Origin of the sequence: Peribacillus psychrosaccharolyticus ATCC 23296, from assembly GCF_000305495.1 — a bacterium.
GTDB lineage: Bacteria > Bacillota > Bacilli > Bacillales > DSM-1321 > Peribacillus > Peribacillus psychrosaccharolyticus.
In genome coordinates this window covers 1-40,536 of the sequence record NZ_AJTN02000233.1, presented here as the reverse complement: position 1 = coordinate 40,536, position 40,536 = coordinate 1, and the positions used below count along the sequence as shown (strand labels likewise).

36 protein-coding genes, 8 pseudogenes and 1 other annotated feature are annotated in these 40,536 nt (G+C 38.3%); of the genes and pseudogenes, 24 read left to right on the top strand and 20 right to left on the bottom strand.

Translation table 11 applies throughout. The features are described from left to right. On the bottom strand, positions 1-503 hold a 503-nt coding region (locus tag WYK_RS18695), incomplete at its 3' end, for a septation ring formation regulator EzrA (protein WP_040375970.1). Positions 504-670: 167 nt separating this feature from the next. On the opposite strand from WYK_RS18695, the gene hisJ reads away from it, so the two are divergent. Further along, positions 671-1,483 carry a histidinol-phosphatase HisJ gene (gene hisJ / locus WYK_RS18690; protein ID WP_040375969.1) on the top strand — a complete coding sequence of 271 codons (813 nt, stop codon included), beginning with the start codon at positions 671-673 and terminating at the stop codon, positions 1,481-1,483. On the opposite strand, the gene refZ is transcribed toward hisJ, so the two are convergent. Then, complete coding sequence (gene refZ, locus WYK_RS18685; RefSeq protein ID WP_040375968.1) at positions 1,480-2,118, bottom strand: forespore capture DNA-binding protein RefZ; 639 nt, start codon at positions 2,116-2,118, stop codon at positions 1,480-1,482. The genes hisJ and refZ overlap by 4 nt on opposite strands. A 153-nt stretch (positions 2,119-2,271) precedes the next feature. Between refZ and WYK_RS18680 the strand changes: the two genes are divergently transcribed. Further along, positions 2,272-2,751, top strand: a complete 480-nt coding sequence (locus tag WYK_RS18680) for a GAF domain-containing protein (RefSeq protein ID WP_040375967.1) — start codon at positions 2,272-2,274, stop codon at positions 2,749-2,751. Positions 2,752-2,794: 43 nt separating this feature from the next. Here the strand turns inward: WYK_RS18680 and WYK_RS18675 are convergent, their stop codons facing one another. After that, positions 2,795-4,678, bottom strand: coding sequence for a sensor domain-containing diguanylate cyclase (locus WYK_RS18675; RefSeq protein WP_040375966.1), 1,884 nt, complete (start codon positions 4,676-4,678; stop codon positions 2,795-2,797). A 530-nt stretch (positions 4,679-5,208) separates the two neighbouring features. Between WYK_RS18675 and rpsD the strand changes: the two genes are divergently transcribed. The 3 genes from rpsD (at position 5,209) to WYK_RS18665 (ending at position 7,390) form a co-directional block, all read left to right on the top strand. Next, positions 5,209-5,811 (top strand): 30S ribosomal protein S4, encoded by a 603-nt coding sequence (rpsD, locus tag WYK_RS18670; RefSeq protein ID WP_040375965.1) that lies wholly within the window; start codon positions 5,209-5,211, stop codon positions 5,809-5,811. A gap of 359 nt (positions 5,812-6,170) precedes the next feature. After that, complete coding sequence (locus WYK_RS25025) at positions 6,171-6,317, top strand: type II toxin-antitoxin system CcdA family antitoxin (RefSeq protein WP_161629158.1); 147 nt, start codon at positions 6,171-6,173, stop codon at positions 6,315-6,317. Positions 6,318-6,592: 275 nt separating this feature from the next. Continuing rightward, a complete protein-coding gene (locus WYK_RS18665) occupies positions 6,593-7,390 on the top strand; it encodes a hypothetical protein (protein ID WP_040375964.1) in 798 nt (265 codons plus the stop codon). A gap of 108 nt (positions 7,391-7,498) precedes the next feature. Here the strand turns inward: WYK_RS18665 and WYK_RS18660 are convergent, their stop codons facing one another. Both WYK_RS18660 and WYK_RS18655 read right to left on the bottom strand, forming a co-directional pair. After that, positions 7,499-7,786 (bottom strand): hypothetical protein, encoded by a 288-nt coding sequence (locus WYK_RS18660; RefSeq protein WP_051387689.1) that lies wholly within the window; start codon positions 7,784-7,786, stop codon positions 7,499-7,501. A 23-nt stretch (positions 7,787-7,809) separates the two neighbouring features. Beyond that, entirely contained in the window at positions 7,810-8,757 is a 948-nt protein-coding gene (locus WYK_RS18655; RefSeq protein WP_169732071.1) for a hypothetical protein, read from the bottom strand. Between WYK_RS18655 and WYK_RS18650 the strand changes: the two are divergent. After that, positions 8,701-9,102: pseudogene (locus tag WYK_RS18650) on the top strand (HAD-IC family P-type ATPase); the annotation flags it as partial. The gene WYK_RS18655 and the pseudogene WYK_RS18650 sit on opposite strands and share 57 nt — an antisense overlap. Positions 9,103-9,218: 116 nt before the next feature. On the opposite strand, the gene WYK_RS23450 reads toward WYK_RS18650, so the two are convergent. Further along, positions 9,219-10,490: an N-acetylmuramoyl-L-alanine amidase gene (locus WYK_RS23450; RefSeq protein ID WP_051387686.1), complete on the bottom strand. Its 1,272-nt coding sequence runs from the start codon at positions 10,488-10,490 to the stop codon at positions 9,219-9,221. A gap of 226 nt (positions 10,491-10,716) precedes the next feature. On the opposite strand from WYK_RS23450, the gene WYK_RS18640 reads away from it, so the two are divergent. Beyond that, complete coding sequence (locus WYK_RS18640) at positions 10,717-11,262, top strand: PCYCGC motif-containing (lipo)protein (RefSeq protein WP_040375961.1); 546 nt, start codon at positions 10,717-10,719, stop codon at positions 11,260-11,262. A 363-nt stretch (positions 11,263-11,625) separates the two neighbouring features. Further along, on the top strand, positions 11,626-12,546 hold the full coding sequence (locus tag WYK_RS18635; RefSeq protein WP_040375960.1) for a cation diffusion facilitator family transporter: 921 nt from the start codon (positions 11,626-11,628) through the stop codon (positions 12,544-12,546). Here the strand turns inward: WYK_RS18635 and WYK_RS18630 are convergent. Beyond that, complete coding sequence (locus tag WYK_RS18630; RefSeq protein ID WP_407951439.1) at positions 12,543-12,878, bottom strand: ArsR/SmtB family transcription factor; 336 nt, start codon at positions 12,876-12,878, stop codon at positions 12,543-12,545. The two genes, WYK_RS18635 and WYK_RS18630, sit on opposite strands and share 4 nt — an antisense overlap. 336 nt (positions 12,879-13,214) lie before the next feature. Here WYK_RS18630 and WYK_RS18625 point away from each other — a divergent pair, with 336 nt between their 5' ends. From WYK_RS18625 to WYK_RS18610, 4 genes and pseudogenes are all read left to right on the top strand, one after another. Then, positions 13,215-13,517, top strand: coding sequence for a class I SAM-dependent methyltransferase (locus tag WYK_RS18625; RefSeq protein WP_051387684.1), 303 nt, complete (start codon positions 13,215-13,217; stop codon positions 13,515-13,517). Positions 13,518-13,526: 9 nt separating this feature from the next. Beyond that, positions 13,527-14,069: a copper resistance CopC family protein gene (locus WYK_RS18620; protein WP_040375959.1), complete on the top strand. Its 543-nt coding sequence runs from the start codon at positions 13,527-13,529 to the stop codon at positions 14,067-14,069. Beyond that, entirely contained in the window at positions 14,066-15,076 is a 1,011-nt protein-coding gene (locus WYK_RS18615; RefSeq protein WP_235782561.1) for a copper resistance D family protein, read from the top strand. The genes WYK_RS18620 and WYK_RS18615 overlap by 4 nt, the downstream gene beginning before the upstream one ends. 87 nt (positions 15,077-15,163) lie before the next feature. Further along, positions 15,164-15,419, top strand: a pseudogene (locus tag WYK_RS18610) (helix-turn-helix domain-containing protein); the annotation flags it as partial. An 88-nt stretch (positions 15,420-15,507) separates the two neighbouring features. Here the strand turns inward: WYK_RS18610 and WYK_RS24190 are convergent. The 6 genes from WYK_RS24190 to WYK_RS18590 all read right to left on the bottom strand — a co-directional run bounded on the left by WYK_RS24190 (position 15,508) and on the right by WYK_RS18590 (position 20,268). Next, entirely contained in the window at positions 15,508-15,855 is a 348-nt protein-coding gene (locus tag WYK_RS24190) for an FtsK/SpoIIIE domain-containing protein (RefSeq protein WP_081704963.1), read from the bottom strand. 209 nt (positions 15,856-16,064) lie between these two features. Continuing rightward, positions 16,065-16,226 (bottom strand): hypothetical protein, encoded by a 162-nt coding sequence (locus WYK_RS25020; protein WP_161629157.1) that lies wholly within the window; start codon positions 16,224-16,226, stop codon positions 16,065-16,067. A gap of 109 nt (positions 16,227-16,335) precedes the next feature. After that, positions 16,336-17,304 (bottom strand): zinc-binding alcohol dehydrogenase family protein, encoded by a 969-nt coding sequence (locus WYK_RS18605; RefSeq protein ID WP_040375958.1) that lies wholly within the window; start codon positions 17,302-17,304, stop codon positions 16,336-16,338. A 22-nt stretch (positions 17,305-17,326) separates the two neighbouring features. Next, positions 17,327-18,862: an osmoprotectant update ABC transporter permease/substrate-binding subunit OpuFB gene (gene opuFB, locus WYK_RS18600; protein WP_040375957.1), complete on the bottom strand. Its 1,536-nt coding sequence runs from the start codon at positions 18,860-18,862 to the stop codon at positions 17,327-17,329. After that, a complete protein-coding gene (gene opuFA / locus WYK_RS18595; protein WP_040375956.1) occupies positions 18,855-19,811 on the bottom strand; it encodes an osmoprotectant update ABC transporter ATP-binding subunit OpuFA in 957 nt (318 codons plus the stop codon). Before opuFA ends, opuFB begins: the two co-directional genes overlap by 8 nt. Positions 19,812-19,902: 91 nt before the next feature. Further along, positions 19,903-20,268, bottom strand: coding sequence for a MarR family winged helix-turn-helix transcriptional regulator (locus WYK_RS18590; RefSeq protein WP_328286297.1), 366 nt, complete (start codon positions 20,266-20,268; stop codon positions 19,903-19,905). Between the two features lie 189 nt (positions 20,269-20,457). Here WYK_RS18590 and WYK_RS24185 point away from each other — a divergent pair. Both WYK_RS24185 and WYK_RS18585 read left to right on the top strand, forming a co-directional pair. Continuing rightward, a pseudogene (locus tag WYK_RS24185) lies at positions 20,458-20,769 on the top strand (winged helix-turn-helix transcriptional regulator). Between the two features lie 210 nt (positions 20,770-20,979). Next, positions 20,980-21,680 (top strand): annotated as a pseudogene (locus tag WYK_RS18585) (site-specific integrase); the annotation flags it as partial. 537 nt (positions 21,681-22,217) lie between these two features. Here WYK_RS18585 and tyrS read toward each other — a convergent pair. After that, positions 22,218-23,473 (bottom strand): annotated as a pseudogene (gene tyrS / locus WYK_RS18580) (tyrosine--tRNA ligase). A gap of 55 nt (positions 23,474-23,528) precedes the next feature. Beyond that, positions 23,529-23,752, bottom strand: a binding site (T-box leader). Between the two features lie 147 nt (positions 23,753-23,899). On the opposite strand from tyrS, the gene WYK_RS18575 reads away from it, so the two are divergent. Then, positions 23,900-26,761: a transglycosylase domain-containing protein gene (locus WYK_RS18575; RefSeq protein WP_040375954.1), complete on the top strand. Its 2,862-nt coding sequence runs from the start codon at positions 23,900-23,902 to the stop codon at positions 26,759-26,761. Positions 26,762-26,809: 48 nt separating this feature from the next. On the opposite strand, the gene acsA is transcribed toward WYK_RS18575, so the two are convergent. Continuing rightward, positions 26,810-28,528 (bottom strand): acetate--CoA ligase, encoded by a 1,719-nt coding sequence (gene acsA / locus WYK_RS18570; protein WP_040375953.1) that lies wholly within the window; start codon positions 28,526-28,528, stop codon positions 26,810-26,812. 246 nt (positions 28,529-28,774) lie between these two features. Between acsA and WYK_RS18565 the strand changes: the two genes are divergently transcribed. From WYK_RS18565 to WYK_RS18555, 3 genes and pseudogenes are all read left to right on the top strand, one after another. Continuing rightward, entirely contained in the window at positions 28,775-29,407 is a 633-nt protein-coding gene (locus WYK_RS18565) for a GNAT family N-acetyltransferase (RefSeq protein ID WP_040375952.1), read from the top strand. A 30-nt stretch (positions 29,408-29,437) separates the two neighbouring features. Further along, complete coding sequence (locus tag WYK_RS18560) at positions 29,438-30,085, top strand: acetoin utilization AcuB family protein (protein ID WP_040375951.1); 648 nt, start codon at positions 29,438-29,440, stop codon at positions 30,083-30,085. Then, positions 30,082-31,259: pseudogene (locus tag WYK_RS18555) on the top strand (acetoin utilization protein AcuC). Before WYK_RS18560 ends, WYK_RS18555 begins: the two are co-directional and overlap by 4 nt. A gap of 30 nt (positions 31,260-31,289) precedes the next feature. Here WYK_RS18555 and ccpA read toward each other — a convergent pair. Further along, positions 31,290-32,291 carry a catabolite control protein A gene (gene ccpA / locus WYK_RS18550; protein ID WP_040375950.1) on the bottom strand — a complete coding sequence of 334 codons (1,002 nt, stop codon included), beginning with the start codon at positions 32,289-32,291 and terminating at the stop codon, positions 31,290-31,292. 360 nt (positions 32,292-32,651) lie between these two features. Next, positions 32,652-33,728, bottom strand: coding sequence for a bifunctional 3-deoxy-7-phosphoheptulonate synthase/chorismate mutase (locus WYK_RS18545; protein WP_040375949.1), 1,077 nt, complete (start codon positions 33,726-33,728; stop codon positions 32,652-32,654). Between the two features lie 250 nt (positions 33,729-33,978). Here WYK_RS18545 and WYK_RS18540 point away from each other — a divergent pair, with 250 nt between their 5' ends. From WYK_RS18540 to WYK_RS26410, 5 genes and pseudogenes are all read left to right on the top strand, one after another. Then, entirely contained in the window at positions 33,979-36,144 is a 2,166-nt protein-coding gene (locus WYK_RS18540) for a cell division protein FtsA (protein WP_040375948.1), read from the top strand. Between the two features lie 76 nt (positions 36,145-36,220). Continuing rightward, positions 36,221-36,784, top strand: a complete 564-nt coding sequence (locus WYK_RS18535; protein ID WP_040375947.1) for a helix-turn-helix domain-containing protein — start codon at positions 36,221-36,223, stop codon at positions 36,782-36,784. Positions 36,785-36,798: 14 nt separating this feature from the next. Next, the gene (locus WYK_RS24180; RefSeq protein ID WP_161629156.1) at positions 36,799-37,023 is read left to right on the top strand and encodes an IS3 family transposase; all 225 of its coding nucleotides are present in this window, start codon (positions 36,799-36,801) and stop codon (positions 37,021-37,023) included. Beyond that, complete coding sequence (locus tag WYK_RS24635) at positions 37,013-37,234, top strand: hypothetical protein (protein ID WP_152526508.1); 222 nt, start codon at positions 37,013-37,015, stop codon at positions 37,232-37,234. Before WYK_RS24180 ends, WYK_RS24635 begins: the two co-directional genes overlap by 11 nt. A gap of 243 nt (positions 37,235-37,477) precedes the next feature. Continuing rightward, a pseudogene (locus WYK_RS26410) lies at positions 37,478-37,600 on the top strand (IS3 family transposase); the annotation flags it as partial. A 58-nt stretch (positions 37,601-37,658) separates the two neighbouring features. Here the strand turns inward: WYK_RS26410 and ytxJ are convergent. The 3 genes from ytxJ to WYK_RS18515 all read right to left on the bottom strand — a co-directional run bounded on the left by ytxJ (position 37,659) and on the right by WYK_RS18515 (position 39,189). Continuing rightward, positions 37,659-37,985 (bottom strand): bacillithiol system redox-active protein YtxJ, encoded by a 327-nt coding sequence (ytxJ, locus tag WYK_RS18525; protein ID WP_040375946.1) that lies wholly within the window; start codon positions 37,983-37,985, stop codon positions 37,659-37,661. Between the two features lie 71 nt (positions 37,986-38,056). Beyond that, entirely contained in the window at positions 38,057-38,653 is a 597-nt protein-coding gene (locus tag WYK_RS23445) for a YtxH domain-containing protein (RefSeq protein WP_051387680.1), read from the bottom strand. A 26-nt stretch (positions 38,654-38,679) separates the two neighbouring features. Beyond that, positions 38,680-39,189, bottom strand: a complete 510-nt coding sequence (locus WYK_RS18515; RefSeq protein WP_040375945.1) for a DUF948 domain-containing protein — start codon at positions 39,187-39,189, stop codon at positions 38,680-38,682. A 243-nt stretch (positions 39,190-39,432) separates the two neighbouring features. Between WYK_RS18515 and WYK_RS18510 the strand changes: the two are divergent. Then, a pseudogene (locus tag WYK_RS18510) lies at positions 39,433-40,536 on the top strand (aminopeptidase); the annotation flags it as partial.

Genomic DNA, 40,536 nt, shown 5'->3' with positions numbered 1-40,536 from the left:
AATCGGTCCGCAGCATTTCCATATGTATGGCGGTGAGCAAGCAGCGATTTCTTTAGATGACGATATTTTTCCTTAATTTCCTCAATTTCAACACGGTTCTTTTCTTCACTGCCAACAAGGTCATCTAATTCTGCGAGAATCTTTTGAATGGTCGCTTCAATTTCATTTAATTTAACGGAGACCTTCTGCTGCACTTCCTTGGAACGTCTTAAACGAAACTTGTCTACATATTCTTCGGCGTCAAAAAATAGTTCTTCTACATCAGGCATATGAACCGTGATTATCGCATCCCATTCACTACGCCATCTCTCGAACATAACCTCTGTTTCTCCGGTCATATTCAACTGTTTTACCTTTGAAAGCTCTTCGAGTACTGGACTGGCCATAATCTCATTTTTCCGTGCTTCCAACCTGTCAATTTCTTTAAAATGCTTCTTCTTAGTAAGGTAACTCCATATCACTAAAGCTAAAATAAGTATAATCACACCAAGTATGTATTCCATTATATGCCCCCTGTTCTAAAGCCTCCGACGTACTATCTACTTTTATATAAAAGTTAAAATGTCTAATTCAATGCTTTTATGATACCATGTTAGCAATAATTTTTGACCAGAAAAATGAATATTTCGCATAAAACTGTATACAAAAATTGTATTTAGGGGGAATTTCCTTGAAAAGTGACAACCATTTACACTCACCTTTTTGCCCACACGGATCAAGTGATCAATTTGAAGCGTACATTCTAAAAGCTCTTGATTTAGGATTAAATCAAATTACGTTTACTGAACATGCCCCTTTGCCGTCCGGATTCATTGATCCAACACCTGATCAAGACAGTGGAATGAATCCGGCATTCCTTACTTCTTATTTTCAGGAACTCCAAGCAATTAAGAGGTGCTATTCACAAAAGATTGATATTAAAATTGGTTTAGAGGTAGATTTCATAGAAGGTTATGAACAGGAGATAAAACATTTTCTAGATGAAAATGGAAAATATCTAGATGACAGCATATTGTCTGTCCATTTTATCAAGCATGAAAATCAGTGGTATTGTATTGATTTCAGTGCAGAGATATTTGGCCAGATTGCTAAAACTCTAGGATCCGTTGAAAATGTCTACCGCCTATACTACGATACGCTTGAGATGTCGATTGCCGCCGACCTTGGCAAATATAAGCCAGAACGAATCGGACATATAACGCTGGCACAAAAATTTCAAAAACAGTATCCAGTCTCAGAAAACTTCGATCAGCAAATCTATCTAATACTTGAACAAATAAAACAAAAAGGCTATTCACTTGATTATAATGCAGCCGGCCTTTCGAAACCGCTGTGTCTGGAACCCTACCCTCCAGAACGATTTGCCAAACGTGCATCAGCATTGGGTATTCCATTGGTTTTTGGGTCAGACGCCCATGTGGCAAAAGACGTAGGCCGTGGTTTTGAAAGCCTTCTTCAAGTGAAAGAATCTATGGATGCTTAGGACAGTGCCAGTTTCCTTACTGGTTCATTATTAAACAGCGTCCCATGTAAAAAATGAATTGTATCTTCAATGTATTTTTCAATATAATAACTTTCTTGCGGGAAAATGTGCAGAACTTCTCTTGAATAACGAGCATGTATAATGGGTGCTGAAAGCTGGCCTTTTAATTGAAGCATTGAAATAGGAAACGATACGTGACGAAATAATTTTTCCTTAAAGCCCTTTTCATAAACTACTTGAAAATAATAGTTCTCTTTCATATAGTAAGTTGAAAGAATCTCGCGGTTAAGATTCGAATCCAGAGCTGTTTCTCCATATATAAAACTAGATGCTAAGAAGTTTTTTGCTTGAAAATGCAGAATATCTCTTACTAAATCCATTAAACACTCTTGGGGTCCTTTGTCGTCAAGAACTTGAACATTGCGATCCAGCACGTCTATATAATCCTCAAAGTAGGAAGTAAGACAAAACTCTAGCAATCCATTCTTATTTTTGAAATAATAAGCGATATTCGCCGGATTTATTTGGGCTTTTTGTCCAATATCACGTAGTGAAGTAGCATGAAAACCTTTTAGATGAAATAAATAAAGTGCTGCATCAAGTATGGCCTGTTTAGTTTTAGTCTGACGATTCATCTGCGATCCCCCGCTTCCTAAAGAATTGTCTCTCTTTAGGTGTTATTCTTTGACAGAAGCGGGATTCCTGTAATTAGTTCTCGACAACTTATACAGTCCTTGAAAAATTTAGGAAGATAGCTGTAAAAATTCAAAGAAGCAGGGTGAATGTTTATGTTTACTGTCGAAACTTATAAAGGAAATAATGAAAAAGATTACGAAATGGTTATTAAGCAATTACTTGCTCTCATTGAAGATGAGTCAGACCAAATTGCTAATTTAAGCAACGCTTCTGCACTTCTTAATCAGTTCCTTGCTGATATCAATTGGGTTGGTTTTTATCTCGCCAAAGAAGGAGAACTCGTACTTGGACCCTTCCAAGGCCTTCCAGCCTGTGTACGAATTCCATTTGGAAAAGGTGTTTGTGGAACCTCAGCATCAGAAAGAAAACTGATGCGTGTAGAAGATGTGCATGAATTCCCTGGACATATTGCCTGTGATGCTGCTTCTCGTTCAGAAATTGTTATCCCATTGATTAAAGATGATAACCTAATTGGTGTTCTTGATATTGACAGCCCTTCTGTCGGAAGATTCACCGAACTAGATGAAACCATGCTTGTGAAATTTTCAGAAGCCTTAATCAACTATCTATAGACCACTGCTGTTCAAAACCCGGGTGCTCGTATCCGGGTTTTTATTAATTCTTAAATGTATAAAAGCTTTGATCATTCACAAGAACTTTATTTTTACCGGTATTCTTCGCTTGATAAAGAGCTTCATCAGCTCGTTTAAATAAATCTTTGGCGTTATCAATTGCCTCATTAGACCAATAAGAAACCCCGCAGGATATCGTTATTCTTGGGGATGAAAGGTCTCTGACCCTTTCAAGCAGTCTTTGTGCGATTGTCACTCCTACCGATAAAGAAACCTTTGGAAGATAGATAGCTAATTCTTCTCCGCCCCACCGTGCACCGACATCGGAATCTCGGATATTTGCCTGTATTAACTTGCCGAGTTGAACTAGAATATCATCACCAATTTGATGTCCATATGTGTCATTTACTTTTTTGAAATCATCAATATCAATTAAGATAAAGGTTCCTTGGTTGTCTGTTTCCATTGATTGATAGATTTTCTCATCCAAATAATTCCGAGAATGCAGTCGAGTTAAATGATCTGTAATAACCATCTTTTCTAATTCTTCACGAAGCATGGAATTGGCCAAGGCCAAGCTCGAATGATGAATGAGTGATTGAAGCAGCTTAAACATCTCAAAGGAAAAATAATATGGCTCGCGATGTAAAACCACTGCAAACCCTTTTAATACATTACTCTCCATAATCGGCACTGCCATCAATGAATGGAATTCCCATTTTTTATCGGATAATTGCAGACTCAGGTCTCCTATAAATAAAGACTCTTTATCAGTATTAATCTTTTCTTTTAGATATTGTAAATAACATTCTGAAGCATCTGTATGGAAAAAATCCGAACTTCCAGTAATTAACCCTGTTTCCCCATCAGGCAGCAAAAGGATGAGTCCTGTTTCATCAGCATGAAACGATTTGATAATTTGCTGCTTCAAAAATTCCATTGTCTCACTTAATCTTAAATTAGAATTCAGCTTATGCGATGTTTCATTAATTAACTGTAAATCTGCAATCAACCGTTTTGACTGTTGGTACAATTGAGCATTTTCGAGAGCACTTCCTGCAGTAGCTGCCAGCAGATTAATAAATTCAATTTCATTGTTTGGAAAGGTTACTGTATCCGGAGCTATAACCTGCAGCACTCCATATACTCCCTGCTTCCCTTTCAATGGTGCGTATAAGACAGTCTCTCTATCCTCTATCTGTTCTTGTTGGATGGTACCTGTCACATAGGCCTTCATCGCTGCTACGTTTTCGCTGTCATAACCTAGATCCTTTATCGGCAGATTTCCATGATTATCATTGTCATGAGAAATGAGTAAATAATATGAAAAGTTTGGATACACTCTATGCAGAGTTTCGATGATTTTCTCTAGTACAGCATCCATACTCATCGAAGAATGAAAATGTTCTGTAACTCTGAACAATTCTTTATACCGTCTTTTTTCATTAATCATTTCCAAAAGATTATGAGCGGTTTCTATGACTTCAACACACTCTTTAACAAGTACTTCACCATCATGTCCTAAATTAGTTAGAATCCCAGGTACCTTTTCTTTTAAGCATAATATCCGATTCAGTCTGTTTTCTTTCCGAAGTGGAATCAAAATGTCAAAGCGATCAAGCCCTGACAGCGTCTTTTGATGAGTAAAAAAGCAGCCATTTTCCGGTTTTTCTTGAATAATTGCAGACTCAAGCTTCACCTTAATAACCTCATTTTTAAGGGCTAAGGTTGTTGCTTCCATATAAAAATGCTGTTTTTCTTCATTATATTTGTATAGTGAGGCTTCATCGATTGCTAGAATACTTTTCATTTTCAGCAATAATTCTTTAATAAAATCTTCATATAGAATTTGACCTTTTGTAAGATCCATATGATTAAAAAAGACTGTTTTCAAGTGGTACAAAACTTGACTCGTTTCATATTTCATCTCTATCATCCCTATTATACTTATACGATTAAATTGCAAAATTCTCACTATTTACTAGGTGCTAAATACAAGTAATAAGACTAAAGACAGTTTAGAACTGCCATTCACTCTAAAAACAATTTAACTCTACCCTTACATTATATACTGTAATTACCAAAATTTCCGCATTATTTTGCTTGTTTTCGCTAAAATTTGTAAATTAATTCATGGTTTATCGGTACATTTTCACAGTCGATCTTTTTACGAAGGAACTATTATAGGTATTTTCAACTAACGTTTAACACCTAATTCCACTACTCCAACTTTTATCCTTGACTCAAACGCAAAAAAATTATATACTAGTCTTTGTGTAAAATATTGCAGCCTATGTGAATGCATTTATGCTCTCATTTTATTCCTCTTGCAAGAGGTGTATCACGTAACTCTCTGCTGCTAGGGCGAAGATACATGAAAATAAAATGGTCTTAACTGATTATCACAAACGGTTTTTATTTTACCAAAATAAAAACATTTTTAGGAGGATTCACTATATGTCTCGTTATACTGGACCAAGCTGGAAATTATCCCGTCGTCTTGGAATCTCACTTACAGGTACTGGTAAAGAATTAGAAAAACGCCCTTACGCTCCTGGTCAGCACGGTGCTAACCAACGTAAAAAGGTTTCTGAATACGGAATGCAATTACAAGAAAAACAAAAACTTCGTCACATGTACGGAGTTACAGAACGTCAATTCCGTTCTTTATTTGATAAAGCAGGAAAATTACAAGGTAAACACGGTGAAAACTTCATGGTTCTTCTTGAATCACGTCTTGATAACGTTGTTTATCGTTTAGGCTTAGCGCGTACTCGCCGTCAAGCTCGTCAGCTTGTAAACCACGGTCACATCACTGTGAACGGAAGCCGCGTTGATATTCCTTCATTCAAAGTATTGGTTGGTCAAACAATCGCTGTTCGTGAAAAATCACGTAACTTTGAAATCATCAAAGAGGCTGTTGAGTCTACAAACTTCATTCCTGACTACCTAACATTTGATGCAGAAAAATTAGAAGGTACTTTCACTCGTTTACCAGAACGTTCTGAATTACCTGCTGAAATTAACGAACCACTTATCGTTGAGTACTACTCTCGTTAATATTTGCATTAAGCATTTTAATGCAAATAAAACCCTTGAAATGTTGTTAAATCAACGTTTCAGGGGTTTTTTCGTTTTTATTTACTTTGCAAAATAAAGCAAGATAATGAACTAATTTGGGGCCAAAAAAGTAATAGCATGGGTGAAGGAATGGAAAGAAAAATACTGCTTGCAGCTATTCCGCCATTTTAGGTAAGAAAGTGTTCATTTCTAGTTGGCGGTTACAAACTCGTCCACTCAGCAATTTATATCGCATTAACATTAGATAATATGGTATATTTTAACATATAAAGGTTTCGTCATAGAAGAGATTAATTAAAGCTGTTAAAAGCTAAATTCTAGAAAAGGGGGTAGGATCTTTGGGGAGGAAACGGTTGGAGGAAGCTGAAAAAAAGATAGCAATCAATATCTCAGTTAAAAAGAAATACATTGATACACTCAAAGAACAGGATGTAAATGTAAGTCAGCTCTTTGAAAAATTTATTACAGAACGACTTAAAGGTTAAGACTCATTTTCATACATATCCCAAGGGGCGGGCTGAAAGATAATAGGCGTATGGTATGCCATAGAGATTTACCGAAAACAAGGAATCTGCATTTATTCTTAACACTCTTTGCTCGAATGGACGGATGGAGGTCATTAAAGACACTATGCAAAAGACGTGCCAGTGCCCTGTACACAACAGGAATTACACATACGGAACTTTAGCAATGACCATTGGGAAGATGTCCTTTATGTTTTGCTATATGAAACCTAACTTAATTGCAACAGAGGTGAAACATGTACACACGAACCAAACTCAGCGCAGGTATTGTCTTGTTGCTCGTAACAGGGTTGCTCAGTGGCTGTTTTAATCCGCAATCACTGACCGACCCCGTCAATCAGTATTTAGCCAACACGTATGGCATCAAAAAGAAGAATGTCATCCTCACTGCCGATAATAATTGGTTAGAATTAGGGCATCACGTGGCGGAAGTGGAGATTTATCACCCGTACCACACCGCCGCGACCTTCGAGGTGGACCGCGAAACCCATGCGGTCAGGGAAGTCGATGATGTGTTTACGCAGGAATTTAAAGGAGCCTATGTCGAACAAAAACCTGACGTGGTCGCCTTCATCGATACCCTAATTGCGAAGTATCGCTTGGAAACGAGCGGGTATTATGACTCACCCATCGACGACATCATTCCGTACTATTTAGATTTTTCGTTTGAGCAACAACAAGAAGAAACACTCAAAAAGGAGTTTTTACAATCCTTATCGTTACCGATGGATACCCTTCTTCCTACCTTGATTGCTTCCACGCCACGACATAACACCAATCACGTGGGTGTGACCAATTTCGTCTTTTTGTACGACCTCAATCAAGATGAAGTTCCCCCTCCGCGGGTCATGGATTTGTATCTAGATTTTCAAACCAGCGGTGTGTTAACGGAAGGAATTTATGGCCTAATGATCCAAATGGGGCGGAAGACGGAAGACGGGATGGGGACGGCTCCCGACCTCGATGAACCGCTTTTGTTCACCGTGGACGCTTCAGGTAACTTTACAGTTCTCCCTGTTGAAAAGGAGTTTTAGATTATGTCGCCTGAAAGCGGGAGTTGAGAGTCCACAGAAAGAGACATAAAAAAACGGTCTACGAAAAACGGGGCACCTTTTCGGTGCTCCGTTTTTCGTTCGTTGGTGTCACGCTTCATTTCTTCTTACATCGGTTTGGTGTTCCGTTAGATTATATTCATTTGGTCCTTCAGTAGAATCCATTAACTTCGACTCACCGTAGGGAGAGTCTAAAGTTTCTCCTTCATTAGTTGATTCACTTTCACCTATAAGTGGCTGACTCTCTGCTTTTTCCCCTTTGTCCATATATCGATAGATACTTGAGAAGGTAAATCCTACTAATAGAAAGAGTGTCAGAAGAAAAAGAAAAAGTTTCATACGATCAGCTTTACTATTATGAAAATCCCAACCAAACATACTAACCCCTCCTCATCCTCTAATTACTCCCTCTCTCTATCCGTGCTGTTCGAACTTTCTCGGTCAATGGTGGTATTGACTTGATCACGATTGACTTGATTACTCGTATTCTCTCGCATAGTGTGTTCACTACGATTGGTCACATTTCTCGTTAAACTCTCCCTTTCGGTATTATTTTCTTGTATAGTACGATTGATTTTTGTTGTTTTATGACTAGTTTCTTTTACATTATTTAGGGTCTGTTCAGTCGTTTCATTACTAATCGTTCGACGGTTAACTCGATCATTTATATTTCTCCGATTTTCATTCACATTCAATCGTTCACGATTAATGATATCTTGTGATACTTCTCGATCTGTTGAAAGTTCAACTGTCCGTCGCTCTGTAGGCTGCTTTCTTTGTTCATCATTTAACTGCTCATCGCTAGACCTATTCTTCGGTCTAGCATGCCTTGCGTTCATTCTATTTTCAAAATATGCCCTAGTTTCTTCTCTTTCTCTGTCAGAAGAAGCTGCAACTTCACTAGAATAATCTTGTAACAAGGGGCGTTCTGCTAACGGAGCATTAGAAATTCCCCCTGTTTCTCTACGGCGACGTACATCATCCAGTTGAACGAGGCTATCTTGATTAGCTGTTGGACCCTCTGCCTTTCGATTCATCAACGGTCTTTCATCTGTACTTGCTTTTTCAACCGCATTCTTCCCATAATTTTTCCTGTAGTTTTGGAACGTTTCTTGATCCATCGTACCGATATGAAGCTCATACTCTTCCGGGTGTGCAGCTAAAAACGTTGATTTTTGTTTATCTAATTGGTCTCGAGGTAGCTGCTTTCGATCTGATAAATCTCTTGGCTTGCCACTACGTCCAGCTGGACGAATGGCCAAAGGTTGATTTCGAATTTTCCCCTGTCTGGTGCTAGCTTGCTTCCAGAAGATAAATTGAATTTCATTAAAGAACTTCGTGGAAAACACCAGAGCGTTGCCATGGTGGGCGATGGTGTGAATGATGCACCAGCGCTTGCAGCATCTTCAGTTGGATTCGCGATGGGTGGCGCTGGAACGGATACAGCATTAGAAACCGCAGATTTTGCTTTAATGTCGGATGATCTAAGTAAATTGCCATATACCATCAAATTAAGCCGTAAGGCTTTAACAATTATCAAGCAAAACATTACCTTCTCTTTAGCGATTAAATTAGTGGCATTGGTGTTAGTTATGCCTGGGTGGTTAACCCTATGGATAGCGATATTTGCGGATATGGGAGCAACATTACTTGTAACACTAAACAGTTTAAGGTTATTGAAAGTTAAAGCGTAATAATTACTTTCAATAAATTAGCAAAACGTGAAAGAGCAGTCATAGCGGCATTCTTTTCTTGTTTTCAGATGGAGGAAACTAAAAGCAAAGAGATTAAAAACAACCGCTGATAGATATCAGCGGTTGTTTTTGAAGTATTCATTTATTCCAGTAAAGATACCTTGGGACACTTGGGATTGGAATGTAGCTGACGAGATTCTTTTTTCCTCTGATGGATTAGACAAAAAGCCTAATTCCAGTAGGGTCGCAGCTTGATCATTTTCTCGAATTACATGGAAATTACCGTAACGAACACCCAAATCCTTCATGTTGGTTGACCCAATCATACCTTCTTGAATGGATTTAGCTAATTGTAAATCTTTAGAAGACTTGTAGTAAAAAGACATGATTCCACTGCTCGTAGATCCTGCCGCATTATAATGAATGCTAATAAAAGCATGTGCATTGTATTTTTCACTAATTGCTACGCGTTGCTCAAGGGTTAGGTAAGTATCACTTTCTCTTGTTAATATAACCTTAGCCCCAGCTTGAGATAGTAAAGTGGATACTGCTTCCGTTGTTTTTAATGATAAACTTTTTTCAAAGTTTTCCTTTCCACTTGTTCCTGGGTCTTGTCCCCCGTGACCTGCATCAAGAACAATTACTTTTCCTTTTACGAAGGAATTTAGAGGAGTGGAAACAGGAACTGTTACCTTGTTTTTACTTAAGTAAGTGAGGGATGCCCATCCAGTACCATTAGATGATTTTATTTTTCCCCATGTACCGTTTTTTTCTAATAATTGGACAGTTGTGTTTTTAGTTATTGTAAACAATACCTTGCCTGAAAGCGTCGGCGCAGATCGTACGTTTAATGAGCTTGCGATATTATAATAGGTTCCTAAACTGTTATTTGGAACAGGTGTTGTTTTAACTGGCTCAGCTTTTTTTGAAACGTATTTGGAAGAAACCCATCCCCTTAGTTTTTTACTAGGTACATAAACTTTAAGCCAACTTCCTTGTATTCCTTCAACCGTCAAAGAAGTTCCCTTAGCTAAATAGGCAAGACTAGTGCTCTTTGTACTAGTAGTTTTTCGCAAATTTAACGATGTGCCATTTACATAACCTGTCCATGTATTAGGTTTAAGATACTGAGAGTATACCCATCCGTAACCTTTACCATATGTAATTTTTGACCAGTTGTTCTTTTGTTCCAAAACACTGACAATTTGATCTCGTTTAAGTTTGCCAATGGTCGAATACTGGGTACCAGGTTTTGATCGAACATTTATGGTATCAGTGTTTACTTTAAATGTGGCAGCGGCTGCTTGCGTTTGTGATACTAAACTCGACATTTCAAAGCACAAGACTAAGGCAAACACGATGCTTAGTCTTAATAAACTCTTATTCATTAATACACCATCCTATGAGTAATTACCTAAAACAGGAGTGCGTTTAGGATTGTACATTTTCTTTATCGGAAGTATTTTCTTATTGTTAATAGGCTAATTGCAGTGAGAGATACAAAATTTTCAAATAAATATTCTGACAATATATTGAACGATTCCTCGTAGAGCTTGTTATATTTATTAATGGAGTTTACACTTTATATTATCTTGGTAGTGGAAAGGATTTAAAATGAAAGTTAAACATTCTTATATTATTGTTGTATGTCTATTACTTGTACTAGTAACAGCTTGCTCAAGTAATGGCGCTGTATCAGAAAATACGAATAAAGAAGAAAAACATGTAGAACATGGTGATGATAAAAATGAACAGCAAGAAGGTCAAGCTGATCATGTTCATAACGATATTCGAGAAGAGACTAGTAGCATAGATGTCTTGCCGAACTTCATGAGCGATAAACCCAAGGATATGAAACTAATTTATACCGCGGCTGCAAAAAACAAAGAGTTGCTTGAGAATATTCCATGTTACTGCGGATGCGGGGAATCGTCCAACCATAAAAATAATTATGATTGCTTTATTTTTGAAAATAGAGAGAATGGAGCTTTGGTTTGGGACGATCATGGAACAAAATGCGGGGTATGCCTAGAGATTGCTGCCCAATCAATAAATGATTACAGTAAAGGCAAATCAATCAAAGAAATTCGTGATGAAATTGATAAGAAATACGAAAATGGATATGCAACTCCAACTCCAACTCCAACTCCAGAAGTATAAGAGGGATTGCGGTTTCTAAAATAATACTTCTTTAATCAAAAATGAGGGAACCTATGTTTGTTTCCCTACGATGATAGCTGCTTACTTTAGGTAGCTATTTTTTTTGGATTACTTTTTTGCATCCCGGCTTCTTTCAAAAACAACTCTTAAAGGGATTCCAACTCAAAATATATTAGAATTACCTCATTCTGCAGATTAAAGTTTTTTTATACAGTAATTCGTGCATCTTTACAAAATCAAATTCAATTTAATACCTATCATTTCTTATAAAAAAGGGTATAGATAAAGAGTGTTGCACTTTTTTTAATCAATACTACATAATATATATGAGCATATATTCATATATTAAATAGGAGTGATAACATGGGGAATCATCACGGGCATTCACACAGCCACGGTCATAGCCATAGCTCAGGAAATAAAAAAGCGTTATTATGGGCGTTTCTTTTAATTGCAACTTTTATGGTTATTGAAGTAATTGGTGGGTTGGTAACAAATAGTTTGGCGTTGTTATCGGATGCGGGTCATATGCTGAGTGATGCCGCTGCCTTGGGTCTAAGTTTTTTTGCCATAAAGTTGGGTGAAAGAAAAGCAAGTAGGGCAAAAACATTTGGTTATAGACGTTTCGAAATTATTGCAGCTGCATTAAACGGGATAACACTGATTCTAATATCACTGTACATTTTTTACGAAGCGTACCACCGGTTCATGAATCCACCAGAAGTGCAAAGTATGGGGATGTTACTCATTTCGTCACTTGGGCTTCTTGTAAATATTCTTGCCGCTTGGATTTTAATGAAAGGCGACAAGGATGAAAACTTAAATGTAAGAAGCGCATTTATACATGTGTTAGGAGACATGCTTGGGTCAGTAGGTGCAATTGTTGCAGCACTACTCATTATGTTTTTTGGGTGGGGAATCGCGGATCCAATCGCCAGCGTTATTGTTTCAATCCTTATTATCATTAGTGGGTGGAGAGTGACTAAGGAATCATTTCATGTATTGATGGAAGGAACGCCTTCACAGATAGATGTAAATCAGGTAAAAGAAACTCTTCAAAAGATTCCATTTGTTACCGACGTACATGACCTGCATATTTGGTCCATTACTTCCGAAATGCCGATGTTGAGCTGTCACATGGCGATAACAGAAGAAGGAAAGCATGACGAGATACTTCGCCAAGCGCAATCCATTCTTCACGATGATTTTGGGATAGAGCATAGTACAATTCAGGCTGAACAGGCAGATAACGGATGCCCAAGCCCACACGGGACATGTAATTAATGATGATTGGCATGTTCTATGGTTTGTCTTAAGATACCCATGACATGCTCATCGTCATGGGTGTAATAAAGAGAGGTTCCTTCACGTCTGAATTTTACCAAACGTAAATTTTTAAGGAAACGTAGCTGGTGTGAAACCGTGGATTGCAGTAAGGAAAGCTTATCAGCAATTTCATTCACTGAATACTCCCCATAAAATAATAAATTAAGGATACGCACTCTAGTTGGATCCGCTAAAGCTTTAAATGTCTGGGAGACAATAAATAGTGTTTCTTCGTCCAAATCCTCTAAAGGAGTTGGCTCATTTTTCATGTTATCCTTGTTGTCCTCCATAACAGTCAGCCTCCTAAATGTAATTTAAATAAAATGTAAGTATTGAAAAACATGGGATTAAATAATCCTATGTTTTTTTGTGACGAAGAATTAATTCTAGCATTTCTATGATTGTACCAAATATATTCATTAGGGTATATATGATGGTAATGTAAGTAGGTTGACCCTCTTTTGTGTCCATGACTAATCTTTTAGTATAGGTGAAGCCCCGGTCATTTATCCACATCGTCACATACTAATCGTAAAATTTTTAGGTAAAATGAGTCGCCCCAAACCAGTGTAATGACCATGCTATAAATTAATCAAATATTCTAATGATTATTTGACCATTTTACAATGAATCTCATCAACTTAATTCTTACGGTTGTACCTGATCCTGAAAAAACAATAAAGGAGATGGGAAGAGTATTAAAGAAAAGTGGCACATTTTTGGTGTTTGATAAATTTGTTTCAAAAAATAAAAAGATGAGGGCGGGGCAGAGAATATTACGCCCAATAATAAAAGTAATTGGAACAGATATAGGAATTGACTTTTATGATGTTTACAAAATTGTCGAAAACACTTTCGAAATTGTAGAGGATAGGAATGTTATGATGAATCGGTTGTATAGAAAAATAACAGCCAACAAGAAAGGATAGATCATAAAAATGAAAAAGCTACTCTTTATGTTGATATGTATGTTCATATCGGTCCCTACCATAGCAAATGCACATACTGAACTTTCTTCATCCAACCCTAAAGAAGGGCAAATTGTTACCGAGGAACTTAATGAAATTATTCTAAATTTTGCAGGTTCTATTGAGGATTTAAGCACCATGAAGGTAACGAAAGATGGTAAAGAGGTTTCACTTTCTCAAGTTCAGGTACAAGACAAGGAAATGGTTGGAACACTTTCTGCTCCACTTGAAAATGGTTCTTATATCATTGACTGGACTATATCGGGGGAGGATGGACATCCCATTTCTGGCAAGGTTTCATTCACTGTACAAATGGAACACATACACGAAGAAAAAGAAAAAGCACAACCAAAAGCAGAAGAAAACAAACAACAGAATGAACAGCAGGATAAAGGAGAGGTGCAAAAGGAAGATCAAACCTCATCCAATACAATAACAACAATCATCACTGTACTTCTTTTGGTTATTTTGGGCTTGGGTGTAGGTTTGCTGTTCAGGAAAATGCGTAAATGATAAATATACTTATTCCTTTTTCTGAATTTGGAAACTATATTTTGTTCTCAATTCTTGCGGGGCATGTTGCGCTACAATTTGTACCCGAAGAAAATAAGCCAAAGATTAGTATACCAAAACCTATTTTGCTTCTTTCAACTCTTGGTATTATTTTCTTTACATTAGGACCCATCGTGCAAGTTATCTTCTTTTTTAAGGAAGGTGTTGGGTTACAACAAGCAATCTTGTCCGCATTTACTGAATTTCAGGTAGGAAAAGCCTGGACTTTCATAGGTTTTATGGCGACGTTATTATGGATGACCATCTATGTACAAGGGTCGAAATATTTACAGGCATTTTTGTTATTCCTTATGTTCCTTGGAGTAGGTTATGCTAGCCATAGTGCATCGTTGTCTTTTTGGTCGGGTTTGTTCTCTCACACGACACATTTTTTAATTGTCTCATTATGGACAGGCATACTTATCCATGTTTCTTGGTTCGCAAGGAATCAGTCCAATTGGTTAAAGTTTTTACGCTGGTTTACACCATTTGCTCTTGTCTGCATAGTCATAGTTTTAATAAGTGGGTTTATTATAATGTTTTCTTTTGTGGAACCAAACAATTATATGAAGTCTTGGGTTTTGCCTTACGGGCAGATGCTGCTTCTCAAACATATTAGTATCATACCTGTTGTCGCTTTTGCATTTGTTAACGGGTTTCTTGTAAAAAAAACAATGAAACTTTCGTCTTTCAATCCACGTCCTTGGCTAATTGGTGAAAGTATTTTACTGATGATTGTTTTCTATTTTACAGGTGTTTTGGGAACGCTAATGCCTCCTCATGAAATTGATCTAACAGTAAGTTCCGAAGGAGCCTCTCCTTGGGTAGAATGGTTATTAAATAAAGATGTTATTGCTCCGTTGCACATACAGTTCATTCCATCTTTTCAAACCATATTGTTAATAATAATTTCCTTCGTATTTTTGACAATGATTATTTTTAGTTTTAAAAAACAAAACCCTATTTAGGACTGGTATTCGCAGTAAATTTTATAGTTGCCTTGTACGCGGGATTGATGTTATCAATTTCGGTTTAGATGGTGTAGCACGCCTACAACAATTGGAACGAGTATTGCTACAGGCCAATTGATGTTTCATCTATTTGCGGCATTTGCGGAATTTAATTGAGGAACGTTCGGCTGCAGGACGAGCTGCAGCTAAATCATGTGGGCGCCTTGGTGGACGTCCTGAAAAACCGAAAGATATTGAAATGATGAAGTCACTAATTGAAAATGGTACACCAATTAAAGACGTCGCTGAAAAATGGGGCGTATCTCGAACAACGATTTATCGTTATTTAGAAAAACAATAAAAATGAAGAAACCCAGCTAATCTTCTTTTATGAAGGTAGCTGGGTTTTAAAGTTGCATGTGCAAAATAGCACTTAAAATAAGTGCAAATTATCTCCTAAAGTGACAGTCAGGGTCTACCGTTGTAATGAGCGACGTGAGAATGGAGCGCAACTGGGTTGACTTTCCCGATCCCGTTTCCCCAGCTATCAATAAGTGAGGATGATCCACCATGTCATAAACCATGTTCAGCCCATTCATATCCACTCCGCATACAATCGGCAGTTTCGCCAAGTCCGCCTGTTCTTTGAAGCGTTCGACCGTATAACGGATGAGAGTAGGAATAGGAGCAGTAAAGACCGTAAGAATGAATGTCTTGGCGTCTCCCTTTACCTCGATTCGTTCCCCAAATACCTGTTTGAAGCAGTATTCCTTTTTCTTGATTTCCTTTGGATCCATTCCGGTGGGAAGGATAAAAACATACGTGAGCGTTTTTTTCTTATAGTCAAAAGATACATTTTGAATTTTTGGATAGACAAGTCCGGAATTGGACTGACCGTATGAATAGGATTCTTATTTCACCATTTCGAAAAGCCTTCATCAGTTCCGACTTGGCACGGTGCTTTGCTAACCACGTTTTCATCTACTCACCTACCAGAACAAGAATTTTAAATCATGGACCAGATACCAGATGGCTGTAAATCTTTTCCCGCTATATGTGTTATACCCGCAGCAGCGGATAAACCTGCTCCACCGCCTAATAGAACATATTCGGCATCTTCCAATGTCTTTTTTGCTCTTTCTATGCTCGCCTGAAATGTCTGATGCATGGTATAAACCCTCCTTTTACTTCACAATACTAGTTATCTAAAAACCGCCCTTCCTTACTTTATGGATAGGTCGGTTTCGATTCCTGTACTTAACTCAAACACAGTATTATCAAGAATTAACAACAACAATTTTTCCGTTAGCCACATTGCTTTCCATCAAGAGATGTGCCTTATCGATTTCATCGAGTGGGAAAACTTTTGCAATTGGAACGTTAATTTTATGTTGTTCAATATGGTCGAACAGTTCTATAAGCAATTTCTCTTTAAAATTTGCTCCACTGTCAAACTGTGTAAAATACGTACCAGAAGGAATATCCATCATAGGCTCAAAGTTTTCCAACAACCACTCTCCGCCTAAAATACCGGTCATGCATAAGATTCCGTGTTCAGAAAGTAATTTCAGCGAATGTTTCAATGTGGTTGTACCCACCAATTCTAGTACCTTATTTACGCCATTTGGAAAAAAGGAGAAAAGTTGTTCTGAAAAACTTTCATCATCAAGTAACACAAAATCAGCACCATATTCCTTTAAAAATTCCATTTTGTTTGTGTTGCGTGTAGTGGAAATCACAGTAGCACCGACACTTTTAGCAAGTTGCAATGCTGCTAGTCCAACAGAGCTGCTTCCTCCACGGATCAGCAGAGTTTCTCCCTTTTTAAGCTGAAGCGCATCAAAAAGGGAGGCATAGGCTGTGTAATACATTTCAGGGATGGCTGCTAATTCCACCCAGTCCATATCATTGTCAATCGGATAAGCCTGTGAGGTTGGAATAAGCGCATATTCCGCATAACTCCCATCAAACTCACGCCCAAGTCCACCCATCAGGGATACGACCCGTTGACCTTTTTGAAAAGAACTATCTGATGGATCTTCAATTTCTCCTACGCATTCGATTCCAATGATTCGGGGGAGTTTTACTGATGGTGAATCCCCTTGTCTCGTAAAAATCTCTGACCGGTTGATTCCAAACGCTTTAACTTTTATCAGTATCCACCCCGGTTTCACTGTTGGAATGGGTACTTCTTGTACAACTAATTCATCTGCTCTACAGGGTTTTTCCAATACAACTGCTTTCATTTTCGAATTTCTCCCTTATGAATTATTTATTTTCTTTCAGAAGACCTGACTTCATTAAGAAGTCTCTTGCGACCGATTCTGCGCTTTTTCCTTCAACGCTAACTTCATAGTTCATTCTCCGCATTTCATCATCTGTGATCTTACCGGCAAGTTTATTTAATGCTGGTACGATTTCCGGGTATTGATTAATCGTTTCCCCTCTTAATAATGGTGAAGCTTGGTATGGCGGGAAGAAATTTTTGTCATCTTCTAGGACAACCAGATGATTTTTTTCAATTTCACCTTCTGTTGAATAAACTACAACAAGATTTAGCTTACCTGTATTTATGGCTTGAAACCTAACGGATGGGTCTATCGTTGCAATGGAATCAAAATGCAAACCATATTCTTTTGACAAGCCTGGATACCCATCTATTCTGTCGGCAAACTCAGGGTCAAATCCAGCTTTTACATATTGCTGAACCTTCACGAGGTCAGAAATCTTTTTCAACTGATATTTTTCTGCAAAATCTTTCGGTACGGCTAATGCATAGGTATTGTTGTATTCCATTGGGTCTAGCAAAACCATATTGAATTCCCTAGCCATCCCTTCTTTTGCTTGTTTGAATACATCTTCTCTGATTGTACTTACTAAGTCTTCTTTCAATAAATCAGAAATGACAGTTCCTGAAAATTCAGGGTAAATATCAATTTCCTCCGATTTTAATGCATTGAAAACAAATGATGTAGGACCTAAACCTAGCTTTAACTCTACTTTTAAGTCTATATTTTCTTCTAAAAGCAATTTATACATATAGTCTAGAATTTCCGGCTCTGTACCGAACTTACCAGATATAATAATCGACTTTTGCTCTTTGTGAAAAAGCGCCGGACCAACAATCGAACCAATGATTAGGATGGTAATCAATGCAAAGGCACCAGAGGCAACTATCATTTTTTTGAAAGAAATTCCTTCAAGTTTTCGAAGCAAAAGATCAAATATAATAGCTAAAAGTGCTGATGGCACAGCTCCCAAGATTAAAAGAGAATAATCATTCCGGTCAATCCCTAGCAAAATGATATCGCCTAATCCACCTGCTCCAATCAGTGCTGCAATTGTTGCAGTACCGATAATGAGAATAGTAGCGGTTCGAACACCAGCCATGATGACAGGCATTGCTATTGGAAGCTCGACTTTAAGCAGTCTTTTTCTCCCGTTCATTCCCATTGCACTCGCAGCTTCCAATAAAGACGGGTCTATTTCTTTTATACCTGTGTAGGTATTGCGTAACAAAGGAAGCAGTGCATAAGCGACCAACGCAATAATAGCAGGGACGGTCCCTATTCCAAAAAGCGGGATCAAAAGACCTAACAAAGCTAAAGAAGGAATGGTTTGCAGCACTCCAGTAATGCCAATGATATATTCCGCAATTCTTTGTTTTCGTGTTAAATAAATACCTAGTGGTATCGCAATAATCAATGAGAAAAAAAGAGCGATTAACGATAATTCTATATGCTGCAAAAGAGCGTTCAAAAGCTGAGATTTCCTATCTGACAAGACACTTATCAAATTACTCATGAATTTGCCCCCCCTCTCTCAAATATCGTGACATTACCTTCATTGCATTTTGTCGGCTGATATTCCCGATTGCTTTTCCATTTTCTTCTACTGTAATTTGTTCAAACGATGCTAGGTGTTCTAATACCTCATCTACTGGAGTTGATAAGGAAATGGTTTTAGTATCAGGTAAAAATCCTTCTCCTACTGGAACAGGTGTAATAAGTTCATTCAAATTAATCGATAATTTTCGGCTGCCAACAAATTCACGCACAAAATCATTCACAGGATTAGTTAAGAATTCATGTGGAGTTCCAACCTGAACAATTTCACCATCTTTCATCAGACAAATACGGTCCCCAAGCTTTAAAGCTTCTTGCATATCATGTGTGACAAAAACTATTGTCTTTTTAAGTTTTCGTTGAATTTCAAGCATATCAGCCTGGAATTTTTCCCGGCTAAATGGATCAAGTGCACTAAACGGTTCGTCCATCAAGATGATTTCTGGGTCGGCTGCTAAAGCTCTTATTACACCTACTCGTTGCTGTTGTCCGCCTGAAAGTTCACTAGGTTTTCGATTTCGATATTCTTTTGGATCAAGACCTACCATTTTAAGCAATTCATCCACACGAGCAGCAACTTTTTCTTTGCTCCAATTTTTTAATTCTGGTACAACTGCAATGTTTTCAGCAATTGTCATATGTGGGAAAAGCGCAATTTGTTGAAGAACATATCCAATATTCCAACGAAGTTCATTGATATCATAGTCGCTAATTTTCTTCCCATTAATCCAAACCCAACCTTTTGATAAATCAATGAGGCGATTGATCATTTTTAATGTAGTTGTTTTTCCAGAGCCACTGGGACCGATTAAAATAAAAAATTCACCTTTCTTTATCTCTAAATCTAAAGACTTTACGGCAAAGGTCCCATTAGGATATTTTTTTGATACTTGTTCAAATCGAATCATGTTACCTCTCCTCTTTTAGCATTTGTTTACTTTATTATTCCCTTATAAAAATACCGATTACATAGATGTCTATATATTAAGTCAAAAAAATTTAAAATCTTTTTAGGATTTTTTCTAACAAATGTTCCAACTGTTCTTTTTCGGTGTTCGTTAAACCGCCATAAATGACCGTGTTTATTTTTTCTGAGATCTCACGAAATATTGGTTCAAGCTGGGTTCCCTTTTCCGTAAGATTGATTAAAGTTATTCTGCTGTCCTCCTTACTCTTTTTTCTCTCTACAAACCCTAGTTTCTGTAGCTTATCAATTAATACTGTTACTGTCGGTTGAGTGCGATGGATTTTTTCAGCCAGTTCCTTCACGGGTAAGCCATTTTTTTTGTAAAGGCACACTAAAATATCCCCGTGGGAAGGGGCAATCCCCTCTACCCCGTGTTTGTTAAGCTCCGACAAAATCAAATTGTTTACTCCGTCTCTAATCTTTCCAACCATTGATGCTGTGTCATATTTTATCATGTTTTTCATTATACATAGATGTCTATATATTTTCAAGTAAATAAATGAGTCAATAAAAAATGTTCTATTGACTCATTTATTTATTATGGATTCGCTGTTTTTACCCATTCCGCAACTGTAACTGTACGCTTCTTGAATGTCTTCAATCATTTTCATATTATTGATAACGGGACACTACGCTTTAGTGAACTGCAACGCTTTATTCCAGATATAACGAAAAAAATGCTGACTACTCAACTAAGAGAATTGGCATATCACGATATAATAAACCGTAAGATATACGCATAAGTTCCTCCAAAAGTTGAATATTCAATAACCAAATATGGAAAAGGATTAATCCCACTATTGATGTCAATGCATGAATGGGTCTTAAGACACACAAACCATTTAGATGTGCTTTACGGAGAAAACCATAGGGAGCAAGGTAAACAAAAAGAGAGCTAATCTGCCCCGTTAGTGGAAGAGAAGGCAAAAGGACCGTCTTGTTAATATAATTCAACTTATCGGTATGAACAAAATATCCTTAAGGTAAAAAGACTCTTTTAAGACAGCTCACAACCTAATAGAGAACAACTACCTCCTATATAGTCTTCAAAACTTGTATAAATAATAACTACACTCTGAACCGTTAGGGTAGATATTTTTTTCAAACAAAGGCTAGGGATTCGCGATGAAAAGACAGAACTTATTTCAACAGGAACCAGTAAAAATGAAAATTTTTTAGAAGCGCATGAGTTGAACACGTTATTATCAACTGCAAAAGAGCATGAGAATATCACTAATTACACTGTTTTTTTACTCTTGGCTTATACCGGATTGCGTCGTGGAGAAGCATGTGGTCTTCATTGGAACAATATTGACTTCTCTAATAGAACACTTACAGTGGAACGGACTAGAGACAATAAAGGCGTACGATCACCTAAAACTAAAAACAGTTACCGTACCATCCTAATGACGATATCTTAATCCAACAGTTGAAAACATATAAGAAATGGTATAAGGAAACAAGACTAAAATTTGGACACCATTTCAATAATAACGACTTCATATTCATCTCTTATCAAACAGGCAATCCAATCACAGATAACAGTATCGTTTATTCACTAAGACGTATAATAAAAAAAGCTAATTTAAAGCCTATTACACCACATGGATTAAGGCATACGCACGCTACACTTCTCCTTAGCCAAGGTAAACGTGGGGCAAGTTTAAAGGTCGTCGCGGAACGGCTAGGAAATACACCACAAATGATTCTTGACATATACGGTCATACATTTTTAGATTTAGAAGAAGAATCCGTTCAGTTATTCTCTGAAAGTCTAATTGGGGCCAAAACTGGGGCCAATTTTGAATAATACTATTTCAAACGTTGATATATCAAGGGTTGAGAGAATCGTTGAATTCTACTCTCGTTAATAGGTTTGACCCCATCCTCGGATGGGGTTTTTTTCTTACTCATAAACTGAATCAATGTGCGTTCAGACTGTAGACAAACTCGAGGGAAATCGAGCTTGTCTACAGTCTTCTTTTTTAATTGGCAAGTGTTTATGGAATTTGTGAAACAAACAAATTAAGCCAGAGAAACTTCGTATTCTATTCTTAGGATAATAAAAAATGAATTTGTTTGCTCAGGTTTCAATTTAGACATCGGATTAAAATCCAAATTAAATTTAGAAAACCGGTTGATTGGATTGGAAGGCGTGAAGACTCCTGCGGGAACAGCGGGACAGGTGAGACCCCGCAGGAGCGTAAGCTTTGATGCGGCTCACCGCCCGCCCGCGGAAAGCGAGCGCCTGGAAAGGCAATCAACAGCCCCATTTTAAAAACTTCTTTTTTCTACAAACAACACGCGCACTGATTATCAATCAGTGCGCGTTGTTTTCATCTATTCATTACTTAATGAGAGTGTATTTCTTTTTACCTCGACGAATTAACAGGAATTCGCCTTCAATTTTATCATTATCACTTACCGTATATGCAACGTCAGTTACTTTTTCACCATTAATTGAAATGGCACCATTCTGGATATCTTCTCGCGCTTGTCTTTTTGAAGGAGAAATCTTGGCTTCAATTAAAAGTTCCACTAAGCCAATCTCATCAGAACTCTCACGTTCATAAGTCGGAACATCTTTGAATCCAAGTTTGATTTCTGCTGCGCTTAACGTATTAACAGCTCCACTAAATAATGCTGCAGATATTCTAATCGCTTGTTCAAGGGACTCTGAACCGTGGATTAGTCTCGTCATCTCTTCTGCTAATTTCTTTTGTGCTTTTCGCAAATGCGGCTCTGAAGCTACTGATTCCTCAAGAGCTTCAATTTCCTCGCGCTCTAAGAAGGTAAAGAATTTCAAGTATTTGACTACATCGGTATCCGCTGTATTAATCCAGAACTGGTAGAACTCATATGGTGATGTTTTTTCTGGATCCAGCCATATTGCGCCGCCTTCTGTCTTCCCAAACTTCGTACCATCTGATTTAGTTACAAGAGGAATAGTCATTCCGAACGCCTTCGTATCTCCATCGTGCGATTTACGAATCATTTCTAGTCCTGTCGTGATATTGCCCCATTGATCACTTCCGCCAATTTGGAGCTTACAGCTGTGATGATCATACAAATGATTAAAATCTATTCCCTGCAGAATGGTATACGCGAATTCCGTAAAGGATAAGCCAGTTTCTAAACGTGAAGCAACCGTATCCTTGGCAAGCATATAGTTGATCCCAATATATTTTCCATAGTCGCGGAGGAAAGTAACCATATCAATTTTGCCAATCCAGTCATAATTATTTACCATGACTGCACCGTTATCTCCGTCAAACTCAAAAATTTGGGTTAATTGATTTTTAATACAATCCGCATTATGAAGCACCCGATCTAGTGTTTGAAGCTGTCTTTCTTCTTTTTTACCAGATGGATCACCGATAAGTCCTGTAGCTCCTCCAACTAACACAAGAGGACGGTGACCATGTTTTTGGAATCGACGCAAAGTGAGGAATGGCAATAAATGTCCTATATGCATACTATCCGCAGTAGGATCTACCCCGCAATATAATGCTATTTTTCTTTTTCTAACAGATCCGTTAGACCGGTCTCATCTGTTTGTTGATAAATAATCCCTCTCCATTCGAGGTCTTTAATAAGTTCCATGCGATTTTCCTCCTTTATATGCCGCAAACAAACACAAAAAAGCCCCTTCATAAAATGAAGGGACGAATAAATTCGCGGTACCACCCAACTTGAGAACAAAACTTACCTGTCCTCCGCTTAAACTGAATAACGGCCATCAGCCGTTTGCTGCTAAATTTATATGGTTCACAGCAAATGCTCCAGGACGTAATTCACCACGCTATATGTACCGGTTTTCAGCTCCCACCGGCTCTCTAAAACAGGGATAGCTTTGCTACTTAATCCTATCATCGCTTTACATTATTAAATTTTAAGATAATAAATTTTTATCATATATAGTGACAGCTGTCAACTTTATCTGACATTTTTATGGAAAATATTAAAAAGTAGTCATTCCCAAATGGGCTTATATGCTATAATGTATGTGATTTCAGGGGGTTTGATACGATGAAAAATAACGAAAGAAATAAACAGACACGTCTGCGTCCTTTTTTTGATTTTTTCAAGGACAAGCGAACAAAAAAATACTCAAGGATTACATACCAAGTTGTCTGGAATTTAACGCTTTTATTCATACTTACACTGATACTCGGTTTTTCATTTGCAGGAGGCGTTGGAGCTGGTTACTTCGCTGCACTTGTTAAAGAAGAGCCCATCCGATCAAAAACAGACCTAAAAAAAGATTTATACAATTATGAAGAAACCTCAGAAATCTATTTTGCCAATAAGGTTTATCTCGGCAAACTCACATCTGATTTGGAACGTGAAGAAGTTTTATTAAACCAAATGTCAACACATCTTACTGACGCCATCATAGCCACAGAGGATGAATATTTCTATGAGCATGAGGGTGTTGTACCAAAAGCCATTATGCGTGCAATCTTTCAAGAAATGACAAACGCCTCTGTCCAATCAGGCGGAAGTACGTTGACACAGCAATTAATTAAGAATCAAATACTAACGAATGAGGTATCTTTCGAGCGGAAAGCAAAAGAAATACTGCTTGCGCTTCGGGTTGAAAAGTTCTTTGAGAAAGAAGAAATACTTCAAACCTATCTTAATATCTCAACATTTGGCAGAAACTCATCTGGTAAAAATATTGCAGGCGTTCAAGCTGCCTCAGAAGGGCTTTTTGGAATAGAAGCTAAAAAGCTTAATCTCCCGCAGTCTGCTTTTATTGCCGGGCTGCCTCAAAGTCCCTTTGGCTATACTCCATATACCCAAAAAGGAGAATTGAAAACAAATCTCGAACCAGGTCTGAATCGAATGAAAACGGTTCTAAAGAGAATGTTCGATGGCGGATATATCACTGATGCAGAATATAAAGAAGCATTAGCTTATGACCTTGTAAAGGATTTCATAGGACCTCAACCACAACCCTATGATGAATACCCTTGGGTTACTTATGAAATTGAAAAGCGTTCCGTAGAAATTCTCACAACCATCTTTGCAAAAGAAGCCGGCTACGATGAAAAAGACCTTGAAAAAGATAAAGACTTAAAAGATCAGTATACGACGATAGCAAATCGTAAGCTTCATCAAAACGGGTATAAAATCTATTCAACGATAGATAAAAAAATATATAATAAAATGCAAAAAGTTGCGAAAAATTACCAGTACTATGGGAATACAAAAAAACAGAGAATAACAGATTCAGAAACAAAAGAATCAAAGGTTATTGATCAACCAGTGGAAACCGGAGCCATCCTTATTGAAAATAAAACGGGTAAGATTCTTAGCTTTGTAGGCGGCCGGGATTATTCACGGGAACAATTGAATCATGCAACTGCAGCTAAGCGTCCAAATGGATCGACCATGAAACCACTGCTCGTCTATGCACCAGCCATTGAGTTAGGCAAGATCTCTCCTGCCTCTATCTCTGTCAATGTGCCCATCCAAATCGGGTCATGGCCTCCTAAGAATTACGGGGGCAGTTATACAGGGTTAACAACTGCTCGTGAAGCACTGAAAAAATCGCATAATGTTCCTGCAGCCATCTTTTACATGGACATTATTAATCAACGTCCGGCTAATTACTTGAAAAAAATGGGCTTTACTTCACTAGTTGAAGCAGATTACGTGAATCCATCGATGTCACTCGGAGCACTAAGCGAGGGCGTGACAGTAGAAGAAAATGTGAATGCCTATTCGACGTTTGCTAATAATGGCGACTTTGTTGATGCCTACATGATTGATAAAATTGAAACAAAGGATGGCAAAGTTGTTTATAAACACAAAACAAAGCCAGTCGATGTATTTTCACCACAAACCGCTTATCTTACATTAGATATGATGCGTGATGTCATAACCAGCGGTACAGCGGCATCCTTAAGTAACCGACTCGCCTTTTCTTCTGACTGGGCAGGAAAGACTGGGACAGGTCAAGATTATAAGGATGCCTGGTTCGTCGCAACTAATCCTAATGTAACCTTTGGAACATGGATGGGTTATGACACGCCAAAACCGCTGGAACAAACTTATAAAGGACTCTCCTATAGTAAGCGGAATATATATCTATGGGCTGATTTAATGAATGCTGCTTACCAAGTCAAGCCAAAGCTTGTTGATCCAGCTGAACGATTTGAAATGCCTGGAGGAATTGTCCGTCGTTCTGTCTGTGCAGTATCAGGTCTCCTTGCCTCAAATTCTTGCTCTGCAGCAGGAATGGCTTCTACAGACTTATTTAATGCAAAATTTGTTCCAAATGAGACAGATGATAGCTTTATAACTGGAAGGTACGTACAAGTCGGTACTAAGCAATATACTGCGCTTCCTGCTACCCCAGATGAATTTACAACCAATGGTTACGTACTTAATTCAGACTTTTTTAATAAGATTGGCGGAAAATATCTTGTCGATCCAACTATTTTGGCTTCTATGAATAGCAGTTGGAAAAACATTGTTGTGCCAAACGCTGTACTTAACGACAATGGAAAAGTTCCTGCTCCTCCAGAGATATATCAGACTGGGCAATCCATAGCTTGGAGATCTCATTCTGAAGGGGATGTAGTCGGATATCGCGTTTATAACGGCGGACAAAAGGTTGCAAGTATCCGAGCTGGAGAAAAGCTCAGCTACAGCAGTGGTTCAGGGAGCTATTACGTCACTGCAGTAGATATAGCGGGCAATGAATCTGCTATGTCCACCCAGATTATAATTCAAACAGGCAGTACAAAGAAAGCACCTGAGACCACCCCTACAGAACCAGCTGTTGATTCTGAAGAAGATTCCCAAGAAGAGAACGCAGAAGAGGAGTCTGATCCTGCAGACGAATCTGAAGAAGTTGATGATGACGATACAGATGAGTAACAAGAAAGAGGCTTCCCATCAGGGAAGCCTCTTTCTTTGTTTGTCGTTTTAGTCTTCCATGGTTGATAGATCTCCGGTTGGCAGATCTAGTTCCCAAGCTTTTAAGACGCGGCGCATAATCTTTCCGCTTCTTGTTTTCGGCAGCTTATCACGGAATTCAATTTCTCTTGGTGCTGCGTGTGCAGCCAAGCCTTGTTTTACGAATTGGCGGATTTCTTCAATCAGCTCTTCCGTTGGTTCATACCCGTCACGGAGAGCGATGAATGCTTTAATAATCTCACCACGGACCGGATCAGGTTTGCCGATAACACCTGCTTCCGCAATAGCGGGGTGCTCCACTAGCTTACTTTCTACCTCAAAGGGACCTACACGCTCTCCTGAGGTCATAATCACATCATCAACCCGCCCTTGAAACCAGAAGTATCCCTCTTCATCCATATAAGCAGAATCTCCAGATACATACCAACCGCCCGGCATAAAATAAGATTCATATTTAGCTTGGTTATTCCAAATCGTATGCATCATTGATGGCCAGCCTTTTTTAATGGCCAGATTCCCCATCCGGTGGGGAGGAAGTTCATTTCCTTGATCATCTACAATTGCTGCCACGATTCCTGGAAGTGGTTTTCCCATTGATCCCGGTTTGATTTCCATGCAAGCATAATTGCTGATAATCTGAGCTCCTGTCTCGGTCATCCACCAATTATCATGAATTCGTTTATTAAAAACTTTCATTCCCCAACGAACAACTTCAGGGTTAAGCGGTTCTCCTACACTTAATACATGACGAAGAGAACTCAAATTATATTTCTCGACGATTTCATCACCTGCGCCCATCAACATGCGGAAGGCAGTAGGTGCACTATACCAAACAGTTACCCCATAATCCTGAATAGTTTTATACCATGATTCTGGTTTAAAACGGCCTCCTACGATAACATTTGTCGTTCCAGTCAGCCATGGTCCAAAAATTCCATAAGATGTCCCAGTTACCCATCCAGGATCAGCGGTGCACCAATAGATATCATTTTCTTTTAAATCAAGCACCCATTTTGCACTCTGATAATGCTGGATCATGGCATTATGAACATGCAGAACGCCTTTAGGCTTTCCTGTAGAACCGGATGTATAATGAAGAATTAATCCATCCTCACGATTTACCCATTCTATTGAAAACGCCGTATCTGCTTGTTTTAATTTAGCAGAGAAATCATGCAGGTTATCCTTTTCCTCAATATTATCCCCGACAAGAAAAATATGTTTCAGTTCAGGCAGATCGCTTACCGGTACACGGGGCAATAATTCTGGTGTAGTGATCAAAACCTTTGCACCGCTGTCTTCTAATCGGTCCCGAACCGCCCCTTCCATGAACGCTTCAAAGAGCGGTCCAACTATCGCTCCCGTCTTAATCGTACCAAGCAGGGCCATATAAAGTTCTGGTGAACGGGGCATGAAAATAAATACACGGTCCCCTTTTTCCACCTCTCCAAAGTTCTTTAATACGTTAGCAGCTTGGTTACTTAAATTCTTCATCTCGTCGAATGTATATGTTTCGTCCCGATTATCGTCTTTATAAAGCAGGGCCGCCTTGTCTTTTCTATCAGATTCCGCGTGACGGTCAATCGCTTCGTAAGCTAAGTTAATTTTCCCAGTTTTTGACCAAGAAAACTCTTTTTCTGTCTCAACCCAATCAAACTGCTTGTACTTTTCATCATAATTTTGTAAGTTATACTCACCTTTAATTACTGGCAGCGCTTCCAATTTCATAGACAATGTTCCCCCTTTTCTCGACTTATACAGTATAATTATAGTATATAATTCTATTTATCTCAATTTTTTACTTTAAGAACCCACTATCCCTGCTACCCATTACTATATCCATAAACAACACTATAACAAATATGTCCAAATTTTGAATGGATTAGAAAAACTTCAGAAGAATACTAGTTATCTAAAATTCCGATTTTACTTTTTATGTATAATAGAAAGTAATACTCATTAGGCGGTGAAAGAATGGAACATATAAAGGCGTATAATTCCATGGAATTAGAAACAGTTAGAGGGACTCTAATCATTGAAGGACCCGTTTCTTCTGAAAAATTAAAGTCATATGATTTCCATGAAGGATTGGTTGCTTTCCGACCGCCAGCACAACAGCATAAGGCATTAATTGAAATTGCCGATCTTCCAGAAGGACGAATTATTATTGCCCGCCAGCAAGAAATGATTATTGGTTATGTCACTTATTTATATCCAGATCCACTAGAGCGCTGGTCAGAGATAAAAATGGATGACTTAATTGAACTTGGTGCAATAGAAGTTATAAAAGACTACCGAGGAGCTTCTGTTGGTAAGAACATGATCCGCCTATCCATGACAGACGATGCAATGGAAGACTTCATCATCATTACAACAGAATATTATTGGCATTGGGACTTAAAAGGCACTGGATTAAATGTATGGGACTACCGAAAAATTATGGAGAAAATGATGAGTGCCGGTGGACTGGAATATTATGCAACAGATGATCCGGAAATCAGTTCGCATCCTGCAAATTGTCTAATGGCAAGAATCGGTAAACGAGTTGAACCCGAATCCATTCAAAAATTCGACCAGCTTAGATTTATGAACCGATTCATGTATTAAACGGTTTATAAACCATGAGGAGGAGTAGAAATGATTGTTGAAAAAATCATGAAAAAAGAGATTATCTCACTAACGGAAACGGATACCATTCAAACCGCCTTATTATTAATTCAAGAGAAACGAATTCGGCATATCCCAATTGTTAATCATGAAAACCATCTCGTTGGTCTTATCAGTGATCGTGACATCCGTGATGCTTCCCCCTCAATATTTAGAACCGAGGATTTTAAAGAGGATATGCAAAAACCTCTCCACACGATTATGAAAACCAATATCATAACCGGACATCCCCTCGATTTCGTTGAAGAAATAGGTGCTGTTTTCTGTGAGAATAATATTAGCTGCCTCCCGATTATTCATGAAAAAAAGCTTGTCGGAATCATTACGGGCACTGATTTGCTTCAATCATACGTTGAACTGACCGGTGTGAATAAGCCTGGTTCTCAAATTGAGGTGCAAGTCCCTGACCAGCCTGGTGTACTTCATAATATTTCATGTATCTTTAAAAAAAGGAATACAAACATCCATAGTGTCCTCGTCTATCCTGCTAAAGAGACAGAATATGAAAAAGTTCTCGTGTTGAGGATACAAACTATGAATCCATTTCTAGTGGTAGATGACTTAAAGAAAGAAGGCTATAAAGTCATATGGCCAAGCCTTCCCGGTATCTCCCTATGACCAAGGATGCCGTATTTGTCTTTTCTGAAGAACTATTAACCTATAAATTCAGCAACGATCATCCATTTAACCAAAAACGCCTTCTCTTGACCTTGGATTTATTAAAAAAACGGGTGCTATTACTGATGAGGATATCATCAAGCCAAGAATGGCTACCGATCAGGAATTAGAATTAATTCATGACCCTGCCTATGTAAACGCTGTCAGATTAGCTGGAAAAGGAAAACTTCCAAAAGAAAAGGCCGGTAATTTCGGGATAGGGACTGAGGATACACCCATCTTTCCAGGTATGCATGAAGCAAGTGCTCTTCTCGTTGGCGGAACCTTACAGGCTGTTGACTATGTTATGACAGGAAAGTCTCAACATGCATTGAACTTGGGAGGCGGTCTTCATCATGGATTTCGCGGGAAGGCTTCTGGGTTTTGTATTTATAATGACAGTTCAGTAGCTATCAAATATCTGCAGGAGAAGTACCACGCCCGTGTTTTGTACGTTGATACAGACGCACATCATGGCGACGGTGTTCAGTGGTCTTTTTATGATGATCCAGAGGTATGTACACTTTCCATTCATGAAACAGGAAGATATTTGTTTCCAGGGACAGGAAATATCAATGAACGAGGCCAAGGGAAAGGATACGGCTATTCCTTTAATATTCCAGTCGATGCCTTTACCGAGGATGATTCGTGGTTAGAGTCCTATACTACGGCCTTTACGGAAATCGTGGAATTCTTTAAACCTGATGTCATACTAACCCAAAATGGTGCCGACTCGCATTACTTTGATCCATTGACCCATTTATCGGCAACCATGCGAATTTATCGCGAAATTCCACGCTTAGCTCACAAACTTGCCCATCAATATTGCGAGGGGCGCTGGGTGGCAGTTGGCGGCGGCGGCTATGACATATGGCGTGTGGTACCGCGTGCTTGGTCAATGCTATGGATGGAGATGTCTAGTAATCCAACTCCGACGGGTCCATTATCACCAGAATGGCTCGATACTTGGCAGCCAGACTCACCTGTCACACTGCCGCAATCGTGGGATGATCCGGAGGGAATCTACGAACCAATCCCCCGAAGACCTGAAATAACCGAAAAAAATACTCTTACGGTTGAAAAGTTACTTTACCCTATCCGTTCCAATCAATCATCTTCTGTGAAACCTACATAATGTAAAAAAATAAACGTCCATATTGGACGTTTATTTCGTTGATTGACGTTTTTCAATTCTATGCGGAAGAATAACAGACTCTTGTTCCTCTACGCTTTCTTTATTCATTAGCTTAGTTAAAAGACGCATGGAAACTGCACCAATATCATAAAGGGGCTGCACAATTGTCGTGATTTGCGGACGAACCATCAAAGTAAGACGTGTATTATCAAAGCTAATCACCTCAAAATCATCTGGAACATTAAACCCGCGATCCTGAGCAGCATGCACAACACCCAATGCCATTTCATCTGAACCAACAATAATAGCATTTGGTTTTTCTTTTAGGTCATTTAACTTTTGGAATGATTCTATGCCAGAATCATATGTATAATCACCATCGATAATAAACTGTTCATTAAGTTCAATCTTTTGATCAGCTAGACCGCGCTTATATCCTGCTAATTTTTTTTGATTAATCGGGTCACTAATGTTACCGCTGACAAATGCGATCTTCTTTAATCCTCTTTGTGCAAATTCCTTAACGGCATCAAAGGCAGCAGCCTCATAATCAATATTAACGGATGGAATTTGTTTCGTGTCCTCAACAGAAGCGGAAAGGACAATCGGTACTGGAGATTTCTGGAATTCTCTGACTAGTTCTTCCGTAATATTTGCACCCATAAACACAATTCCATCTACTTGTTTACCAAGCATCGTATTTAATAAACGAAGTTCTTTTTCTTCATTTTCATCTGAATTGCTTAGGATGATATTATATTTGTACATAGTGGCAATATCTTCAATTCCTCTTGCCAGCTCTGCATAAAATATACTGGAAATATCCGGGATCACTACCCCAACTGTTGTCGTCTTTTTACTGGCTAATCCCCTTGCTACTGCATTCGGACGATATCCTAAACGGTCAATCACATCAGATACCTTTTTACGTGTAGCAGGTTTAACATTCGGATTCCCATTAACTACACGTGATACGGTAGCCATTGATACGCTAGCTTCACGAGCTACATCATAAATCGTTACATTATTCATAAAACCACTCCTTCTTACCATCAATTTTCCCATTTACAGCTTTTCTCAATCTTAGCTTTTTTATAACCAGCTCATCTAAAGAGGAGCATATAGGATTTTTTATACGAATATTTCTTCAGCTGATGTCAACTTCAGGAATTCAATCTAACATTTTATTTGTTCAGATATGAGCATTCAAGTCGTTTCATACACTTATCCTTTACTGTATAAACGTACCGTATTACTATATCATACGACAGGAGAACCCTTGTCCGCAATGTATCTGTTCCTAATTATATAACAATTTATCAATAAAGTTCAGCACAAATAAAAAACAGCTCCCCAGCCGAATTGGAAGGGAGCTGTTTTCGATAAACAAACTTACAATGATACCCAGTTCAACTTGTTAATTTCATTATAGAAAGTATCAAATTGATTGAAGTCCATTTGTTGAGCAGAATCGGATAATGCAACCGATGGATCTGGATGTACTTCAGCCATAACTCCGTCAGCGCCAATCGCTAATGCCGCTTTTGCCGCTGGAAGCAGCAGATCACGACGTCCGGTAGAATGAGTAACGTCAACCATAACAGGCAGATGCGTTTCTTGTTTAAGAATCGGTACAGCTGAAATATCAAGTGTATTTCTTGTTGCACGTTCGTATGTCCGAATTCCACGTTCACAAAGAATGATGTTGCCATTTCCTCGGGACATAATATACTCGGCAGCATGAATAAATTCGTCAATTGTTGCTGCAAGGCCTCGTTTTAACAGCACAGGTTTATTCACAGCTCCTGCAGCCTTTAACAATTCGAAGTTCTGCATGTTTCTTGCACCAATTTGTATAACATCGATATACTCGCAAGCCATTTCAATATCATTTGGGTTTACAATTTCACTAATGACAGCTAAATCGTATTCATCGGCAACTTGTTTTAGTATTTTTAATCCCTCTAGCCCAAGTCCTTGGAAGTCATATGGTGAGGTACGCGGCTTATAAGCGCCTCCGCGTAATAACTTAAGACCCTTCGCTTTAACAGCTGCTGCCACAGCAGCTACTTGCTCGTAAGATTCAACTGAACATGGTCCGAATACAAAGCTCGGAATTCCATTCCCTATTAACTCACCCTTAATGTCAATAACGGTATCCTCTGCTTTTCTTTTCCTTGATACAAGCAAGGCTTTCTTTTGATCTTCTTCTTGAAGATCCAGACCAACCTTAAAAATTTCCTTGAAGATATGTTTAAGGGAAGCAGGCTCTAATGGTCCTTCATTATTAGCTTCGATAAGATCCAACATTTCTCTTTCACGAACTGGATCATAACGATTAACGCCCTGCTTTTCTTTTACACGGCCAATTTCTTGTACAACTCCCGCACGTTGGTTAATAAGATGTAATAAATCAAGGTTGATGTCATCAAGCTTTTCTCTTAGAGTTTCAAGATCCTTGTTGCTCATTTCAAACCGTCCCCTTTGACTGTCTATTTTACTACATACTCAACACTTATCTTTTGCAGATTGCTCAAATCTGAGGATATTCTTCCTTTTATATCCGACAACTGTCAAGAATTAAAAAAATATGGTACATTTCTTATATAATTTAGATTAGTATAAATGAAAATCTGAAGATTGTCACTATTTATTTCTTTATTAAAGAAACGCTTTTAAGCATTAAAGCGTATTATAAACTACTAAAGAGGTGTTTCTATTGCCGGAAAAACTCTTTGCTCTCGATATTGGTACACGATCAGTGGTCGGTATTATCCTCGAAAAACAGGATACTACATACGAGGTAAAGGATATCTTATCCCAAGAACATACAGAGCGGGCCATGCTGGATGGACAAATTCATGATGTATTGGCTGTTTCTAAAGTCATCACGGCTATAAAGAATCAACTTGAGGAAAAACACGGTTCCCTAAAGAATGTGTCCGTAGCAGCTGCCGGGCGTGCACTTAAAACGGAAAGAGCTGTAGAAGTAATTAACATTAAGGACAAACCAATGATCCAGCAGGAGGATATTCTGCATCTAGAATTGTGTGCTGTTCAACAAGCTCAAGCAATCGTAGCCGAAAAAATGGCCTTGCAAGAAAGTACACAATACTTTTGTGTGGGGTACTCTGTTCTCTTCTATCGGCTTGACGGCCAAGAAATCGGAAGTTTAATCGATCAGAGCGGCTATGAAGCCTCAGTCGAGATTATTGCAACCTTCCTGCCTAAAGTTGTCGTTGAATCATTAGTAGCCGCTTTAAAGAGAGCAGAGCTCCATATGCAGGCTTTAACACTTGAACCGATTGCTGCTATTAATGTTCTGATACCTCCTTCTATGAGGCGTTTAAACGTAGCTCTCGTTGATATTGGCGCAGGGACTTCTGATATCGCGCTGACTGATTCAGGAACGGTCATTGCATACGGAATGGTTCCAGTAGCAGGCGACGAAATTACCGAAGCAATCAGCGATCAGCTGCTTCTCGATTTTCCACTCGCTGAAAAAGCAAAAAAAGAGTTGAGTGACCCTGAGTATGACAGTATCTCCGTAACTGATATTCTTGGATTCACAACTGAATTTAGCAAACATGAAGTGATTAAAGAGCTGAATCCTGCCCTTGAAAAGTTAGCACACTCAATCAGTAATGAAATTCTGGCTCTCAATAATAATAAAGCACCGAAGGCCATTATGCTCATTGGCGGCGGAAGTTTAACACCAGAATTACCGTCAATGATTGCTGAAAAGCTAAGCTTGCCCTCGAATCGAGTGGCTATCAGAGGAATTGAAGCGATCCAAGATATCAAAATTGCCGCTCATGTAACAAAAGGTCCAGAGCTTGTTACTCCAATCGGAATTGCTATTGCAGCCCACCGTAATCCAATCCGCTATTTAAGCGTCCTTGTTAATGGAAAAACAATTCGTTTGTTTGATATGAAACGACTTACGGTTGCTGATTGTCTGCTCACAGCGGGGATTCGTTTAACTAAGCTTTTTGGCAAGGCTGGAATGGCGCAGATGGTCCAGGTGAACGGTCAATCTGTAACCATACCAGGGAAGCTTGGCGGTAAGCCTATTCTCACACTTAATGGTGTCTCTGCCTCCCTTGATGATTCTGTGAAAAGCAATGATGAGATTTTGGTTCAAAAAGGATTGGACGCCCAGCCGATTATGCTCCCTATCCGGGATTTACTTGATCATATTCCGCATTGTACCGTTTATATAAATAATCAGGAATATCCTGTTGATGCTGAAGTAAGACGGAATGGATTCCTTGTAACTGGAGACGAACTTATTGCGGATCACGATTCAATTACTTGTATAATGCCGCCAACTATCAGCGAATTATTAAATTCCCTTCAATTAGAAAGTTTATTAGCGAACGTACGCCCATTCACAATTGAACTAAATCAAAAACCGCTGCAGCTGCCAGCCTTTTCAGGGAAACTTTTAAAAAATGGTTTAGCAGTAAAACCAGAATCATCCTTTGCGGATGGAGATAAATTTATTATCCACGCTCCTCTCCAGCCAAAGGTAACCGACTTGGCAAAAGCTATTCAGGCACAGTTATCTTATACAGTCCCTGTTTCTTTTAATGGCAAACGCATTATTTTGTCGAAAAAACTTACCGAATTTTACAAAGAAGGACAGCTGTTAAAGGATACTGATCGAATAACCGATGGAGACTCAATCTCTTTTATTCAACACAAAATGGAGCCTTTTATATTCCAAGACTTATTCCGACATGTCGAAATTGATATGCCTCAGCAGTCTGCAGGGCGCTTTGTTTTAATAAAAAATAATCAAGAAACCAGTTTTCATGAAACGCTAGCATCCGGTGATGAGCTTAAGATTCTTTGGCCCACCACCATCCATACTAATAAATAAATAATAAATAAAATGAGCCAGATGGGTGCCGCACCCCAAAAGTTAGAGCCAAAACTAACTTTTGGGGTGTTTTTATATGGCCAAATATAGTGAAGAATTTAAATTGAAAATTGTCAAAGAGTATTTAGAAGGTTTTTTGGGCTATGGATTATTAGCGAAAAAACATGGCATACCCAATCCTGCACAAATCCAACGCTGGGTAAGTGCTTATAAAGCCTTTGAAAAAGATGGGTTACGCAAGAAGCAGTCCAAACAGTTTTTTTCTGTTCAATTTAAAGTCGATGTATTACACTTTATGAAACAGACAGGTGCTTCTTACCAAAATACAGCGATTCAATTTAACTTACACAATCCGACCTTGATTGCGAATTGGTACAGTAAACTTTCTAAAGAAGGTATAGAAGACCTGAAGGGAAAAGTGAAAGGACGGCCTCCTATGCCTAAAAATCCAAAAGTGAATTCAGTAAACCAAGGGAAATCATTATCTCGTGAAGAACAATTAGAACGTGAAAACGAACTTCTTCGTTTAGAGAATGCTTATTTAAAAAAGTTAAGAGCTTTTCAGGAGAATCCGAATGCCTTCCTCGCAAAGCACAAGCAGCCCTGGCATTCGAACTCAAAGAAGACGGATTCCGATTAAAAGATGTATTTGTAGTGGTTGGTATTCCAGAGGCGACTTATTACTACCAAGTGAAACAGTTAAAAAAGGAGGATCCAGATCAAGAATGGAAAAGGATCATTTCTGAACTTTTTCAAAAGCACGAAGGGACATACGGGTACCGTCGAATTTATTTAAAATTAAGAACGCAAGGTTACATGATTAATCATAAAAAAGTGCAACGAATCATGAAAGAATTAGGCTTGAAGTGTGTCACGTAAATCTCGCTATAACTCCTATAAAGCAAAAGTAGGTAGACTAGCTAAGAATCGCTTGAACCGGAGGTTCCATACACCAATTCGTCTACAAAAGCTCGTAACAGATGTAACTGAATTCAAGTGTGTTGGAGAAGAAAAACTCTACTTAAGTCCTATTCTAGATTTATATAATGGCGAAATCATTTCGTTTGGGATGTCAAATAGACCGAATTAAATCTCGTTATAGAGCACTAAATCAAGCCTTAGAAGTCGTTAAGAAAGAAGCGAACTATCGAACCACCATACATTCAGATTAGGGATGGCATTACCAGCATAACAAATGGGTTCAGACATTGAAGCAGCATAAGATTTTCCAGAGTATGTCTAGAAAATTAACGTGTGCAGATAATGCGGCAATCGAAAATTTCTTTGGAATTTTAAAACAAGAGATGTATTATGGGAGAAATTAGTTTCCTATGATGAGTTAAAACGAAAGATTGAAGATTATATCGATTACTATAACAATAAACGTATTAAACTAAAATTGGCTGGGGTAAGTCCAGTGCAATACCGAACTCAAACCAGCCAATCAGCTGCGTAACAAAACTCTAACTTTTAGGGGTCACTACCAGGCAGAGGTTAGCATGGCTCTTTCCTATTTATTGCTCTAAAGCTGCTTGTAACGAATCCTTCGTAATTCTCCAATGTGAGTCATTCCAAATTGGTTGTCCATTTTTAAACAAAATCGCTTGTGGAGATGCATGCTTAATTCCAAACGTTTCTGCTACATAATTGGACAACGGTCGTGCTTCCTGAACAGCCAAGAAGGCCGTTTCCAAATCATTTTTCTCAGAAATAAACGATTGGTACTCATCAAAAGCCGCCCCACTTACCGGACAAGTTAAACTATGCTTAAACAAAAGAAAGAACTCATTGGTAAGTAGTTTAGTAAATTGCTCTTCTGTTTCAATTTTTTTACCCGTCAAGAAGTTTACCCCCTTTACAAATATAAAAGACGCTGAAGGTATCGTAACACTTCAGCGTCTTTTCTTACAAATTATTTTTTGTATTTATTTTCTGTTTCATCAAATGCTTTTTTTGTTTCATCCAGCTTCAGTTTAGCTGCATTAGCATTGCCAGCGGTATTCGTGTTTCCAGTATTAGTATCATTTTTCACTTCTACTGATGAAACGGGAGCTTTATTGTACCCTGTTGATCCTTCAGAATCACCAAGATCACTCGTGTCATTTCCTGTATTCTTAACATTTGGATCTTCTTGTGATTGCTTTAACCCTTTTACTTTGTTAAGTATATCCGTTGATTTTGTTGTCACCATATCTGCAACTGGTTTAGTTTTTTCCATTACGGTTTCAGTAAGTCCAGATCCTTTTTCCATTAAACCAGAACCTTTTTCCATTGCAGTTTGACGAAGTTTTTCTGTTTTCTCAGTAAGTGATTTAGCTTGGACGTTTAAATCATTACGCAGCTCTTTACCAGGTTTTGGTGCCATGAAAAGTGCTGTAGCTGCACCAACAATACTGCCAATGATTGCGCCTACTACAAAATCCTTCGAGGTTTTGCTACCTCTTTCTTCTTCAATCGATCTTTGAGAATCTCTTGTATAATCCTTTACTGGGTAATCTTTTTGTACCATGTTACATTCTCCTCTCAAATTTGAAATTAGTTAGTAGATCGTAAAAAGCGTCTTTTCGGTATACTTTCTGTTTCAACTTCAGGTTTTGTTGCCATGGCTGCTGGGACAGATGAGTCTTCAGGTTGTCTTTTTCTTGTTTTCCACTTTTCACGAATTTCCATTGCAATATTACTCCATTGGACAACTTGTGAAATTCTTTCCTGATTATCATCTATTTCCTGTTGTACTTTATTTGAAACCTTTTGAATAGATGTATTAAAACTCTGGATAGAGGTTCCTACATCTCTTACAGCATGAACTACTGTATTCAGGTTTTCAGATTTCTCCTTCAAGTCTTCTGCCAAAACATTTGTTTTGTGCAGGAGCTGTGTAGTCTCTAATGAGATACCCTGCATTTGACTTTCAAGACCGACAAGTGTTTTGGATACACTGTCTAAAGTAACCTGTAAAGATTTCAATGTATTGCCTAAGAAAAATACTAAAACTAAAAACGCAATCGCTGCGACTGCAGCACTTAAATATAATACAATTTCCATTTGACCACCTCCACGAATAATCCAACAACAATATATCCCTTATGTTACTAGTTTAAATACCCTAAAGGGAATAATATAAACTATTTATTTTTCAAGAAAGAAAATTAAATACCTTTATTTTTTAGAAAATATTTTTTACCTTCAAACTTATTATTTCAAATTCCGAAATAAATTACAGGAAGAATTCATAGAAATCGGTTACAATAGAAAGGTAAAAATATTACATATATGGAGGAATACTTTATGAAAGATCCTAGAATTACATTATTAGCCAAAAATTTAATAAATTATTCAGTTAATCTTAAAAAAGGTGAAAAAGTGTTAATTGAGAATTTTGGAATACAAACCGAATTAGTTACTGCGCTCGTTCAAGAAGCGTATGCTGCCGGCGGATTCCCTTTCGTATCTTTAAAAAGACCATCAAGTAGACCGTGCTCTCCTTATGGGTGCTAAAGAAGAACAATATGAAATGATGGCCAACTTTGAAGCTGAAGTCATGAAAGAAATGGATGCTTATATTGGCCTTCGTGCAGGAAATAATATCAGCGAACAAGCGGACGTCCCATCCGATAAAATGGCTATTCACGGCCGCACAATCGGAAAAAAAGTACATCGCGATATTCGTGTCCCGAAAACCAAATGGGTTGTTCTCCGCTACCCTACTCAATCAATGGCTCAACTTGCCAAAATGAGTACTGAGGCCTTTGAAGACTTTTACTTTGATGTATGCAATCTAGATTACGGAAAAATGAGTGAAGCTATGGACAGCCTGGTTGAGCTAATGGATAAAACCGATAGAGTCCGAATCACAGGACCGGGCACTGATTTATCTTTCTCTATCAAAGACATAAAAGCAATTAAATGTGCTGGAGAAATGAACATACCAGATGGTGAAGTCTATACAGCACCAGTAAAGGATTCCATTAATGGCGTCATTTCATATAACACTCCATCCCCTTATCAAGGTTTCACATTTGAAAATGTAATACTCACATTCAAAGATGGGAAAATTATTGATGCAAAAGCAAATGATACAGAACGCATCACAAAAATATTTGATACTGATGAAGGTGCACGTTATGTTGGGGAATTTGCTATTGGAGTCAACCCTTTTATCCAAACTCCAATGCAGGATATCCTATTCGACGAAAAAATTGATGGAAGCTTCCACTTTACACCGGGACAATGCTATGAAGAAGCTTCAAATGGCAACCATTCCGATATTCACTGGGACCTAGTCAATATACAACGACCTGAATATGGCGGCGGCGAAATCTATTTTGATGATGTACTCATTCGCAAAGACGGAATTTTTGTCATTCCAGAATTAGAAAAAACTGAATCCAC

Coding starts and splice junctions, on each gene's coding strand:
- refZ (WP_040375968.1), bottom strand. CDS start 2,118: ATGAATCGTCAGACTAAAACTAAACAGGCCATACTTGATGCAGCACTT.
- WYK_RS18680 (WP_040375967.1), top strand. CDS start 2,272: ATGTTTACTGTCGAAACTTATAAAGGAAATAATGAAAAAGATTACGAA.
- WYK_RS18675 (WP_040375966.1), bottom strand. CDS start 4,678: ATGAAATATGAAACGAGTCAAGTTTTGTACCACTTGAAAACAGTCTTT.
- rpsD (WP_040375965.1), top strand. CDS start 5,209: ATGTCTCGTTATACTGGACCAAGCTGGAAATTATCCCGTCGTCTTGGA.
- WYK_RS18665 (WP_040375964.1), top strand. CDS start 6,593: ATGTACACACGAACCAAACTCAGCGCAGGTATTGTCTTGTTGCTCGTA.
- WYK_RS18660 (WP_051387689.1), bottom strand. CDS start 7,786: ATGTTTGGTTGGGATTTTCATAATAGTAAAGCTGATCGTATGAAACTT.
- WYK_RS23450 (WP_051387686.1), bottom strand. CDS start 10,490: ATGAATAAGAGTTTATTAAGACTAAGCATCGTGTTTGCCTTAGTCTTG.
- WYK_RS18640 (WP_040375961.1), top strand. CDS start 10,717: ATGAAAGTTAAACATTCTTATATTATTGTTGTATGTCTATTACTTGTA.
- WYK_RS18635 (WP_040375960.1), top strand. CDS start 11,626: ATGGGGAATCATCACGGGCATTCACACAGCCACGGTCATAGCCATAGC.
- WYK_RS18630 (WP_407951439.1), bottom strand. CDS start 12,878: ATGGAGGACAACAAGGATAACATGAAAAATGAGCCAACTCCTTTAGAG.
- WYK_RS18625 (WP_051387684.1), top strand. CDS start 13,215: ATGAATCTCATCAACTTAATTCTTACGGTTGTACCTGATCCTGAAAAA.
- WYK_RS18620 (WP_040375959.1), top strand. CDS start 13,527: ATGAAAAAGCTACTCTTTATGTTGATATGTATGTTCATATCGGTCCCT.
- WYK_RS18615 (WP_235782561.1), top strand. CDS start 14,066: ATGATAAATATACTTATTCCTTTTTCTGAATTTGGAAACTATATTTTG.
- WYK_RS24190 (WP_081704963.1), bottom strand. CDS start 15,855: ATGGATCCAAAGGAAATCAAGAAAAAGGAATACTGCTTCAAACAGGTA.
- WYK_RS25020 (WP_161629157.1), bottom strand. CDS start 16,226: ATGCATCAGACATTTCAGGCGAGCATAGAAAGAGCAAAAAAGACATTG.
- WYK_RS18605 (WP_040375958.1), bottom strand. CDS start 17,304: ATGAAAGCAGTTGTATTGGAAAAACCCTGTAGAGCAGATGAATTAGTT.
- opuFB (WP_040375957.1), bottom strand. CDS start 18,862: ATGAGTAATTTGATAAGTGTCTTGTCAGATAGGAAATCTCAGCTTTTG.
- opuFA (WP_040375956.1), bottom strand. CDS start 19,811: ATGATTCGATTTGAACAAGTATCAAAAAAATATCCTAATGGGACCTTT.
- WYK_RS18575 (WP_040375954.1), top strand. CDS start 23,900: ATGAAAAATAACGAAAGAAATAAACAGACACGTCTGCGTCCTTTTTTT.
- acsA (WP_040375953.1), bottom strand. CDS start 28,528: ATGAAATTGGAAGCGCTGCCAGTAATTAAAGGTGAGTATAACTTACAA.
- WYK_RS18565 (WP_040375952.1), top strand. CDS start 28,775: ATGGAACATATAAAGGCGTATAATTCCATGGAATTAGAAACAGTTAGA.
- WYK_RS18560 (WP_040375951.1), top strand. CDS start 29,438: ATGATTGTTGAAAAAATCATGAAAAAAGAGATTATCTCACTAACGGAA.
- ccpA (WP_040375950.1), bottom strand. CDS start 32,291: ATGAATAATGTAACGATTTATGATGTAGCTCGTGAAGCTAGCGTATCA.
- WYK_RS18545 (WP_040375949.1), bottom strand. CDS start 33,728: ATGAGCAACAAGGATCTTGAAACTCTAAGAGAAAAGCTTGATGACATC.
- WYK_RS18535 (WP_040375947.1), top strand. CDS start 36,221: ATGGCCAAATATAGTGAAGAATTTAAATTGAAAATTGTCAAAGAGTAT.
- WYK_RS23445 (WP_051387680.1), bottom strand. CDS start 38,653: ATGGTACAAAAAGATTACCCAGTAAAGGATTATACAAGAGATTCTCAA.
- WYK_RS18515 (WP_040375945.1), bottom strand. CDS start 39,189: ATGGAAATTGTATTATATTTAAGTGCTGCAGTCGCAGCGATTGCGTTT.